We start from the raw sequence: 54,863 nt of genomic DNA, 5'->3' as shown, positions 1-54,863 counted from the left end.
TGGCACGACCGCACGCTGGGCCGCTGGCCCGAGGCGCTGGCGGGCGAGGAACACAACCAGTACGCGCTGGCCGACATCACACGCCACCTGCACACCTTCCTCTATCGCTTCTTCAAGACCAGCCAGTTCAAGCGCTCCTGCGTGCCCAACGGCCCCAAGGTGGGCTCGGGCGGCTCGCTCTCGCCGCGCGGCGACTGGCGCGCGCCCAGCGATTCGGAGCCCGAGGTCTGGCTGGCCGAGCTGAAGCGCGTGCCGGCCGATGCGGCCGCGCCGCTCGGCCCGCGCTGACCGGCCCGGTGGCCGATCAGTCTTCGATCAGCCGACGTTCACCGGCACGAAGATCCGGTCGGTGCCACGCTGGATCAGCAGCGCCACCGACTTGCCGGACTTGGCGACCACCGCACGCACCTGCTCGGCGCTGCTGGCCGGCGTGCCGTTGATCGACAGCAGCACGTCGCCCGGCTGCACGCCGGCCAGTGCCGAGGGACCGGCCGCGTCTTCGATCAGCAGGCCGCCCTCGACCGCCGCCTCGCGCTTCTCCTGCGGCTGCAGCGGACGCAGCGCCAGGCCCAGCTTGCCCTTGCCGGTCGCCTCGTCGTTCGCGGCCACGGCCGTGCCCTTCTCGGCCGCATCGGCGAGCTTGGCCGTGAGCTCCACGCGCGAGCCCTGGCGCCACACGTCGAGCGTCACCTGGCTGCCCGGCTTGCGCTGGCCGATCACCGCGGGCAGGTCGCCCGAGGACACGATGGGCTGGCCGTCGACCTGGCGGATCACGTCGCCCGAACGCAGGCCGGCCTTCTCGCCCGGGCTGCCCTTCTCGACGTTCGACACCAGCGCGCCCTCGGGCTTGTCCAGCTTGAAGGAATCGGCGAAAGCCTGGTTGACCTCCTGCACCGCGACGCCCAGGCGCGCGTGGCTGGCCTTGCCGGTGGCCACGATCTGGTCCTTGATCTGCACCGCGACATCGATCGGGATCGAGAAGGACACCCCCTGGAAGCCGCCGCTGCGGCTGTAGATCTGCGAGTTGATGCCCACCACCTCGCCGCGCGTATTGATCAGCGGGCCGCCCGAGTTGCCGGGGTTGATCGGCACGTCGGTCTGGATGAAGGGCACGTAGCTGTCGTCGGGCAGCGAACGGCCCTTGGCGCTGACCACGCCCGCCGTCACCGTGTTCTCGAAGCCGAAGGGCGAGCCGATGGCCAGCACCCATTCGCCGACCTTGAGGTCCTTGGTGCTGCCGATGGCCACGGTGGGCAGGTTGTTCGCCTCGATCTTGAGCACCGCGATGTCGGTCTTGGCATCGGCACCCAGCACCTTGGCGCGGAACTCGCGCCGGTCGGTCAGCTTGACGGTGACTTCCTTGGCGTCCTTCACCACGTGGGCGTTGGTGATGATGATGCCGTCGGCATTGACGATGAAGCCCGAGCCCTGGCCGCGCGTGGGCACTTCGCGCTCCTGCGGCTGGCGGCCGCGCGGACCCATCTGGCCCTGGAAGCGGCGGAAGAACTCGGCCATCGGATCGTCCGGGTCCATGCCGTTGGGCAGGCTGCCGTCGAAGGAGGTCTTGGTGGTGCCGGTGACGCTGATGTTCACCACCGCCGGGCCGTCGCGCGAGGTGATCTCGGAGAAGTCCGGCAGCGTCATGACCGGTGCGGCCACGACGGTCGCCACCGGCCCGGGGGCCACGGCGCGTGCGCTGGTGTAGGCACCGGCGCCCACGGCACCGATCACGCCGGCGGACGCCAGCGCCAGCACCAGGCCTTTGGTCGAGGTCAGTCGGGTGTTCATGAAGTTTCCTTTCGAGGGTGTGGGGTGAAACACGATGAAAGGAATGTGATCCCCCAGACTTAGGCAACGCTTAAAGCGTCGCTCCTCTTCCGGTGGCTTCAGGCGCGCCGGGGAAAGCGCACCACCGCGCGCAGGCCACCCAGGCGCTCGGAGGCGCCGAGCGCCACGCTGGCGCCATGCAGGTCGGCGATCGATTTCACGATCGCCAGGCCCAGGCCGCTGCCCGAGGCCTGCGAGGCGCCGGCCCGGTAGAAGCGGTCGAGCACGCGCTCGCGTTCCTCGGCCGGCAGGCCCGGGCCGCTGTCCTCCACGATCAAGGCCGCCCCCTCTGCATCGGCCGCAATGCGCAGGTCGACGCGACCGTCTTCGGGCGTGTACTTGATGGCGTTGTCCAGCAGGTTGCGCAGCAGCATGCGCAGCGCTTCGGCGTGGCCCGTGACCGTGGCCGCCGCGGAGGCTTCGTCCACGCCGATGTCGATGCGCCGGGCCTGCGCGGCCGCCACCACGTCGGAAATCGCGAGCCGTGCAAGCTCCGCCAGGTCGACCGGCGTCGCCGCGGTGCCGGACGCCACGCTGGCCTCGTGCCGCGCCAGCGCCAGCATCTGCTCGACCAGCCGCGTGGCGCGGTCGATGCCGGCGGTCAGCCGGCCGACCGCGACCTCGCGCGTGGCCTCGTCGTGCGCGCGCTGCAGGCCCTGCACCTGCAGCTTGAGCGCGGCCAGCGGCGAACGCAGTTCGTGCGCGGCATCGGCCACGAAATGCTTCTGCGCCTCGAAGGCATGGCGCACCCGCTCGAACAGCAGGTTGAGCTCGTGTACCAGCGGCCTCACCTCCTCGGGCAGGCCGCTCTCGCTGACCGGCGACAGGTCGTCGGCCTGGCGCGCCGCCACCTGCGTGCGCACGCGCGCCACGGGCGCCAGCGAGCGGCTCACCACCCACCAGACGACCAGCATCAGGATCGGCGCCATCAGGCCCACCGGCATCACCGTGCGCAGCGCCAGCGCGCCCGCCATCTGCCGGCGCACCGCCATGTCCTGCGCGACCTGGATCACCAGCCCGCGCGCCTGCATCGAGTACACGCGGTAGGTGGTGCCGCGCGCCTGCACGTCGGCGAAGCCCAGCACCGCGATCTGCGGCAGCGCGGCGCGGTCGGCCGATTCGAAGATGCGTTCGCCATCGGCGGTCCAGACCTGCACCACGAACTCGAAGTTCTGATCGGCGCTGCCGATGCCGCCCACCGCGGCGCTGGGCGGCAGCCCGGCGCGCAGCGACATCGCCATCTGCTGCATGTGGTAGTCGAAGATCTCGTCGGCTTCCTTGAGCACCGTGCGGTAGGCCACCAGCGCCTGCGTGCCCGCGGCCAGCACGATGGCCGCCAGCAGGAAGAACAGCAGGCGCGCACGCAGCGAACCCACCAGCGCGGAACCGACGCGCGTCATGCCCGGTTCACCATGTAGCCCACGCCGCGCACGTTGCGGATGAAGTCGGCGCCGAGCTTCTTGCGCAGGCCGTGCACATAGACCTCGATGGCGTTGCTGCTGATCTCGTCCTTCCAGCTGTAGAGCTTTTCCTCGAGCTGGGCGCGCGAGAGCACCATGCCGGGCCGCGCGATCAGCGGCTCCAGCACCGCCCATTCGCGCGCCGACAGGATCACCGGCTCGCCGTTGCGCGTGACCTCGCGCGTGCCCGGGCTGATGCTCACGCCCAGGTGCTCGTAGACCGGCTCGGCCCGGCCCGAGGCGCGCCGCAGCAGCGCCCGGATGCGCGCCAGCAGCTCGTCGAGGTCGTAGGGCTTGAGCACGTAGTCGTCGGCACCGGCGTCCAGCCCCTCGATGCGCTGCTGCACCGAATCGCGCGCGGTGGCGATCAGCACCGGCATGCGCTGCTTGCGCAGGCGCAGCGCGCGCAGCACCTCGAGCCCGTCGCGCCGCGGCACGCCGAGGTCGAGCAGCACCAGGTCGTACTGCTGGGCGCGCAGCGCACTGTCGGCGGCCTCGCCGTCCTTCACCCAGTCGACCGCGTACTGCTCGGCGCGCAGAAGGTCGAGCACGGCTTCGCCGATCATCAGGTCGTCTTCGAGCAGCAGCAGGCGCATGGGAAGGGCTCCAGTGTCACAACAGGGCGCGCACTTCGCGCGCCGCCTCATACAACAGGGGCAGCATGTCGCGGCGGATCGCCTCGTCGCTGCGGTGCGCGCCCGACAGCACCACGTTGAGTGCCGCCACGGTGCGGCCCTTCATGTCGCGCAGCGGCACGGCCAGCGCCTGCACACCCAGCTCGTGTTCCTCGCTGGCGATGCAGTGGTCGTCCTTGCGGGCCTGCACGACGCGCTGGCGCAGCACGCTGGTCTGCGTGACGGTGTTGGGCGTGAGCCGCGCCAGCGTGCGGCCCTTGAGCCACTGGGTGAGTTCGGCGCCGCTCATTGCGGCCAGCAGCATGCGGCCGGTCGAGGTGGCATGCGCGGGCAGGCGCGCGCCCAGGTGCAGGCCGTAGGCCAGCACGCGCACGGGGGCGCCGCTCACGCTGCGCGCCACGATCACCGCCTCCTCGCCGTCGAGCACCACGGCGGAAAAGGACTCCTGCGTCTGCGCGGCCAGCCGGTTCAGCGTGGGCTGCAGCGCGCGCGGCAGGCGCGACGAGGCGAGGTAGCTGCCCGAGAAGCGCAGCACCTTGGGCGACATCCAGAAGGAACTGCCGTCGGTGTCGAGGTAGCCCAGATGTGCCAGCGTCAACAGGTGGCGGCGTGCCGCGGCTCGCGTGAGGCCGGCGCGCGCCGCAGCCTGGGTAGCGTTGAGACGCTGGCGTTCGGTGTCGAAACTCTCCAGCACCGCCATGCCTTTGGCGATGCCTTCGATGAAGTCGGGTTTGGCGATGGTCATGGGGCGAGGGGCTGAGGCAGCCGTTGCTGCGCGATCATCGCACAGCCACTCGTTTCAGCGCACATTGGCGTGCGCCGGACGGCCCCTGTGCATGCGCCGCGCCCTACGCTCGTCTCCATCCCGCGCCCCCATTCCAGGAGACCCTTCGCATGCGCACCCAAGTCGCCATCATCGGCGCCGGCCCGGCCGGTCTGCTGCTCGGCCAGTTGCTTCACCAGGCCGGCATCGACAACGTGATCGTCGAACGCCAGACGGCCGAGCATGTGCTCGGCCGCATCCGGGCCGGCGTGCTCGAGCAGGTCACGATGGACCTGCTGGCGCGTGCCGGCGTCGATGCGCGCGCACGCGCCGAGGGCCTGCCGCACGAAGGCATCGAGCTGCTGTTCCAGGGCGGCCGCCACCGCATCGACCTGCACGGGCTGACCGGCGGCAAGCAGGTCACGGTCTATGGCCAGACCGAAGTCACGCGCGACCTGATGCAGGCGCGCGCCGCGGCCGGCCTGCGCACGGTCTACCTCGCGTCGGAGGTCAGCCTGCACGAGTTCGACGGCACGCAGCCACGCGTGCGTTTTCGCGCCGAGGACGGCCGCACGCAGGAGATCGCCTGCGACTTCATCGCCGGCTGCGACGGCTTCCATGGCGTGAGCCGCGCGAGCGTGCCCACGGCCGCAATGCAGCTGCACGAGAAGGTCTACCCCTTCGGCTGGCTGGGCGTGCTGGCCGACGTGCGGCCGGTGTCCGACGAACTGATCTACGCCAACACCGAACGCGGCTTCGCGCTGTGCAGCATGCGCAGCGCCACGCGCAGCCGCTACTACCTGCAGGTGCCCAGCGACGAGAAGGTCGCGAACTGGAGCGAAGCCGCCTTCTGGGACGAGCTGCGCACCCGGCTCGACCCCGAGGCGCGTGAGCGCCTGGAGACGGGCCCGGCGCTGGAGATGAGCATCGCGCCGCTGCGCAGCTTCGTGGCCGAGCCGATGCGCTTCGGCCGCCTGCTGCTGGCCGGCGACGCGGCGCACATCGTGCCGCCCACCGGCGCCAAGGGCCTGAACCTGGCGGCGGCCGACGTGGGCTACCTGGCGCGCGCGATGCAGGCCTTCTACGGCGAGCGCTCGGAAGCGGCGCTCGACCGTTACTCCGACCTGTGCCTGCGCCGGGTCTGGAAGGCCGAGCGCTTCTCGTGGTGGTTCACCTCGCTGATGCACCGCTTCCCCGACACCGGCTCCTTCGGCCAGAAGATCCAGGAGGCCGAGCTCGACTACCTGGTGCATTCGCAGGCGGCATCGACCGCACTGGCCGAGAACTACGTCGGGCTGCCGCTCGAGGACTTCTAGGGCCTGTTCACCCTATTTCCGGGGTCGCGAAGGCCTGCCATGGCGGGCCAATCAAGGCGCGTGACGCTGCGCGTGCTGAAGCACGCGCAAGGAACGCAACGCCGAGTGGCCCGTCATGGCAGGCCTTCCCGAAGGGTTGGCTGAGCCAGGGGCCGTCTGCGGCGTTGCCCACGCTTGCAAGGCTTCAGCCTTGCTGCGCGCGTGCGCCTTGCATCCAGCCCCTGGCTCAACCAACGCGATCCCCGGAAATAGGGTGAACAGGCCCTAGGCCTGCAAGGCCTCCCACACGCGCGCCGAACTCAGCGGCATCTGAAGCGAGGGGGCCCGCGCCCCGAGGCCGGCCCGCGCGAAGGCATCGGCCACCGCGTTGACCACCGCTGGCGTGGCGCCGATGGTGCCCAGTTCGCCCACGCCCTTCACACCCAACGGGTTGTTCTTGCAGGGCGTGGATTCGTCCATCTCGGTGCGGAACATGGCTTCGGCCACCTCGGCGCGCGGCACCGCATAGTCCATCAGGCTGCCGGTCACGGGCTGGCCGGTCTCGACGTCATAGACCACGCGCTCGTACAGCGCCTGGCCGATGCCCTGCACCGCGCCGCCGTCGAGCTGGCCGCGCACGATCATCGGGTTGATCACGCGGCCCACGTCGTTGACCGAGCTGTACGCCACCACGCTGACCTCGCCGGTCGGCCCGTCGATCTCGACCTCGCAGATGTGGCAGCCGTTGGGCCAGGTCGGCCCGGCCACCGCGCTGGTCGAGTCGACGAAGATCTGGCCCTCGGGCTGGCGGCCCGCGAGATCGAACAGGTCCAGCGACAGGTCGGTGCCGGCCACGGTGAAGCGGCCGTCGGCATAGTGCACGTCGGCCGGCGCGGCCTCGAAGGCCTGCGCCGCCAGTTCGCGCGCCCGGTCGACGGTGCGCTCCGCGCCCACCCGCACGGCCGAGCCGCCGGTGAACAGCGAGCGCGAACCGGCGCTGCCGAAGCCGTCGCCGCGGTCGGTGTCGCCCAGGATCACGCGCACCTTCTCGATGGGCACGCCGAACACGTCGACCGCCAGCTGCGCCAGCGAGGTGGCGATGCCCTGCCCCATCGCGTTCACCGCCGAGAAGACCTCGATGATCCCGTCGGGCTTCACGGCCACGGTGACGCGTTCCTCGAACACGTTGCCGCCGGTCCATTCGAGGAAGGTCGCGATGCCGAGGCCGCGCATCCGGCCCGCGGCCTTCGACGCGGCCGCGCGGGCCTCGAAGCCGCGCCAGTCGGCCAGCGCCAGGCCCTGGTCCATCACCTTCTCGAACTGCCCGGTGTCGTAGACCTGCTTCATCGGGTTGGTGTAGGGCATCTGCGCCGGGCTGATGAAGTTGCGGCGGCGCAGCGCGACGCGGTCGATGCCGGTCTGGCGCGCGGCCTCGTCCATCAGCCGCTCCATCAGGAAGATGGCTTCGGGCCGGCCCGCGCCGCGGTAGGCGCCGGTGGGCGCGCAGTTGGTGAGCACGGCCTGGAAGTGGAAGTCGACCGTGGCGATGTCGTAGACGCTGGTCTGCACCCAGGGGCCGATCAGCAGCTGGATCGCGACGCCGGTGCCGGTGGCATAGGCGCCCACGTTGGCCAGCGAGTGGATGCGCAGCGCGAGGATGCGTCCGCTGGCGTCGAGCGCCAGCTCGGCCTTCGACGCGATGTCGCGCCCGTGCGCCGACGAAAGAAATTCCTCGCTGCGGTCGGCCACCCATTTCACCGGTCGCTTCAGCGCATGCGCGCAGTAGGCGGTGGCGATGTCTTCGGGATAGGCGCCGGTCTTCATGCCGAAGCCACCGCCCACGTCGCCCACCACCACGCGCACCTGCTCCTTGGCCAGGCCGATGGCGTCGCAGATCGAGTTGCGCGTGCCCGAGGGCATCTGCGTGCTCATGCGCACCGTCAGGCGGCCACTGTCGGCATCGACCTCGACCAGCACCGAGCGCGGCTCGATGGTCAGCGCCACCACGCGCTGGTTGACGACGTCCAGTGCCACCACGTGCGCGGCCTGCGCGAAGGCGGCCGCCGTGGCCGCGGCGTCGCCGTGGCGCGCCTCGGCCGCGATGTTGTTCGGCGCCGCCTCGAGGAGCTGCGGCGCGCCGTCGACGACCGCCGCCGCCAGGTCGACCACCATCGGCAACTCCTCGTAGTCGACGAACACGGCCTCGGCCGCGTCGCGCGCCTGGGCCACCGATTCGGCCACCACGGCGACCACCGCCTCGCCGACGAAGCGCGCCCGTTCGTGTGCCAACGCGCAGCGATCGGGCGACACGCCGGGTCCGCCGTCGGGGCGCTTGAAGCCCGCGGTGCCCGGCATCGGCTTGACGCCTGCCGTCGCCAGGTCGGCGCCGCTGAACACGCCCAGCACGCCGGGCATGGCACGCGCCGCTTCGGCGTCGACCGACACGATGCGCGCATGCGGGTACGGCGAGCGCACGAAGACCAGGTGCGCGAGCGGCGTGGTGCCGCTCAGCTGCACGTCGTCGGTGTACTGGCCGGCGCCGGACAGCAGGGCCTGGTCCTCGAGGCGGCGCACCGCCTGACCACTGCCGAAACGAAGAGGGGACGGAGAAGTCTCTGGAGCGTTCACGTGGGTCTTCCTGCAGGTGGGATGCGGAAGGGCCACTATAGGGCGCGATCGCGAAAACCGCTGCGCTGCAGGCGACGCGGCCCGCGCAGACGGCGGCCAAAGCCGTGTATACCTGCACCATGCAACTCCCCTGGCTCGCGCCCGGCGCGCCCCTTCCCGACCCGGTCCTGACCTGGGGCCCCGCCGATCCGGTGCCCGGCCTGCTGGCCGGCGGCGGCACCCTCGACGTGCCCACGCTGCTGGACGCCTACAGCCACGGCATCTTCCCCTGGTTCAGCGACGACCAGCCGATCCTCTGGTGGAGCCCCGATCCGCGCATGACGCTGGCGCCGACGGCCTTCCGGCTGCACCGCTCGCTGCGCAAGGTGCTGCAGGCCTTCCGGGCCGACGCGCGCTGCGAGATCCGGATCGACCACGATTTCGACACCGTGATCCGCGCCTGTTCGGGCGCACCGCGCCACGGCCAGTCGGGCACCTGGATCGTGCCGGACATGGTCGAGGCCTACGGCGCGCTGCACCGGGCCGGCCATGCCCACAGCGTCGAGACCTGGATCGACGGCGAGCTCGTGGGCGGCCTCTACTGCGTGGCCATCGGCCGCGCGGTGTTCGGCGAATCGATGTTCGCGCGCCGCACCGACGCCTCGAAGATCGCGCTCGCGGCGCTGGTGAGCCTGTGCCGCCGGTACGGCGTCGCGCGCATCGACTGCCAGCAGAACACGGCCCACCTGGCCAGCCTGGGCGCCGAGGAGATGCCGCGTGCGCGCTTCATCGAGCACGTGGAAAGGGCACGCGGCGAGCCCGGACCCACATGGCGTTTCGAGCCCGTATACTGGTCCGAACTGTTGCCCGCACGCTCTTCATCGGCCCTGTGACGCACCTCAAGGAACTCCCGCTCCACACGTTGCAGTTCTATGCAACGGCACCCTATCCGTGCAGCTACCTGCCGGACCGGCAGGCGCGCTCGCAGGTCGCGACCCCCAGCCACCTGATCCACAACGACGCCTACTCCGACCTGGTGCGCAGCGGCTTCCGGCGCAGCGGCATGTTCACCTACCGCCCCTACTGCGACGGCTGCACGGCCTGCGTGCCGCTGCGCGTGCGGGTCGGCGACTTCAAGCCCAACCGCAGCCAGCGCCGTGCCACGACGCAGCACGCCGACCTGCAGGTGCGGGTGCTCAAGCTGTGCTTCGTGCCCGAGCACTACCAGCTTTACCTGCGCTACCAGAACGGGCGCCATGCCGGCGGCGGCATGGACCACGACAGCATCGACCAATACACCCAGTTCCTGCTGCAGAGCCGCGTGAACTCGCGCCTGGTCGAGTTCCGCGAGACGGGCGCCGACGGCGAGCCCGGCGCGCTGAAGATGGTGTCGATCCTCGACGTGCTCAACGACGGCATCTCGGCGGTCTATACCTTCTACGAGCCCGAGGACGGCATGGCCTATGGCAACTACGGCGTGCTGTGGCAGATCGCGCAGGCGCGCGAACTCGGCCTGCCCTACGTCTACCTCGGCTACTGGATCGCGGGCAGTCCGAAGATGAACTACAAGGCGCGCTACGCGCCGCACGAGGTGCTGATCGATGGCCAGTGGCAGCCCGGTGATTTCACAAAGTAAAATCACGACTCGGTCTTTCCGAGGCCCTACTGCGCTGCGCACATGAGAAAACCACAATCAGACGTTCCTGCCACGCCGGTCATCCAGGTCATCGAACGCATGTTTTCGCTGATCGACGTGCTGGCTTCGCGCGAGGAAGCCATCTCGCTCAAGGAGATCAGCGAGAAGACCGGGCTGCACCCGTCGACCACGCACCGGATCCTCAACGACCTGGCCGTGGGCCGCTTCGTCGACCGCCCCGAGGCCGGCAGCTACCGCCTGGGCATGCGCCTGCTGGAGCTGGGCAACATGGTCAAGGGCCGGCTCAACGTGCGCGACGCGGCGCTCACGCCGATGCGCGAGTTGCACAAGCTCACGCAGCAGCCGGTCAACCTCAGCATGCGGCAGGGGGACGAGATCGTCTACATCGAGCGCGCCTACAGCGAGCGCTCGGGCATGCAGGTGGTGCGCGCCATCGGCGGTCGCGCCCCGCTGCACCTGACCTCCACCGGCAAGCTCTTCCTGGCCGCCGACGACCCCCAGCGCGTGCGCAGCTACGCCACCCGCACCGGCCTGGCCGGCCACACCCGCAACAGCATCACGCAACTGCCGCTGCTCGAACGCGAGCTGTCGAAGGCGCGCCAGTACGGCATCGCACGCGACAACGAAGAACTGGAGCTGGGCGTGCGCTGCATGGCGGTGGGCATCTACGACGACCAGAGCAAGCTGGTCGCCGGCCTGTCGATCTCGGCCCCCGCCGATCGCCTGGACGAAGGCTGGCTGCCCAAGCTGCAAGCCACCGCCGGCGAGATCTCGAACGCGCTGGGCTACAACCAGAACGCGCCGACGGCGCCCTGAGGCGCCGTCGAGAGAGACCCCCCGGGTCCCGGTTTTCATTCCAGGGACACTGCAGAACCGGCTTTGCCGGGCTGCTGGTGTCGCCCCCTTGAGGGGGAAGCGCCGCAGGCGCTTCGGGGGTGGGTCAGTCCCCTGCCATGTGCTGCGCAGCAGCCTGCATCGACGGCGACATCATGTGCTTGGCCTCGACCCAGCGACGCACGCGCTCGGCGTCGCCGATCCGGCTCAACTTGCCGGCCGAGTCCAGGAACACCATGATCAGCTTGCGGCCCGCGATGCGCGTCTGCATCACCAGGCACTGGCCGGCTTCGGAGATGTAGCCCGTCTTCTGCAGGCCGATTTCCCATTCGGGGTTCTTCACCAGCCGGTTGGTGGTCGTGTACTGCAGCATGCGATTGCCGACTTCGACCTGGTAGCCTGGCGAGGTCGACAGCTCGCGCACCGTGGCATTGGCGGATGCCACATTGACCAGCAGCGCCAGGTCCTGCGCACTCGACTGGTTGCGGCTCGACAGGCCGGTGGGCTCGACGTAGCGGGTGTCCTTCATGCCGAGCTGGTTGGCCTTGGCATTCATCATGCTCACGAAGGTCGCGAGGCCGCCCGGATAGGTGCGACCCAGCGCATGCGCTGCACGGTTCTCGCTGGACATCAGGGCCAGGTGCAGCAGTTCGCCACGCGACAAGGTCGCGCCGATGCGCAGGCGCGAGCTGCTGCCCTTTTCGGTGTCGACGTCGTCCTGGGTGATGGTGATCAGTTCGTCCATCGGCAGGTGCGCCTCGCTCACCAGCAGGCCGGTCATGAGCTTGGTCAGCGACGCAATGGGCAGCACCGCGTGGTCGTTCTTGCTGAACAGCACTTCGCGCGTGTCCTGGTCGATCACCAGCACGGCGCTCGACTTCAGGTCGAGGGCATCGCTGGTGCTGTGCAGGCCCGCGAGCTGGCCGTAGGACAGGCGTGCCGGCTCGGCCACGCGCACCACCGAACGCCGCTGCACCGCCACGACCGTCTTGCCGTTCTGCTTGCGGATCGTGGCCACCACGTTCTTGCCGCCGCGCACGGCGCGCTCGGCCTTGGCAGGCACGGCCTTCGCGGTCCGCTGGGCGGCCTTGCGCTTGTTGGTGTCGGCCGTGGATTGGGTCTTCTTCGCCGCGACCGGGCGCTTGGCGGCGGCATGTGCCGCAGGCGCCAGAAAGGCGGCCGCGCACAGGGCTGCAGTGACGAAACGGAGGGCCGCGCGAAAACGCTGGGGTGAAACTCGGTGGGAACGGGCTTCGGGCATCAAGGAATCTCCAGCGGCGACAAGGACCCGCAGTGTATCGAAATCAAAAAAAGCGCGCAATAACAGTTACTTGCGCCCTTTTCTTCACTCGAAACAAAAGGATCGCTCTACAACCTAACCTTGCGCTGCCACTCTCTCAGCTTGGCTCTGTAACTTGTTGAGCGCACTCAAATAAGCCTTGGCAGAAGCCACCACGATGTCGGGATCCGCCCCGACGCCGTTGACGACCCGGCCGGCGTTTTGCAGCCGAACCGTGACCTCCCCCTGACTTTCGGTCGATCCGCTGATCGCATTCACCGAATAAAGCACCATTTCCGCCCCGCTTTTCACGTGACTCTCGATGGCCTTGAGCGAGGCATCGACCGGGCCGTTGCCATCGGACGTACCCGTGACTTCCCGGCCTTGGACCGTGAAGACCACGCGCGCCTGCGGCCGCTCGCCGGTTTCGCTGTGCTGCGCCAGGGAGACGAAGCCGAACTGCTCACCAACGTTCGACCCCTCCTCGTCGCTGACGAGCGCGAGGATGTCTTCGTCAAAAATTTCGCTTTTTCGATCGGCCAGTTCCTTGAAGCGGGCGAAGGCGGTGTTGATGTCGGCCTCGCTCTCCATGGTCACGCCCAGTTCGACCAGGCGCTGCTTGAAGGCGTTGCGCCCGCTGAGCTTGCCCAGCACGATCTTGTTGTGGCTCCAGCCCACATCCTCGGCACGCATGATCTCGTAGGTGTCGCGGGCCTTGAGCACGCCGTCCTGGTGGATGCCCGAGGCGTGCGCGAAGGCATTGGCGCCCACCACCGCCTTGTTCGGCTGCACCACGAAGCCGGTGGTCTGGCTGACCATGCGGCTGGCGGCCAGGATGTGCTGGGTGTCGATGCCGAGCTCGAGCCCGAAATAGTCCTTGCGCGTCTTCACCGCCATCACGACTTCTTCGAGCGAGCAGTTGCCGGCACGCTCGCCCAGGCCGTTGATCGTGCATTCGATCTGCCGGGCGCCGCCGATCTTCACGCCGGCCAGCGAATTCGCCACCGCCATGCCCAGGTCGTTGTGGCAGTGCACCGACCAGATCGCCTTGTCGCTGTTCGGGATGCGCTCGCGCAGCGTCTTGATGAAGTGGCCGTAGAGCTCGGGAATCGCGTAGCCCACGGTGTCGGGCACGTTGATGGTGGTCGCGCCCTCGGCGATCACCGCCTCGAGCACGCGGCACAGGAAGTCCACGTCGCTGCGGTAGCCGTCCTCGGGGCTGAACTCGACGTCGCCGACCAGGTTGCGCGCGAAACGCACCGACAGCTTGGCCTGCTCGAAGACTTCGTCGGGCGACATCCGCAGCTTCTTCTCCATGTGCAGCGGCGAGGTGGCGATGAAGGTGTGGATGCGGCCGCTGGCAGCGCCCTTGAGCGCCTCGGCGGCGCGCGCGATGTCGCGGTCGTTGGCGCGCGACAGCCCGCAGATGGTGGCGTCCTTGATGGCGCCGGCGATCAGCTTCACCGCCTCGAAGTCGCCATTCGAGCTGGCGGGGAAGCCGGCCTCGATGACGTCGACCTTGAGCCGCTCGAGCTGCTTGGCGATGCGCAGCTTCTCGTCCTTGGTCATGGAGGCGCCCGGCGATTGCTCGCCGTCACGCAGGGTGGTGTCGAAAATGATCAGCTTGTCGGTCATCGTGGATCTCCGTGGGTCTGGCGGGCGAGCCGGCGCCGGGCGCCGGCCACGTTCAGGCGGTCTCAGCCACCGATTGTGCGCTGGCCGCGCCCTGGGCCCGCGCCCGCTCCAGTCCCGAGACGATCGCCTTGAGCGAGGCCGAGACGATGTTGGCGTCGATGCCCACGCCGAACAGCGTCTGCTGGTCGATGCGCAGCTCCAGGTAGGCCACGGCCTGCGCGTCGGCGCCGGCGCCGATCGCGTGCTGGTGGTAGTCGATCACGCGGATCGCGTGGCCGGTGGTGGTCGCGAGGGCCTGGATGAAGGCGTCGATCGGGCCGTTGCCACGGCCTTCGATGGGCCGGATCTCGCCCTCCCAGGGCAGGTCGCCGCGCAGAAGCACCGAGGCAGCGGCGCCCTCGCCCTGCTCCTCGAGCACGCGGTGCTGCAGGGCCTGCACGGTCTTCAGGCCGTACTCGCGCTCGAACAGGGCGTAGAGATCGGCGGCGGTCAGTTCCTTGCCGGCCACGTCCATCACCCGCTGCACGACCTGCATGAACTCCATCTGCAGCCGACGCGGCATCTCGATGCCGTACTCGCTCTCGAGCAGGTAGGCCATGCCGCCCTTGCCCGACTGGCTGTTGACGCGGATCACGGCTTCGTAGCTGCGGCCCACGTCCTTCGGGTCGATCGGGAGGTAGGGCATGTCCCAGATGTCGCCTTCCTTGCGCGCCGCGAAGGCCTTCTTGATGGCGTCCTGGTGCGAACCGGAGAACGAGGTGTAGACCAGGTCGCCGACGTAGGGGTGGCGCGGGTGCACCGGAATCTGGTTGCAATGCTCGACCGTGGCGCGGATCTCGTCGATGTTCGAGAAGTCGAGCTCGGGCGACACGCCCTGCGTGTAGAGGTTGAGCGCCACGTTCACCAGGTCGAGGTTGCCGGTGCGCTCGCCGTTGCCGAACAGGCAGCCTTCGATGCGCTCGGCGCCGGACATCAGGGCCAGCTCGCCGGCGGCGGTGCCAGTGCCGCGGTCGTTGTGCGGATGCACGCACAGGATGATCGAATCGCGCCGCTCCAGATGGCGGTGCATCCACTCGATCATGTCGGCAAAGATGTTCGGCGTGGAATGCTCGACCGTGGTCGGCAGGTTGACGATGCACTTGCGCTCGGGTGTCGGCTGCCAGACGGCGGTGACCGCATCGACCACCCGCTTGGAGAACACCACGTCGGTGCCAGAGAACATCTCGGGCGAGTACTGGAAGACCCACTGCGTGCCCGGCTGCTTCGCGGCGCATTCGTTGAACATCCGCGCATGGGTGCTGGCGAGTTCGACGATCTGGTCCTCGTCCATGCCGAGCACCACGCGCCGCATGATCGGCGCCACGGCGTTGTAGAGATGCACGATGGCGCGCGGGACGCCCTGCAAGGCCTCGAAGGTGCGTGCGATGAGGTGGTCACGCGCCTGCGTCAGCACCTGGATCGTCACGTCGTCGGGGATGCGGTCTTCCTCGATCAGCTTGCGCACGAAGTCGAACTCGACCTGCGAGGCCGAGGGAAAGCCGACTTCGATTTCCTTGAAGCCGATCGCCACCAGGGTCTCGAACATGCGCATCTTGCGGTCGATGTCCATGGGCTCGACCAGCGCCTGATTGCCGTCACGCAGGTCCGTCGACAGCCAGATCGGTGCCTTGGTCAGAACGGCGTCGGGCCAGGTGCGGTCCTTGAGGCCGATCGGTGCAAAGGCGCGGTACTTGGCTTGCGGTTGCTTCAACATGACGATTCTTTCGATGGGTGGTTGAACCACCAGCAACCCCAAAAACAAAACGGCCCGTTGCTGGTGCGAACGGGCCGTGATGAGGGATATGCGCGTGCGCTACCGTCTCCGCCCGAAGGGGATGGCTAGTAGGGACAGCGAAATCTTGTTCATGGAAGCCGTGAATGTAGCACAGGCCCGGCTACTTGTGCAGGCCGCGCTCGTCGGGCTCGTCGGTGGAAATACTGATCAGGCTCACCGGCTGGCCCTTGGCCTTGCGCCAGGCGTAGACCACGAAGCCGCTCAGGCCGTAGGCCACGAACACGCCGAACAGCACGGTCGGCGGATGGATGTTGATCACCGCGATGCCCAGCGCGATCAGCACGATCACGGCGAAGGGCACGCTCTTCTTCATCTGCACGTCCTTGAAGCTGTAGAAGGGCGCATTGGTCACCATCGACAGGCCGGCGTACAGGGTGAACGCGAAGGTGAGCCAGGTGATCTGGTTCCACGAGAGGTACAGCACCTCGCCGCCACGTTTGCCCCACTCGGTCATGAGCCAGATGAAGCCCGCGACCAGTGCCGCGGCAGCCGGCGACGGCAGGCCCTGGAACCAGCGCTTGTCGACCACGCCGGTGTTGACGTTGAAGCGCGCCAGCCGCAGTGCCGCACAGGCGCAGTAGACGAAGGCCGCGATCCAGCCCCAGCGCCCCAGGCCCTTGAGCGACCACTCGTAGGCGATCAAGGCGGGGGCGGCACCGAACGACACCATGTCCGACAGCGAATCCATCTGCTCGCCGAAGGCACTCTGCGTGTTGGTCATGCGCGCGACACGACCGTCGAGGCTGTCGAGGATCATCGCGGCGAACACGCCCAGCGCCGCCAGATCGAAGCGCGCGTTCATCGCCATCACGACCGAGTAGAAGCCACCAAACAGCGCCGCCAGCGTGAACAGGTTGGGCAGGATGTAGATGCCCTTGCGGCGCTTGCGCGGCGCGATGTCGTCGGGGAGCGTGTCGTCATGCATGAAAACGGCCTCCGGCAGCGGTGGCACAGGGCTTCTCAGCCTTTGAAATCATGACGGAACGAGGGGGGAAATTCATCACGCGCAGTGTAGTTCAGGCGCCCTGTGCGCCTGGCATGAAAAAAGGCCACCGGATGGTGGCCTTGGCGAGCGGACGCAGTCCGATCAGTTGCGGGTCTGGTCGACCAGCTTGTTCTTCTTGATCCAGGGCATCATCGCGCGCAGCTTTTCGCCGACGACTTCGATCTGATGCTCGGCGTTCAGGCGACGGCGGCTGATCAGCACCGGCTGGCCGGCAGCGGCTTCGAGCACGAAGCTCTTGGCGTATTCGCCGGTCTGGATGTCCTGCAGGACCTTCTTCATGGCCTTCTTGGTCTCGTCGTTCACGATGCGCGGGCCCGTGACGTACTCGCCGTACTCGGCGTTGTTCGAGATCGAGTAGTTCATGTTGGCGATGCCGCCTTCATAGATCAGGTCGACGATCAGCTTGAGCTCGTGCAGGCATTCGAAGTACGCCATTTCGGGCGCGTAGCCGGCTTCCACCAGCGTCTCGAAACCGGCCTTGATCAGCTCGACCGTGCCGCCGCACAGAACCGCTTGTTCGCCGAACAGGTCGGTCTCGGTTTCTTCGCGGAAGTTGGTCTCGATGATGCCGGCCTTGCCGCCGCCGTTGGCGGTGGCGTAGCTCAGGGCCAGGTCACGGGCCTTGCCGCTCTTGTCCTGGTGCACGGCCACGAGGTGGGGCACGCCGCCACCTTGCGTGTAGGTGCTGCGCACGGTGTGGCCCGGGGCCTTCGGGGCGACCATCCACACGTCGAGGTCGGCGCGCGGCTGCACGAAACCGTAGTGCACGTTGAAGCCGTGCGCGAAGACCAGCGATGCGCCTTCCTTGATGTGGGGCGCGACGTCGTTCTTGTAGACGTTGGCGATCTGCTCGTCGGGCAGCAGGATCATGACGATGTCGGCGGCCTTGACCGCTTCGGCCACTTCGGCGACCTGCAGGCCGGCCTTGCCGACCTTGTCCCACGAGGCGCCGCCCTTGCGCAGACCGACCACGACCTTCACGCCGCTGTCGTTCAGGTTCTGTGCGTGTGCGTGGCCTTGCGAGCCGTAGCCGATGATCGCGACAGTCTTGCCCTTGATGAGGCTCAGGTCGGCGTCCTTGTCGTAATAAACCTTCATGATTGCTCCTTCGTTGATCCGTTGGGTGTGAGTGAACTGGAAAACTAGACGCGCAGGATGCGCTCGCCACGCCCGATGCCGCTGGCACCGGTACGCACCGTCTCGAGAATGGCGCCGCGTTCGATGGCCTCGAGGAAGGCATCGTTCTTGGCGTGATCGCCGGTGAGCTCGATCGTGTAGCTCTTGTCGGTGACGTCGATGATGCGACCGCGGAAGATTTCCGCCATGCGCATCATCTCTTCGCGCTCCTTGCCGACCGCGCGCACCTTCACCATCATGAGCTCGCGCTCGGTGTAGGAACCCTCGGTCAGGTCGACCACCTTGACCACTTCGATCAGGCGGTTCAGATGCTTGGTGATCTGCTCGATCACGTCATCGGAACCCGCGGTCACGATGGTCATGCGCGAGAGGCTCGGGTCCTCGGTGGGCGCGACGCTCAGCGACTCGATGTTGTATCCGCGGGCCGAGAACAGGCCCACGACGCGGGAAAGAGCACCGGGCTCGTTTTCCAGCAAGACGGCAATGATGTGTTTCATGTGTGCGAACTCCTCTTTTCGCCGCCCTCCCCTGCGCACGGTAATGCGCAGGCTCGGCGGGCAATAGATTCGTCGAAAGGTGTGGAGTGAACCGGGACCGTCGCCGACCCCGAACGTGGGGTCAGAGGTCTTCGGAACCCAGCAGCATCTCGGTGATGCCCATCCCGGCCTTGACCATCGGGAACACGTTCTCGGTGGGGTCGGTACGGAAATCCATGAACACGGTGCGGTCCTTGAGCTTGCGTGCTTCGCGCAGCGCGGGCTCCACGTCCTGCGGCCGCTCGATCAGCATGCCGACGTGGCCATAGGCCTCGGCCAGCTTCACGAAGTTGGGCAGCGCGTCCATGTAGCTGTGGCTGTAGCGACCCGAGTACTCGATCTCCTGCCACTGCCGCACCATGCCGAGGTAGCGGTTGTTCAGCGCGCAGATCTTGATCGGCGTGTTGTACTGCAGGCAGGTCGAGAGCTCCTGGATGCACATCTGCACCGAGCCTTCGCCGGTGATGGTGAACACCTCGGACTCCGGCTTGGCCAGCTTGATGCCCATGGCGTAGGGAATGCCCACGCCCATGGTGCCCAGGCCGCCCGAGTTGATCCAGCGGCGCGGCTCGTCGAAACGGTAGTACTGCGCGGCCCACATCTGGTGCTGGCCCACGTCGGACGTGATGTAGGCATCGGCGTCCTTGGTCATGTTCCAGAGCGTCTCGACCACGTACTGCGGCTTGATCACGTCGGTGTTGCCGCGGTCGTACTTGAGGCAGTCCTTGCTGCGCCAGGCCTCGATGGTCTTCCACCAGTCGGCCAGCGCGCCGGCATCGGGCTTCTGCGTGGCTTCGCGGATCATCGAGATCAGCTCGGTCAGCACGTCCTTGACGTCGCCCACGATCGGGATGTCGACCTTGACGCGCTTGGAGATGCTCGACGGATCGATGTCGATGTGGATGATCTTGCGCTCGTTCTGCGCGAAGTGCTTGGGGTTGCCGATCACGCGGTCGTCGAAGCGCGCGCCCACGGCCAGCAGCACGTCGCAGTTCTGCATCGCGTTGTTGGCTTCGATGGTGCCGTGCATCCCCAGCATGCCCAGGAACTTGCGGTCGCTCGCGGGGTAGGCGCCCAGGCCCATCAGCGTGTTCGTGACCGGGTAGCCCAGCATGTCGACCAGCGTGCGCAGTTCGTTCGTGGCGTTGCTCAGCAGCACGCCGCCGCCGGTGTAGATGTAGGGACGCTTGGCGTTGAGCAGCAGCTGCAGCGCCTTGCGGATCTGGCCGCCGTGGCCCTTGCGCACCGGGTTGTACGAACGCATCTCGACCTTGTCGGGATAGCCGTGGTATGGAACCTTCTTGAAGGAGACGTCCTTCGGGATGTCGACCACCACCGGGCCCGGACGGCCGGTGCGTGCGATGTGGAAGGCCTTCTTCATCGTCATCGCCAGATCCTTGGGATCCTTGACGAGGAAGTTGTGCTTGACGATGGGCCGGGTGATGCCGACCGTGTCGCATTCCTGGAACGCGTCGAGCCCGATGGCCGCCGTCGGCACCTGGCCCGAGATGATCACCATCGGGATCGAGTCCATGTAGGCCGTCGCGATGCCCGTGACCGCATTGGTCAGGCCGGGGCCGGAGGTGACCAGCGCCACGCCGACTTCGCCGGTCGCACGCGCATAGCCGTCCGCTGCATGCACGGCCGCCTGTTCGTGGCGCACCAGCACATGCTGAATGGTGTCTTGCTTGTAGAAAGCGTCGTAGATGTAGAGAACCGCACCGCCGGGGTAGCCCCAGATGTACTGAACGCCTTCGGCCTGAAGTGCCTTGACCAGCACCTCTGCGCCCATGAGTTCTTGCGATGCGCCGCCTGCAGACGCGGCTGCCGCGGAAGCGATCTCCGCCTTGGAGATTTCCATGATGATGAACCTTTCGAGTTTTCGGGAACGAAAAACCTTGGGTGCCCCTTGCCAACCCTTGTGAGGTCGCGCCAGGACTTGAGGCCAAAGCCATGAGCGGACTGATGTTCCGCCGGACCGTGACCCGTTTGCCTTTGAATTGCAGCGCGCATTATGACACCGAAGGGCCGCTGCGGCGCCGACAGGGCCCTGCGGCGCGCTCGATGCGATAATCGACGTCGACAAGAACACGCCGCTTCCGCGGCAAACGCGACCCCCCACACGGCGCCGAAACGCGCCCTCTTCCGTTGGCCACCGAACAAGAACTCTCAGATTTTCTGAAAAGCGTGGAACGCCGAGCCTTCAAACGCTCGATCTACCACGTGCGGGACGAGGAAGCGGCGCTCGACATCGTGCAGGACAGCATGATGAAGCTGGCGGAGCACTATGGCGACAAGCCCGTCACCGAGCTGCCGATGCTGTTCCAGCGCATCCTGTCGAACTGCACGCTCGACTGGTTTCGCCGCCAGAAGACACGCCGGGCGCTGTTCTCCAATCTCAGCGACTTCGAAACGCCCGACGACACCGGGGATTTCGACCTGCTGGAGAACTTCGTCTCCCCGACCGACTCAAGGGAGACGGAGAGCGCAGAGACCAGCACCGAGCGCGCGCAGGTGTTCCATGAAATCGAAGAACAGATCGCGGCTTTGCCCGGCCGTCAACGCGAGGCTTTCCTGATGCGTTATTGGGAGGAAATGGACGTGGCTGAAACGGCTGCAGCCATGGGCTGCTCCGAAGGCAGCGTCAAAACCCACTGCTCGCGCGCCGTCCATGCGTTGAGCAAAGCGCTCAAGGCCAAGGGAATATCGCTATGAACACCTCGCATCCAGCCCCCGGCCAGACCCCGGAGGCGCAATTCGGCCGCCGCGTCGCGGCCCGTCTGTCCGCTGGGACGGACGCGTTGCCTCACGACATCGGCGAACGCCTGCGCGTCGCCCGCGCCCAGGCGCTGGCCCGGCGCAAGCTGCCGGCACGCGCCGCCCCCGTGGTGGTGGCTTCCGGCGGCGGCACGGCCACGCTCGGCAGCATCTGGTGGACGCGCCTGGGCGCCGTCGTGCCGCTGGTGGCGCTGGTGGCCGGCCTGATCAGCATCAGCGTCTGGCAGGAGGATCAGCGCACCAGCGAACTGGCCGAGCTCGATTCGGCCCTGCTGACCGACGCCCTCCCCCCTGCCGCCTACACCGACCCGGGGTTTGCGCAATTCCTCAAATCCGAAGCTGCCCAGCCGCAGTGACACCTGTTCGCCTCGAACGCCATTTCTCTCCGCATGCCGCTTCACCCTGCCTCCCGTCCGCACGTCCCGTCCAAGCCGCTCGCCGCGTCACGCCCGGGTGCGGTGCTGTGCGTGGGTGCGGCGCTGGTGCTGGCCATGGGCGGCTGGGCAGCGCTCGCCTGTGCCCAAGGCCCGTCCGTCGCAGCGACCGCCTCGTCCCCCTCGGCCACCAAGCCGCCGTCGAAGCCCCTGTGGCGTGATCTCGGCGCCAAGCAGCAGCAGGCGCTGCTGCCACTGGCCGCGCATTGGGACAGCCTCAACGAGGCCCACAAGCGCAAATGGCTCGCTTTCTCGCGCAACTACGCCCAACTGTCGCCGGCCGACAAGACGACCTTGCACAGCCGCATGACCGAGTGGGCCGCCCTGAGCCCGCAGCAGCGCGCCCAGGCCCGCTTCAACTTCGCCGAAGTCAAGCAGGTGCCCGCCGACGAACGCAAGGCCAAATGGGAGGCCTACCAGGCGCTGACACCCGAAGCCAGGCGTCAACTGGCGGAACGCGCCGCCCCCCGCCCTCCCGGCGCGGCCGCCACCATTCGCCCGGTGCCGGCCCAGAAGCTGGCGCCCGTGCTCTCGGGCGGCACCAAGGGCCAGCACACGGCCCGGATCGAACTGACACCCCCACCGCCGCCCGCCCCTTCGGCGGCCGAGCGGCCGGCGCAGCCTATGATCGCGCCACCTTCCGTGGCGGTCGAAACACCGGCACCGGCGCCTGCGCCGGTACTCGCGCCCGCTCCGGCCCCGGCTCCCGTGCCGCCGGCGCGCATGACAGAGCAGCCTTCGTCCGCGCCCTGATCCTTTTTTGTCGATGACTTCGAGTTTTCCTGACGTCGCCGGCGCCGCCGGCGAGCCCGTCAGCGCCCCCCCGCGCCCCACGATGGTGACCCCCGGCCTCTGGCGTCGCATGGCCTGCTGGCTCTACGAGGGCATGCTGATGTTCGCGGTGGTCTTCGTCTCGGCCTGGCTGTTCAGCACGCTGGGCCAGATGCGCGACGCGATGGACTCGCGCCGCTCGCTGCTGCAGGCCTTCCTGTTCGTGATCTTCGGCGTCTACTTCGGCTGGTTCTGGGCCCGCGGCCAGACTTTGGCCATGAAGACCTGGAACATCCGCGTGGTCGACCGCCAGGGCCGTGCCATCTCGCAGGCCCGCGCGCTGCTGCGCTACCTGCTGAGCTGGGTCTGGTTCCTGCCCCCGCTGGCAGCCATCGCGCCCTTCAAGCTCTCGGGTGGCGAATCGGCGCTGCTGGTCGGCGGCTGGGTCATCGTCTGGGCGCTGCTGGCGCGCTTCCATCCGCAACGGCAGTTCTGGCACGACGCCTGGGCCGGCACGCGGCTGATCAGCTCCAAGCCCATGAGCCGCATATGAGCGATTCGGCACCGGTCAACCCGCAGAAGTCGCGCACCGGCCTGCGCCGTGTCTGGCATGCGGCGCTGATCTCCATCGACGGCTACCGCGCCGGCTGGCGCGAGCCGGCCTTCCGCCAGGAGGTGGTGTGCGCCGTCGTGATGCTGCCGGCCGCCTTCTGGGTCGGCCGCAGCTGGGTCGAATCCGCCCTGCTGATCGCCACCGTGGTGCTGGTGCTGGTCGTCGAGCTGCTCAACAGCGGCATCGAGGCCGCGATCGACCGCATCGGCCCCGAGTGGCACAGTTTCTCCAAGGACGCCAAGGACATGGGCAGCGCCGCAGTGCTGCTCTCGATCCTGCTGTGCGGCGGCGTCTGGCTGGCCGCGCTCTGGCAACGTTTTTTCGTTTAGCTCCGTGCCGGGGCCGTCACACGCTCACGGCATGATCGACACATGACCCCCTCTTTTTCGATTTGCGTCTATTGCGGCTCGCGTCCCGGCGAGCGCCCCGAGTTCACCGCGGTGGCCGAAGCCGTCGGCCGCTGGATCGGTGAGCGTGGCGGCCAGTTGGTCTACGGCGGCGGCCGCACCGGCCTGATGGGCACGGTGGCCGAGGCCACGCGCGCCGCCGGTGGCCGCGTGGTCGGCATCATCCCGAAGGCCCTGGTCGACAAGGAACTGGCCAACCGCCTGTGCGACGAGCTGCACATCGTCGACACCATGCACGAGCGCAAGGCCCTGATGGGCGAGCGCGCCGATGCCTTCATCGCGCTGCCCGGCGGCATCGGCACCTTCGAGGAGCTGTTCGAGATCTGGACCTGGCGCCAGCTCGGCTACCACGACAAGCCGGTGGGCATCCTGAACACCGCGGGCTACTACGAGCAGCTGCTGGGCTTCCTCGGCAACTGCGTGCGCGAGGGCTTCATGGGCGAGTGGCAGATGGACCTGGTGCGCAGCGGGCCCGATGCCGAGGCCCTGCTCGAAGCGCTGGTCACCGAAGCGCGCAGCCGGCCAAGCGGCGACAAGCTGGCGGAAATCGTCTAGCGCAGCGCGGTGGAAGAAGCGGTCAGACCGCCGCTTCGCCCTCTTCGCCCGTACGGATGCGCACCACGCGCTCGACCTCGGTCACGAAGATCTTGCCGTCGCCGATCTTGCCGGTGCGCGCGGCGCCGATGATGGCCTCGACGCAGCGGTCGACGTCGGCCTCGTTGGCCACGACCTCGATCTTCATCTTGGGCAGGAAGTCGACCACGTACTCGGCGCCGCGGTAGAGCTCGGTGTGGCCCTTCTGGCGGCCGAAGCCCTTGACCTCGGTCACGGTGAGCCCCGTGACGCCGACCTCGGCCAACGCCTCGCGCACGTCGTCGAGCTTGAAGGGTTTGACGATGACGGTGATGAGTTTCATGGGGCGGGGCATCCTGCGGTGTCTTTTGCCTCTTCGAAGTGAAAAGGCGCCAGACGATTATGTCATCGGCCCTTCACGCGCGTGCACGAGTCCCCGCGACAGCAGGGGCGTCCGCGGGCTGTTAGGCTCCCCGCCGATGCGCGCCAGCTCCCCTCGTCCGACTTTCTTCGCCACCTTCTTCGAATGGTTCAACGGGCAGGCCTATGTGCTGCTCGTGCTCACCATGCTGATCTGGGGCGCCAACGCGGTGGCCGCACGGCTGGCGGTCGGCGAGGTGCCGCCGATGCTGCTGACCTTCCTGCGCTGGGGCATCTGCTGCACCGCTCTGGTGCTGACTTCGCGCGGCCAGATCGCCACGCACTGGCGCACGCTGCTGCCTTCGTGGCGCTACGTGGCCCTGATGGGCACGATGGGCTTCACCGCCTTCAATGCGCTGTTCTACGCGGCGGCGTACCACACGACCGCCATCAACATCGCGATCATCCAGGGCACGATGCCGATGCTGGTGCTGATCGGCAGCTTCTTCTTCTACCGCACGCGCATCACGGCCCTGCAGCTGGTGGGCGTGGCCATGACCATCGCCGGCATCGCCGTGGTCGCCTCGCAGGGACAGCTGGCCGTGCTGACCGGCCTGCAGTTCAACATCGGCGACGTCTGGATGATCATCGCCTGCCTGTTCTACGCGGGCTATGCGCTGGGCCTGCGCCGCCGTCCGCCGGTGCCGGCCATCGTCTTCTTCGCGGCCACGGCTGCGGTCGCCGCGCTGGTGTCGCTGCCGCTGGTGGCAGTGGAGATCGCCATGGGCCAGTCCTACCTGCCGACGGGCAAGGGCCTGCTGTTGATCCTGTTCATCGGCCTGCTGCCCTCCTTCGTCTCGCAGCTGACCTTCATCCAGGCCGTGAGCCTGATCGGCCCCGCGCGCGCCGGCATGTTCATGAACCTGGTGCCGATCTTCGGCCCCTTGCTCGCGGTGCTGGTGCTGGGCGAACCGCTGTGGCTCTACCACGCGGCCGCGCTGGCGCTGGTGCTGGGCGGCATCTACGTGGCCGAACATCTCGGCGCGCGCCGGCCGGCCAAGGCATGAGCATGGCCGATCCCGTGCTGCGCCTCCACGGCGCCCCCTCCGACATCGACGCCACGGCCTGGAACGAGCTGCTGGCCGCCCAGTCCGCGCCCAGCCCCTTCATGCGGCACGAGTACCTCGACGCCCTGCACCGCAGCGGCAGCGCCACGCCCGAGAGCGGCTGGACCGCGCAGTTCGCCACCCTGTGGCGCGGCAAGAAGCTGCTGGCCGCCTGCCCGCTGTACGTCAAGGACCATTCCTACGGCGAGTACGTGTTCGACTGGGCCTGGGCCAACGCCTATGAGCAGCACGGCCTGGCCTACTACCCCAAGGCCGTGGTGGCGGTGCCCTTCACGCCCGTGCCCGGCGCCCGCCTGCTGGCGCGCGACGCCGCGAGCCGTGCACTGCTGGTGCAGGGCCTGCTTCAGTTCTGCAAGCAGGCGGAGCTGTCCTCGCTGCACCTGCTGTTCGGGGCCGACGAGGACATCGCCGCCTGCACCGAAGCGGGCTTGATGACGCGCAACACGGTGCAGTTCCACTGGAAGAACATTGCGCCCGCGCTCGGCACCGAGGCTGCAGAACCATCCAGCGGCTACGCCGACTTCGAGTCCTTCCTCGCCAGTCTCTCCCACGACAAGCGCAAGAAGATCCGCCAGGAGCGCCGCAAGGTTGCCGAGGCGGGCGTCGTCTTCCGCTCGGCGCGCGGCAGCGAGATCACGCCCGCCGACTGGGACTTCTTCTACCGCTGCTACGCCCGCACCTACCGCGAGCACGGCAACGCGCCCTACCTCACGCGCGACTTCTTCCAGCGCATGGCCGACACCCTGCCCGAGGCCTGGCTGCTGTTCGTGGCCGAGCGCGAAGGCAAGCCGATCGCTTCCAGCCTGATCGCGCTGTCGCTCGATGGCAGCGAGGCGCCGCAGGCCGCCTACGGTCGCTACTGGGGCGCGCTCGAGCGCGTGGACTGCCTGCACTTCGAGGCCTGCTACTACCAGCCGCTGGCCTGGTGCATCGCGCACGGTGTGCAGCGCTTCGAGGGCGGCGCCCAGGGCGAGCACAAGATGGCGCGCGCGCTGATGCCGGTCAAGACCACCAGCGCCCACTGGCTTGCGCACCCGGCCTTCGCCGATGCCGTCGAGCGCTTTCTCGAGCGCGAGGGCGCAGGCATCGAGAACTACATGGAACACCTGGACGAGCGCAGTCCGTTCAAGGCCGCCCCCTGATGGCGGCGGACGCGACAATCGGCGCTGTCGCGCACCGGAACCCCGCATGCCTTTTCAGCCTTCCAGATCTTCGTCCCGCCTTTTCCCCGCCCTGCGCCCGGCCCTCGCGGCCGGCCTGAGCACCCTCCTGCTGTTCGCCCCGGCCCATGCCCAGACGCCGCGCGCCATGACCTCTTCCTACAGCCCCGAGAGCTACAAGGCGCGCGAGACCCACGCCGCGGTCGACGTCCGCGTGATCGGCGACGGCGCCCAGCGCGCCTACCTGTTCGTGCCCGCGCGCCCGCGGCCCGTGGGCCAGGTGCCGGTGGTGCTGCTGCACCACGGCTGGCTGGGCATGAGCCCGCTCAACTTCGGCGCCATGATCGACCACCTGGCCCGCAGCGGCCATGCGGTGGTCTATCCGGTTTACCAGGACTCGGACAAGACCTCGCCGCAGACCGTCACCGAAACCGCAGGCGCGGCCAACCGGCGCGCGCTCGACGTGCTGGAAAAGAGCTTCGGCCTGCGGCCCGAGCCCGGTCGCACGCTCTACTACGGTTTCTCGATGGGCGCGGCGATCTCGCTGGGCCTGGCGCTCGACCCGCAACGCTTCAACCTGCCGCCGCCCGACGCCATCGTGCTCACCGGCCCGGGCGACGCGCACCATGTGGCGCGCGGCGAGCTCGGCAAAAGCATCATCGGACCGATCCAGTTGCTGCCGCCCACGCTGCCGATCGCGATCGTGACCGGCGAGGTCGACCCGATCGGCCTGCCCACGGCCCGCAAGCTGATGGCCAAGCTGTGCCACATCCCACGCGAACGCCGCGTGATGATGGTGCTGCCCTCGGACGAGAACAACGGCCGCAAGGTCATGGCGGGCCACGGTTCGCCGGGCGCACCCGACAGCCGCTACGACTTCGCGCTGAGCTCGCAGGACTTCCCGTCCACGCTGATCGGCCGCCCGGTCTACGAAAGCTCGGGATCGCTCAATCAGCTGGATTTCCATGGCTACTGGAAGGTGGTCGACGGCGTGCTCGACAGCCTGCGGCTGGGCACGCTGCAGCCGGTGGTGTTCGGCCTCGGCACGCCCGAGCAGCTGTCGCTGGGCAGCTGGCCCGACGGCACGCCCTACAAGCCGGCGCGGCTCGAAGACCCCTGCCGCTGAGGCGCCTTCGCCTCAGGAGCCGCTGCGGGGTGCCGGCGCAGGGGGCGCCGCGGGATTCAACCAGCGCACGAGGTCCGGCGTGATGAGCCCGGCACCCTCGTCGGAGAGATGGATGCCGTCGGCCTCGCGCAGCCGCACCGGCTTCTTGCCGTCGGCACGCGGCCCGAACTCGCGGAACTCGCCGTTGGCGTCGGCGATCCGGCCCATGGGGTTCCACCAGATGGCGCGCGGCTCGCGGGCCACGGCCTCGCGCGCGATCTCGTTGATGGTCTCCATGCGCGCATTGAACTTGGCCGACTTCATCGGCGGCAGCTGCAGCCACAGCACCAGCGCGCCGTCGCGCGCCAGCATGGCCAGATAGTCGGCGATGCGCCTGGCGTAGACCGCATGCCACTCGGGCGTGCCGAAGGCCTTGACCTTGCCGCCCTCGACGAAGCCCTGGCCGTCGTTGGCACCGATGGCGACGATCACCACGTCGGGCCGCCGGTGCTCGAGCATCAGCGGGTACTCGTTGAGCCAGTCGAACACCTCGGGCCGGGCCAGGCCGGTGGCCGAGCGGTAGGCCTTGAGCGTGACGATGCTGTCGCGGTACGGCGCGAGATCGCGCTGGAGCTGCGCGCTCAGGCCGACGGCCATCACCGAGTCGCCGGCCAGCGCGACGATGCGCGGGCGCGCGGCCGTGGCCTGCGGCAGCGGGGTCAGCACGGTGCCACCTTGCAGCGCCTGGGCCACGGGCAGGGCCTCGACCGGGCCCGCCGGAGGAGCGGCCACGGGCGCCGGGGCGACGGCCACGGCGGGGGCCGAGGCAGACGCGGCGGGCGGCATCGGGGCCGGCACGGGCGCTGATGCGGCAGGCACCGGCACGGCCACCTGCGTCGCCAGCACCATCGCCGGCACCGCCTCCTTGCCATCGTCCTGCGGCATGTCGCTCCAGCCGGTGCGTGCCAGGGTCTCGAGCGCGCGCGGCCGCCAGGCCGCGATGCCCAGTGGCGTGAGCGCGCCGTCGAGCGCCCGCGCGCCCCGCGCCAGTTGCTGCTGCAGCGGGCCGACCTCGAGCCGGTCGGCCCAGACGATCAGGCCGCGCGATTCGAGCAAGGCGATCACGAGCACGAAGCCGGCCGCGACCAGCGCCAGCTGGCGACGGTCGTTGCGCAGCACGCGGCGCAGCATGCTGGGCGAGGAAGAGCGGGTCATCGGCGCCATGCTCAGAACTGGAAGTAGATGAAGGGCGCGATCCCGGTCGGGCCCAGCAGGTCGATCGCGAACACGGCCGTGGCCAGCGCGCCGCCGCGCACCAGCGCGGGCCAGCGCCCGAGGCCGAGCTCGAGCGCATTGAACCACCGGCGCGGCACGTACTGGCCGGCCAGGCCGATGCTCAGCGCGATCAGCACCGGCCCGGTGGCCAGGGTCAGCACGCCGGGCTCGGCCAGCCGGCCGAAGACCGCGAAAGCCAGGTCGAAGCTCGGCGCACGGAAAAACACCCAGGCCGCGCACACCGCATGGAACAGCAGCAGCCGCGCGATCCAGCGCCAGGCCACTGTCGTGCGCCAGCGCACCAGCGCGGGCCAGGGCAAGGCGGCCCAGGCGCGGTGGATCACGAGGTACAGGCCATGCAGCGCGCCCCAGACCACGAAGGTCCAGGCCGCGCCGTGCCACAGGCCGCCCAGCAGCATCGTGACCATCAGGTTGAGGCTGGTGCGCCAGGGGCCGCCACGCGAGCCGCCCAGCGGAATGTAGAGGTAGTCGCGCAGCCAGGTCGACAGCGAGATGTGCCAGCGCCGCCAGAACTCCTGCGGGCTGCCCGAGACATAGGGCGCGTCGAAGTTGCGCGGGAAGCGGTAGCCCAGCAGCAGCGCGCAGCCGATCGCGATGTCGGTATAGCCCGAGAAGTCGCAGTAGATCTGCACCGCGTAGCCGTAGACCGCCAGCAGCATGTCCCAGCCGCCGTAGATGCGCGGGTTGGAGAACACCGGGTCGACCAGCTGCGTGGCCAGCAGGTTGGCCACCACCACCTTCTTGAACAGGCCCACGACGATCAGCATCAGGCCGCGGTTCACGCGCACCGCATCGGGCCGGCGGCGCTCGAGCAGCTGCGGCATGAACTGCGAGGCGCGCAGGATCGGGCCGGCGATCAGCTGCGGGAAGAAGGCCACGTAGAGCAGCACGTCGGGGATGCGTACCGCCTGCTTGAGCTTGCGCCGGTACACGTCGCCCAGCAGCGAGATCGCGTGGAAGACGAAGAAGGACACGCCCAGCGGCAGGGCCACGCTGTCGAGCTGGATCGCGGGCGGCGTGCCGAAGGCGCCCCAGGCGTCGATCAGCGCCAGCAGCAGGAAGGTCGTGTACTTGTAGTGGACCAGCACCGCGAGGCAGACCACCACGCCGAACACCAGCCAGCGCTTGCGCACCCTGGCGTCCTCGTTGCGCTGGATGCGCTGCGCCACCAGCCCCGCGAACAGCGAGATGCCGAACAGCAGCGGCACATAAGCCCAGTTCCAGAAGCCGTAGAAGACATAGCTGGCGATCAGCAGGAAGGCCTTGTGCGCATCCAGCCATCGGCAGAGTCCCCAGGCCACCGCGAGCACGAGCAGGAAGAAGAGGCCGTACTCGACCGTGGGAAACAGCATGGCGACAGAGGCGAGAGGAAGCGGTGAAGGCGATGGATTGTAGGGGCGCGTTTCGCACGCTCCGTCCGCGTGCGCGACAGCGCTGGTATGCACCCCACCACGGACAGGCAGCAAAAAGCGCCACGGCCCCGAGGGGCGGTGGCGCTTCTTCTGCGCAAGGCCGAATTACTTGTTGTAGTTCGCGATGCCGTCCAGGATTTCCTTCTTGGCGGCGTCGATGCCTTCCCAGCCGAGGATCTTGACCCACTTGCCGGCTTCCAGGTCCTTGTAGTGCTCGAAGAAGTGGCTGATGGCCTTCAGGCGCATCGGGTTCACGTCGTCGATCGAATTCCAGTGGCTGTAGATCGGCAGCACCTTGGTGGTGGGCACGGCCAGCACCTTGCCGTCGACGCCCGCCTCGTCTTCCATCATCAGGATGCCCAGCGGACGGCAGGGCACCACCACGCCCGGCAGCAGCGGGTACGGCGCGATCACCAGCACGTCGACCGGGTCGCCGTCGCCGCTCAGCGTCTGCGGCACGTAGCCGTAGTTGGCGGGGTAGTACATCGCGGTCGTCATGAAGCGATCGACGAACAGCGCGCCCGATTCCTTGTCCACCTCGTACTTGATCGGGTCCGAGTTCATCGGGATCTCGATGACCACGTTGAAGGCATCGGGGAGGTTCTTGCCGGGGGAAACTTTGTCGAGGGACATGGTTTTAGCGGTGTAGTGAAAAGTTGGAGGGGGATTCGGACAAACCCGAAGTTTACTTTCGTGGCCTGCCCGACCGCACCACGCCGCGGCTTTTGCCTGTAAATTGCCGCCGTTGGCCAATCGGTCTGTGTCGTTCCACGGTGCAGGCTTCGAGGAAGCAACGCGACGGCAGCCTTGACCCGTACGCGTTGCGCACCGGGTCGGGCTCTCGTCTCCACAAGTCACAACGAACGAATGGAGATGCAAGGCATGATTGGCAACACCCCTCTCGTCCTCGCCATCGTCTGCGGCCTCGTGGCCGTCGGCTATGGCTTCTGGGCCCGCAGCTGGATCCTCGCGAAAGACCCCGGCAACGCCCGCATGCAGGAGATCGCGGCGGCGATCCAGCAAGGCGCCGCCGCCTACCTGGCCAAGCAGTACCGCACCATCGGCATCGTGGGCCTGGTGCTGGCGATCCTGATCGGCCTGTTCCTCGACGCCACCACCGCCATCGGCTTCGTGATCGGCGCGGTGCTCTCCGGCGCCTGCGGCTTCATCGGCATGAACGTCTCGGTGCGCGCCAACGTGCGCACCGCCCAGGCCGCGACGCAGGGCATCGGCCCGGCGCTCGACGTGGCCTTCCGCGGCGGCGCCATCACCGGCATGCTGGTGGTGGGGCTCGGGCTGCTGGGCGTGGCGGGCTTCTACTGGTTCCTCGCGGGCCACAGCCCGGCGCAGGGCCCGGGCCTGGCGGCGCTGCTCAACCCGCTGATCGGCTTCGCCTTCGGCTCCTCGCTGATCTCGATCTTCGCCCGGCTGGGCGGTGGCATCTTCACCAAGGGCGCCGACGTCGGCGCCGACCTGGTGGGCAAGGTCGAAGCCGGCATCCCGGAAGACGACCCGCGCAACCCGGCGGTGATCGCCGACAACGTGGGCGACAACGTGGGCGACTGCGCCGGCATGGCGGCCGACCTGTTCGAGACCTATGCGGTCACGCTGATCGCCACCATGGTGCTGGGCGCGCTGATGGTCACGGCGGCGCCGGTCAACGCGGTGCTCTACCCGCTGGCGCTGGGCGGCGTGTCGATCATCGCGTCGATCATCGGCTGCTTCTTCGTCAAGGCCTCGCCGGGCATGACCAACGTGATGCCGGCGCTCTACAAGGGGCTGGCGGTGGCGGGCGTGCTGTCGCTGATCGCGTTCTGGTTCGTCACCCGCTGGATCATGCCGGACAACGCCATCGCCCCCAGCGGCAGCCAGCTCAAGCTCTTCGGCGCCTGCTTCGTGGGCCTGGCGCTGACCGCCGCGCTGGTCTGGATCACCGAGTACTACACCGGCACCCAGTACAAGCCGGTGCAGCACATCGCGCAGGCCTCGACCACCGGCCACGGCACCAACATCATCGCGGGCCTGGGCGTGTCGATGCGTTCGACCGCCTGGCCGGTGATCTTCGTCTGCATCGCGATCCTGGCTTCCTATTCGCTGGCCGGCCTGTTCGGCATCGCGGTGGCGGCCACGGCCATGCTGAGCATGGCCGGCATCGTGGTCGCGCTCGACGCCTACGGCCCGATCACCGACAACGCCGGCGGCATCGCCGAGATGGCCGAGCTGCCCGCCAGCGTGCGCGCCGTGACCGACCCGCTCGACGCGGTGGGCAACACCACCAAGGCCGTGACCAAGGGCTATGCGATCGGCTCGGCCGGCCTGGCCTCGCTGGTGCTGTTCGCCGACTACACCCACAAGCTCGAGAGCTACGGCCAGGCCATCAGCTTCAACCTGAGCGACCCGATGGTGATCGTCGGCCTGTTCATCGGCGGGCTGATCCCCTACCTGTTCGGCGCCATGGCCATGGAGGCCGTGGGCCGCGCGGCCGGCGCGGTGGTGGAGGAAGTGCGGCGCCAGTTCCGCGAGATCCCCGGCATCATGGAAGGCACGGCCAAGCCCGAATACGGCAAGGCCGTCGGCATGCTGACCGGCGCGGCCATCAAGGAGATGATGATTCCCTCGCTGCTGCCGGTGGTGGTGCCGATCCTGGTCGGCCTGCTGCTGGGCCCCAAGGCACTGGGCGGGCTGCTCATGGGCACCATCGTCACCGGCCTGTTCGTGGCGATCTCGATGTGCACCGGCGGCGGCGCGTGGGACAACGCCAAGAAGTACATCGAGGACGGCCACCACGGCGGCAAGGGCTCCGAGGCGCACAAGGCGGCCGTCACCGGCGACACCGTGGGCGACCCCTACAAGGACACGGCCGGCCCGGCCGTCAACCCGCTGATCAAGATCATCAACATCGTGGCGCTGCTGATCGTGCCGCTGGTGGTCAAGTTCCATGGCGGCGAGGTCGCGGCCGCGCCGGTGACACCGCCCGCGGCCATGGCGCCTGTCGCCGCGCCCGCTTCACCCATGGCCGCGGCCGAGAGCGCGCTGGTGAAGGTGGAGAACGGCATCGTGAAGTTCTACTTCGCGACCGGCAAGGCCGAGGTCGCGCCCGGCGGCCGCGAGGCCCTGGCCGATGTGGTCAAGGCCGTGCAGAGCGGCAGCACCGCGCTGGTCAGCGGCTACCACGACGCCAGCGGCGATCCGGCGAAGAACGCCGAGCTCGCCAGGCAGCGTGCCGAGGCCGTGGGCGAGGCGCTCAAGGCCGCAGGCGCGCCGGCCGACAAGGTCGAGCTGGCCAAGCCTGAGCAGACCCAGGCCGACGGGCCGCCCGCCGAAGCGCGGCGGGTCGAAGTCACGATCAAGAAGTAAGGACGGAAGTCAGAGCGCCGCGGCGCCGCGCTACAGCAACCCCTCGGGCACCAGCGGCCCGAAGAGGTTGATGAAGAAGCGCTGGCGCCAGGTCGATTCCGGCTCGTCGTAGAGGATCACTTCCTTTTCATCGTCCATCGACAGCCACTCCAGCCGCTCGCTCGACCCGTCGAGCCGCACGCGGTAGGCACTCTCCAGCTTGCTGATGTTGATGATGCGCAGCATCTCGCGCGCCAGTTGCGGGCTGTCGACCGAAATGCCCAGTTCGGTGTTCTGCGTGGCCGAGCGCGGATCGAGGTTGACCGATCCGATGAAGACCCGCCGCTTGTCGACCACCGCGGTCTTGGCATGCAGCCGCCCCAGCGAGCTGCCGAAGACGCCCAGGCGCTTGTTGCGCGTGGTGCGCTCCGGACTCAGTTCGTACAGGTCGATGCCCAGTTCCAGCAGCCGCTTGCGGTAGCGCGCATAGCCGCTGTGCACCAGGGGCTCGTCGTTGGCCGCCAGCGAATTGGTCAGCAGCGTGACGTTCACGCCCCAATCCCGCAGCTGCGCGAACCCTTCCATGCCGCGTTCGCCCGGCACCATGTAGGGCGAGGTCAGCACCACGTCGTTCTCCGCCCGCAGCAGCTGCTGCCAGAAATGCGCCGTGACGCTGGTGGAGAAGGCCTCGTCGGCCGTCATGTAGCGCAGCTTGGCGGGCGGGTCGGCCACCGCTGCGGCCTGGCCCCAGAGGAAGCCGACCTGGCCGGCATCGAATTCTTCGCCGATCGGGCCATAGCCCAGCACGTCGGCCGGCGGCAGCACCACCTTGGGCGGCGGCACGCCCATGCCGACGCGGGCGTCGAAGTCGCTGTCCATGGCCGTCTTTCCCGCGTAGGGCTGGACGATAGCAGCGATCGGATAGACCTCCTCGCTGTTCCAGTACAGATCGAAGATCACCTCCAGCTCCCGGATCACCTTGCCCACCACCAGCGCGTCCATGTCGATGAAGTTCTGCGCGCTGTTCAGCGTGAAGTACTCGTCGGCGATGTTGCGCCCCCCGGCCACGGCCATCACGCCGTCGGCGATGAACAGCTTGTTGTGCATCCGGTGGTTGAGCCGCTGGACGTCGAAGGCCGAGGCGGCGAAGCGGCCGGCCAGGCTGCCGCGCGCGCAGCAGAAGGGGTTGAACAGGCGCACCTCGACGTTGGGCGTGGCCGTGAGCGCCAGCAGCATCTGGTCGGTGTCGACGGTGTAGAGGTCGTCGACCAGGAGCCGCACCCGCACGCCACGCAGCGCCGCTTCCTTGAGCGTGCGCAGCAGCAGGCCGCCCGCGCCGTCGTTGGCCAGCACGTAGTACTGCACGTCGAGGGTGCGCTGGGCGCGGCGGGCCAGTTCGATGCGCGCATCGAGCGAATAGACGCCCAGCGGCATCAGCCGGAAGCCCGAATGCTCGCCCGGCGGCGTCGAGGCCTCGACGATCTTCGCCAGCGGTGTCGACGGATCGACCGGCCGCGACAGCGTGGGCTGCATCTGCTTGGCGATCGGCAGGCCGCCGCAGGCGGCCAGCAAGACCACGACGCCAAGCAAGGCCAGCCGCGCGGCGCAGCGCGCCACGACTTGGCGGACTAAGATGCGCATCATCGTTTTTCCGGGGATGAAAACATGCTGTCCATGGCTCCCAAATTTCTTGTCATACCGCTGATGATGCTCGCTTTCGGCGCCTCGCAGCCGGCCGCGGCTGCGCTCGACATCGGCGAGTCGGCCCCCCGGTTCAACGCGCCGGCGGCGCTCGACGGCAAGCCCTTCACCTATTCGCTGGGCGATGCGCTGCAGAAAGGGCCGGTGGTGCTCTACTTCTTCCCGGCCGCATTCTCCACCGGCTGCTCGATGGAGGCCCACGCCTTCGCCGAGGCCATGGAGGACTTCAAGGCGGCTGGCGCCACCGTGATCGGCGTCTCGACCGACGACCCGGAAACGCTGGCGAAATTCTCCAGCCAGGCCTGCCAGGGCAAATTCCCGGTGGCGTCGGACCAGACCCGCACCATCAGCAAATCCTTCGACGCGCTGATGCAGACGCGGCCCGAGTATGCCAATCGCATCTCGTACGTGATCGCGCCCAACGGCGCGGTCGCCTTCTACTACCAGAGCCTGAATCCGGCCAAGCACGTCGAGAAGATGCTCGCGGCAGTGAAGGACCTGCAGCCGGCCGCGAAGAAGTAGGGCCGCTCAGCCGGCGTCGGCCGGCCCGCTGGTCGTGTTGACGGCCACGCCCTCCTCCTGGGCCAGCCGGAAACGGTCGAGCAGGCTGTGCAGCATCTCGGTCGACAGGCCGTGGATCACCAGCCGGTAGCCCGCACGCAGCGTCGACAGCGGCACCAGGGGGTGCTTGTTGTTGACCAGCACCAGGTGCTCGGGCGCCGCCAGCAGCGTGGCCGCGTAGATGCCGATGGTCTCGTCGAGCTGCAGCGAGTTGGCGGCGCGCCAGAAATCGTTGTCGGTGAGCATCAGCTGGTAGAGCGGCGTGAACAGCTCGATCGCGCTCTGCAGGTCGAGGAAGTTGAGCTTGCCGTGCGGCATGTCCTCCAGCTTCAGGCCCGGGTCGCGGATCATCGAGAAGTCGACGTGCTCGGGCTTGCACAGCTCCAGCCCCTTCTCGCGCAGCGCCGTGTTGAGGCGGATCACGAAATTGAACAGGTTGAGGTCGTGCTTGAGGAAGGTGTGGTCCTTGAGCGCGTCGATGTCCATCGGCGTCAGCGGCGTGGTGGACACCGGCACGGGCGAGTTGGCGCCGATGAAGGCCAGCACCTGCGAGCCCAGATGGAAATGCCGCAGGATCAGCCAGTTGGCCTCGGGCGACACGAAATGCTGCAGCCCCCAGGCCAGGAAGCGGTGCAGCAGCCCCGAGTGCGACCAGTTGCGCGGCACGAACACCTTGACGATCTGGAACAGGATGATGAAGGTGCGCGCCAGCGGCCGCAGGAAAGGCAGCAGGAACTGCCGCGAGGCCGAGCTCGAGTCGGCCAGCCAGGCCGACTTGACCTCGTCCGGCAGCGGCGTGCTCTGGTCCAGGTAGAGCGCGCGCCAGGGGCTGGGATCGCGCTCGTCGTGCGGCTTCGAGAGAAATTCCGGAATCGGGTGGCGGCTCATTTCATCCTTGCGTGATGTGCTGGAACTGCATCAGGTACAGGGCCGCCGTGTGGCGCGCGGTCTCGACGATCTTCCGGGGCGCGTCGCCACCGGGGTCGATCGCCATCACCATCTCGACCGCCATCAGCCAGCGGCTCAGGTGGTGCTCGTCGTTGTGGCCGTGGTATTCGAGAAAGCGGAACACGTCGGGCGGCAGCTTCAGCGAGGCCTTGAGCAGCGGCAGCAGCGCCGGCACGATGCGCTGGCCCGTGCCTTCGATGACGTAGATCGCGCCCAGCAGCCCGATCGGGTTGGGCGTCGCGGCCAGGCCGTGCAGGTAGGCGTTGAGCGCCTCGCCGCCCGGGTTGCGGCGCAGCTGGGCGATGTCGCTCACCGGCCCGCCCGCCTTGCGGTAGTCGTCGAACAGGATCTGGAAGTCGTTCTGCTCTTCTCCGGCGTGCACGTCGATCAGCGCGGCCAGCGTCTGGTAGTCGCCGGTCAGCGAGGCCGCGCCTTCGCGCATCCAGAGGCTGCCTTCACGCACCTGCGGCACCCACTGCGCCATCCAGTTCAGGTAGTCGGGCACGGCGAAGCGGCGCTCGCGGATCTTGCGCACCAGCGGTGTGCGCCAGACCTGCGAGCGGTAGTCGTGCCAGATCGAGGCCAGCTCGGTGAGCAGGTCGCGCAGGCCGTCGGGGGCGGAACCGGGATCGTGCGGCGGCGCGATGAATTCGTCCTCGGCCGGCATCGGGGCCGCCTTGGCCTGCGGCGCGGCGATCGCGGCCGGCGGCGCGTCGGCGGCTTCGACCTCGAGCAGCATGTAGGCGGCCATGAAACGACCCGACTCCGGCACGTAGCAGAAGATCTGCTCGCCAGCCTTCAGGGTGCGCGTCTGCAGGAATTCGGACAGCATCACCAGGATCGACGCCGCCCCGGTGTTGCCGCGCCAGGCGAGGTTGCTGTACCAGCGCTCGCGCGGGATCGCGAGGCCGGCCTTGCCCATCAGGTCCTCCACCACCGGGATGAATTTTTCCGAGGAGTAGTGGCACAGGAAGTGGTCGACCCGCGCCGGGTCGACCCAGCCGTCCTTCACCAGTTGCGCGTACTCGTGAATGCCGATGTCGAACAGGTGCGGCAGCAGCCGGATGTCCTGGCGCAGCGACAGCGCACCGGCGGCCTCGGCCTCGGCCCAGGAGCCGAAGTCGAGGTGGCCGCGCTCGCGGTCCTCGGTCAGGCCCAGCTGCATGCAGACCGGGTAGTCGCCCGAGAAGGCGCGCTGGTGCACCCACTTGAGCCGGAGCTTCAGGCCCTTGGCGCCGGCCAGCGCCGCGCCGTCGGACAGCAGCAGCGCGCCCGCCCCATCGGACAGCATCCAGCGCAGGAAGTGCGAGTCGAAGTCGGTCTCGTAGCCGCGCGCGGCGAAGCGCGAGCGCTTGAACAGGCGCGAGGGCATCTCGGCGGCCACCGCGAGCGCGCTGCGGTGCGCGCCGAGCTCGATGCCCTGGGCGGCCGCCTGGATCGCGCCCACGCCGGCCGCGCAGATGCCGTGCACCGACAGCGTTTCCATCGGCGGCGCGGCGAGCTCGCCCTGGATCATGTTGGCGAAGCCGGGCATCAGCGCGTCGCCGCCCGAGGAGCCGCTGGCCAGCATCGACACCTGCGTCAGGTCGGCGCCGCCACGTGTCAGGCAGTCGCGGATCGCGCCGGCGGCGAGCTGTGCATTGGTGAACACGGTGCGGCCCTCGGCATCGATCGCGTAGTAGCGCTCGCGAATGCCGTTCTCGGCCAGGATCCGGCGCTTGATGCGCTGCGACAGGCGGTTGAGCGGCGCGATGTAGTCGTCCATCCGCTCGTTGTCGACGGGCTCGCCGGGCAGGAAGCTGCCGGCGCTTTGAAGGTAGACGCGTTGAAAGGGAACGGGCATGGGATTCAGTGGGAAGAAAGATCGACGACGGGGCGCGCGGGCATCAGCGAGCGGCTGCGAAAGCGCGGCACGACGGCACCGAGCACGAACACGCGGAACATGTACGGCAGCAGGCCGCCTTCGTTGAGCGCGGGGTCGACGCGCTCGCGGTAGGTGTCGCGGTGCAGTCGGGTGAGGTCGGACCAGTGGGCATGCGGGTTCTCATGGTGAGCGGTGTGAAGCCCGATGTTGAACAACAGCGGGTTCACCAGCCCCTCGAAGTTGCGTGCGTAGTTCAGTGCGCCCCGTTGCGTATCGCCTGGTGCGACTTTTTCGCGGCGCGGGCTGCCGTCGGCATGCGCGTGCTGCAGGTAGTTGGTCGCCAGCAGCCAGTGCAGGCCGTGCAACTGCGGCACGATCACGAACAGCAGCGCCCGGCGCCAGTCGATCGCCAGCAGCAGCGCCCACGAGCCCAGCCACACCGCGTACTGCGCCATGCAGTAGCGGAAGGCGCCCGGACCGCGCCGGCGCAGCGCCGCGAGCCAGCCCAGAATGTGCGGATACAGCACGAAGACCGCCTGCAGCGGATGCAGCAGGTAGCCCCACAGGTGGTTGGTGTCGCCGCCGAAACGGTAGGTGCGCGCCACGTCGCGCTCGCCGTGCCGATGCCGATGGTGGTTGGCCACGTGCGCCGGCCAGAACACGAAGGTCGGATGGCCCTGCAGCAGCGTGATGTAGAGGTCGGTGGCCCGGTTGGCCCAACGCCCGTGCCACATGCGCAGGTGCGTGTGATTGTGGTGGATCACGCCGATGCCCAGCGTGAGGAACAGCATCAGCGCATAGAGCGGCCACCAGAAGCCGTGCACCCATTGCCAGGCCGCGAGTGCGGGCAGCGCCACCAGGTAGGCCAGGCTCTGCCAGTCGCGAAAGTGGCGCAGCCGCGGCATGCGTGTGCGCTTCAGGCGCCGGGCCCTTGTGTCGCCTGCTTGCGGCGGAAAGCCTCGAGCTGCACGTCGGCCGCATCGGCCGGCAGGCGCGTGCCGAACAGCCGGTCCATGAAGGTGAACTGGAAACCGTAGTTGCCTGCGTGCGCGGCGTGGTGCAGATGGTGGCGCCGGCTCGCGGCGAACCAGTGGCCGTAGGACACGCGGGTCACGAAGTCGTAGTTGGCGTGGCCGATGCAGTTGAAGAACAGGCTGAACACCGGCACCGACGCCAGCGACCAGAAGCTGAAGTCATGCACCAGCATCGGCCACAGGATCACGTTGCCCAGCATCAGCGCCTCGATGGGATGGAAGCTGTAGGTCGAGAACGGCGTGGTGACCACCGAACGGTGGTGCGGCCCGTGAAAGCGGCGCAGCAGCTTGGTGTGCAGCAGCCGGTGGTTGATCCAGAAATGCACGTCGTTCCAGACCGCGAGCACGAGGATCTCGGCCGCGATCTGCCAGCCGCCGGCATCGACCGCGAGCCGGGCCCAGCCCAGCTGCAGCAGACCCCAGGGGAACACCATGCCCAGGCCGAAGATCAGCACCGAGAGGCCGGACTGCGTGAACTCGCGGCGCCACTGCTCGGCGCGCACCGGCCGCGGATCGAGCACGCGGCCGATGCCCAGGGCGGGCAGCACGCGCTGCGTGAGCAGCCAGGTGATCGCGCCGAAGCTCAGGTAGAGGCCGCCGAAGAACACCAGCCCCCAGAGCATCACGCCCGGCAGCGACAGGGCTTGGAATGCGGCGCCCATCAGGCTGCGACCGGTGTCTGCATCGACCCGCCCGCTTTCACTCGACCTTGACGCCGGAAGCGGCGACGATGCCCTTCCACTTGACGTAGTCGGCCTTGACCAGCGCGCCGAAGGCCTCGGGCGTGAGCGGGCGCGGCTCGGCACCCTGGGCGTGGATCGCTTCCCGCACTTCGGGCAGCGCCAGTTGCTTGTTGATCGCCGCGTTCACGGTGGCGACCACGTCCTTGGGCGCGTTGGCCGGCATGAAGACGCCGTACCAGGAGCTCACGTCGAAATCCTTGAGCGGGGTCGACTCGGCGATCGTCGGCACGTCGGGCAGGCTCACGCTGCGCTTGGCCGAGGTCACGGCCAGGGCGCGCAGCTTGCCGGCCTTGATCTGCGAGATCGCCGAGGGGATGGACGACACCATCATCGAGACCGTGCCGCTCATCGTGTCGATGACGGCCGGGTTCGAGCCCTTGTAGGGCACGTGCGTGATCTTGATGCCGGCGTCCATCTTGAACATCTCGCCGGCCAGGTGGATGGTGGTGCCGTTGCCCGGGCTGCCGTAGGTGATGGTGTCGGGCGCGGCCTTGGCCGCGGCGATCACGTCGGCCATGTTCTTGAACGGCGAATTGGCCGCGGTGACGATCACCAGCGGCGACTCGGCCACCAGCGCCACCGCCGTCAGGTCCTTCGAGGGGTCGTAGCTCAGGCCCTTGTAGAGCCAGGGCGCCACGGCCAGGTTGTCCTTCTGGCCCATGACCATCTCGTAGCCGGTGGCGGGCATGCGCACCGCCTCGGTGATACCGATGGTGCCGCCGGCGCCCGGCCGGTTGTCCACCACCACGGTCCACTTGTTGGCTTCGGACAGACGCTGGCCGACGATGCGCGACATGATGTCGGTGCCGCCGCCCGGCGGGAAGGGAACGATCAGGCGGATCGGCTTGTTGGGGTAGGCGGCGGTGCCCTGCGCCAGGGCGGCGGTCGGTGCCAGCGTGAACGTCGAGAGGGCCGAGAGGGCCAGCAGCGAAAGCAGTGTCTTGCGATTCATGTCGAATGTTGTCTCCGTCGCCGGTGCGGAGATCGCAACGGCCTTCAGGCCGAGCAGTCTACTGGAGCGCTGCCGCAGGGCTCAGTTCAAGCGCAGGCCGGGCGAGGCATGCAGGCGCTCTTCGGCGCGCAGCGGCGCCCCCTGCAGGGTGTCGAAGTCGGAGGGGGCGTCCGGCACGCGCACCTCCTCGAACTCGTGCAGCGATGCGACCCATCGGCCGGCCGGCGAATCGGCGGGCTCGTCATTGGTGAACACGCCGTCGCGGATGTAGAGGGTCTCGCCCACACGCCGCTCGGCGTGCAGTTCGCCCAGGCGCGCGATGGAAAAGGCGTAGGTCACGAGCTTCTCCTTGCTGCGCCGGTCCTTGCCGCCGCAACTGAAGAGGCCTTCGTTCGCGATCACGATGCAGGAGCCCTCGATCTGGTCCTCGACCAGCGCGCCGGCACGCCACACCGCGGTGGGCAGGCGCACGCGCACCTTGTCGATCACCAGATCGCGTTGCCTGCTGAGCGTCGTGAGGGGGGGCACCAGCGAGCGCAGCTGGCTCAGGCGCTCGACGAAATGGTCGTCGATGGTGAAGCTCACGTGGTGCGAGGCGCCGCCGGAGCGCTTGACGACCTGCATGATGACGTGCCGCGGGTTGTTCAAAATGGTCCTCCTTGGGGCCGGGTCGGGAATCGTTCCGGGAGAACGTCTCCCCCCGCAAAACGGACGACCCTTCGCTCAAGAATCAGAAAACAATCGAAAATTCAAGAATCATTTGTTTCTAACTCTTACACGCCATTTCACTGCACCGCCTACCGAATTTCAAGTACCCGTTTGAACTACATCGTTCGAAAGTACGGAAATCCCTTGGGTGCAATCCGCGATTACCCGCCCTCGGTGGCCGGTCCGGCGCCTTCGAGCTGTTCGGCCAGCACCTTGCAGGAGGGGGCACAGACGCTTTGCGACTTGCCCAGCACCTGGCGGGTACGCATCTGCGAGCGCAGGCGGTGCTTGCCGCACATGAAGCAGGACATGGTCGCGCCGCTGAAGGACGAGGACGCCCGGAAGGGCGAGCCCGAGGGCTTGGACTTGTAACGCAGTCCGTCGGCCACCACGGCCGTCTTCACATCATCCTTGGACATGGGCGGCATCCGGTGCGGGAGGGGTGGCCATGGCGCGGGCGATGGCTTCTTTGGCGCGCAGTTCGGCGGCCATGGCGGCATCCAGCCCGGAGCGGCACAGGCCGGCGTGCGGGTACTGGAGGTTTTCGTAGACCTCGGCGGCGGCCGGGTAGCTGTCGAGCAGCGGTCCCAGCGCGACGCTCGGGGCCAGGTCGGCGAATTCATGCACGAGGTGCATCACGACCGAACGGTACTGGTCTGCGCCCACCGGCACGGCGCTGTGGTCGAGCCGCTCGAGGAGCTGGGCCAACCTTTCGGTGACGTCGAGGCTGATGTTGGGTGTTGCGTTCATGGATCGAAGTTGGGGCATTCAGGGCCGTTTGCAAGGTCCGCGCCAGGCAGTGCCGGCGCGATGGGCGCAGGCCTCTTACCATTGGCGGCTGGGTACCGACCATACCGCGCTTGCGGACCGACCCTTCCAGACGCTTCCCAAGACCATCTCCAGAACGGCTTCCAGCCGTGTGATCCGACATGCAACTCAACTACATCGCCAATGCCGACGTGCCCTCCTCGTCGGGCCGCACCCTGCCCGTCATCGATCCGTCGGACGGCCAGGTCTTCGAAGAAATCCAGCGCAGCAACGCGGCCGACATCGACACCGCGGTACGCGCCGCGCGCGACTGCTTCGAGAGCGTCTGGCACAAGGTGAGCGCGGCCGAACGCGGCCGCCTGCTCTATCGCCTGTCGCAGAAGGTCGCCGAGCACGTCGACGAACTGGCACTGCTCGAGCAGCGCGACTGCGGCAAGCCGGTGAAACAGGCCCGGGCCGATGCGCTGGCGCTGGTGCGCTACTTCGAGTTCTACGCCGGCGCCTGCGACAAGCTGCACGGCGAGACGATCCCCTACCAGGACGGCTACAGCGTCTTCACCTGGCGCGAGCCGCACGGCGTGACCGGCCACGTGATCCCCTGGAACTACCCGATGCAGATCTTCGGCCGCAGCGTGGGCGGCGCGCTGGCCGCGGGCAACGTCTGCGTGGTCAAGCCGGCCGAGGACGCCTGCCTGTCGCTGATCCGCGTGGCCCAGCTGGCGGCCGAAGCCGGCTTCCCGGCGGGCGCCCTGAACATCGTGACCGGCTACGGCCACGAGGTGGGCGACGCGCTGGCGCGCCACGAAGGCATCGACCACATCAGCTTCACCGGCAGCCCGAAGATCGGCACGCTGATCCAGCAGGTCGCGGCCGAGCGCCACTGCCCGGTCACGCTGGAGCTGGGCGGCAAGAGCCCGCAGATCCTGTTCGCCGACGCCGACATCAACGCCGCCATCCCGACGCTGATCAACGCCATCGTGCAGAACGCCGGCCAGACCTGCTCGGCCGGCTCGCGCGTGCTGATCGAGCGCGACATCTACGAACTGGTGCTCGAGCGCCTGGGCAAGGCCTTCGAGGCGCTGCGCGTCGGCCCGGCCGCGATGGACCTGGACGTGGGTCCGCTGATCCGCCAGACGCAGCAGCAGCGCGTCTGGGACTTCCTGTCCGACGCGCAGGTCGCCGGCATCCCGATGGTGGCGCAGGGCGTAGTGGTCGACGAGGCGCCGGAAACCGGCTTCTACCAGGCCCCTACCCTGCTGCGCGACGTGCCCGTGGGCCACCGCCTGGCGCAGGAAGAAGTGTTCGGCCCGGTGCTGGCCGCCATGTCCTTCCGCGACGAGGACGAGGCCGTGGCCCTGGCCAATGCGACCCAGTTCGGCCTGGTGGCCGGCGTCTGGACCGAGAACGGCGCCCGCCAGTTCCGCATGGCCAAGCGCGTGCGCGCCGGCCAAGTCTTCATCAACAACTACGGCGCCGGCGGCGGCGTGGAGCTGCCCTTCGGCGGCGTGAAGTCCTCGGGCTACGGCCGCGAGAAGGGTTTCGAGGCGCTGTACGGCTTCACGACCCTGAAAACCATCGCGGTCAAGCACGGCTAGAACGGGCTCTCCCCCAGGCTTGCCCACTTCGTGTGGCAGCGCCCTCCCCCCTCCGGGGGCAACACCAGCGGCCCGGCAAAGCCGGTTCCGCGGTGTTCCACGAACAGACCGGAAGACGCGCGGGTCAGGCCAAGGCGGTGTCCAGCATCATCATCAGCACGAAGCCGATCATCAGCCCGCCCGTGGCGAAGGCCTCGTGCCCCTTGCGGTGCGACTCCGGGATGATCTCGTGGCTGATCACGAACAGCATGGCGCCGGCCGCGAAGCCCAGGCCCCAGGGCAGCAGCGCGGCCGAATAGCCCACGATGGCCGCGCCGATCACGGCGCCGATCGGTTCCACCAGGCCCGAGGCCATGCCCAGTGCGACCGCGAACGCCCGGCTGTAGCCCGCGCCCAGCAGCGCCACGGCCACCACCAGGCCTTCGGGCACGTCCTGGATCGCGATGCCGGTGGCCAGCGCATTGGCGCGCAGGCCTTCGTTGCCCGCATAGCCCACGCCGATCGCCAGGCCCTCGGGCAGGTTGTGCAGCGTGATGGCGATCACGAACAGCCAGGTGCGCCGAAGTTTCTGCGCCGAATGGCCCTCGCGCCCCTTGATGAAGTGCTCGTGCGGCAGCACACGGTCGAGGACCAGCAAGGCCAGCGCGCCCAGCAGGATCGCGCTGCCCACCACGCCCCCGGCCGCCCACAGGCCCCCGCCGAAGACCTGGTTCGAGCGCGCGGCCTCGAGGCCCGGGATGACCAGCGAGAAGGCGCAGGCGGCCAGCATCACGCCGGCGCCGAAGCCGAACAGCGTGTCCTGCACGCGGTCCGACAGCTTCTGCGAGAACAGCACCGGCAGCGTGCCCAACGCGGTGGCCAGTGCCGCCACCGAACCGCCGACGAAGGCATTGAAGACGACCGGGTTGCCGGCCACGAACTGCCAGAACTGGGCGAGCAGCACGGCCACCCCGGCCGCCACGATCAGCCCGCCGATGCCCTGGCGCATCGACCACCCCTGACGCACCGCCACCGACCGTGTCTCGTCCATCCTGTCCTCCTCAGGCACGCGCTGCGGCGTAGCGCCGCGCCACTTCGGCCCAATCCACCACGTTGTAGAAGGCCGCGATGTATTCGGGGCGACGGTTCTGGTACTTCAGGTAGTAGGCGTGCTCCCACACGTCGAGCCCGAGGATGGGTGTGTTGCCCGAACCGATGCCCGCCATCAGCGGGCTGTCCTGGTTGCCGCTGCTCTCGACGGCCAGCTTGCCCTCCTTCGAGACCCCGAGCCAGGCCCAGCCGCTGCCGAAGCGGGTCAGCGCGGCCTTGGTGAAGGCCTCCTTGAAGGCGTCGAAGCCGCCGAGGTCGGCGTCGATGGCGCGGGCCAGATCGCCGGTGGGCACACCGCCGCCGGTGGGCGACATCACGGTCCAGAACAGGCTGTGGTTGGCATGGCCGCCGCCGTTGTTGCGCACCGGCCCGCGCAGGGCCTCGGGCAGCTTGTCGATGTGCACGACCAACTGCTCGACGGACTGCTCGGCGAAATCGGTGCCCGCGAGCGCGGCGTTGAGGTTGTTCACGTAGGTCTGGTGATGCTTCGTGAAATGGATCTCCATCGTCTGCGCGTCGATGTGCGGCTCCAGCGCGTCATAGGCATAAGGCAGGCTGGGGAGGACGTGAGGCATGGCGGGGTTCCTTGGCGATAAAAAACGAAAACGGAAACGGTCAGTGCAGCGTGGCGCCGTGCGCCGCGTGCGAAAAAGGCATGCAGCCGGCACGCAGCGCGGCCACGATGGCCGGATCGCTGCCGTGCTCGGCCAGGTGCGCCAGCAGCGCGGCGTGGGTTTCGCGGCTGTGGCGGAAGGCGGCCTGCTGCAGGGCGGGCTCGGCGCTGCCGCTGCGCAGCAGTGCCATCAAGGTGCGGTGGGCGGTGCAGAGGTGGGCCACGGCGTCGTGCTCGCGGTCGGCGTTGCGGCAGAGGTCGGCAAGCTGCAGGTGCGTGACGACGAAGGCCGCCATGCGATCGTCCGCGCGGGCGGCGTCGCCGGCCGTTAGCAAGGCCTGCGCGATCGCCAGCGCCTGCAGGCAGGTGGTCTCGGCCAACGAGGCCTGACCGCGCCGCATGGCGTCGCAAACGCCGCGCATCAGGCCCTCCCATTCGGGCAGCCCCGGCGGCAAGGGCTCGGCGGGCGTGCGCAGAAGATCCGGGGATCGGTTCATGCAAAGCTCCTCTCGTTTCACCCTTTGCGTCGAATGGAGCTTTGCGTACTCGGGCCATCAAATGATAGTCATTCTCACCACCGACGTCCATCCAGGGGTTTTACCGACGAGGGCGAACCCGCCCTGCCCCGCATCGGCTTGTCCCGGATGGCGAAACGGCCGGGGCGATCAGGTAAATTGGCTTCCGCACGCCATCCCGCCATGAATGAGACCTTCGTCCCCCTCGCCGACATCGGCCGCGCCTCTCCGGGCGCGCCGGTGGCGATGCAGGTCGTGCCAGCGGTGCCGGCCACGGGGACGCTGCAAGACCGGCTCGGCCGCCCGCTCACCGACCTGCGCATCAGCGTGACCGACCGCTGCAACTTCCGCTGCAGCTACTGCATGCCCAAGGAAGTGTTCGATAAGGACTACCGCTACCTGCCGCACGGCGCGCTGCTGAGCTTCGAGGAGATCACGCGCCTGGCGCGGCTGTTCGCGGCGCACGGCGTGCGCAAACTGCGGCTGACCGGCGGCGAGCCGCTGCTGCGCAAGAACCTGGAATCGCTGGTCGAGCAACTGGCCGCGCTGCGCACGCCCGACGGCCAGCCGCTGGACCTGACGTTGACCACCAACGCCTCGCTGCTCGCCCGCAAGGCCGGGGCGTTGAAGGCCGCTGGCCTGCAGCGTGTGACGGTGAGCCTCGACGGCCTCGACGATGCGGTGTTCCGTCGCATGAACGACGTCGACTTCCCGGTGACCGAGGTGCTGGCCGGCATCGAGGCCGCGCAGGCAGCCGGCCTGCCGGTCAAGATCAACATGGTGGTCAAGCGCGGCACCAACGACCAGGAGATCCTGCCGATGGCGCGGCATTTCCGGCGCACCGGTGCCGTGCTGCGCTTCATCGAGTACATGGACGTCGGCGCCACCAACGGCTGGCGCATGGACGAAGTCCTGCCCTCGGCCGAGGTCGTCGCGCGCATCGCCGCCGAATTCCCGCTGCGTCAACTGCAGGCGTCCGCGCCCGGCGAAACGGCGCAGCGCTGGGCCTACGAAGACGGTGGCGGCGAGATCGGCGTGATCAGCAGCGTGACGCAGGCCTTCTGCGGCGACTGCAGCCGGGCCCGGCTCTCGACCGAAGGCAAGCTCTACCTGTGCCTGTTCGCCAGCGGCGGGCACGATCTGCGGCCCCTGCTGCGCGCGGCCGAGTCGTCCGACGACGCCCTCCTGTCGGCCATCGGCCACATCTGGCAGGGCCGCTCCGACCGTTATTCCGAACTGCGCGCGCTGCGCGGCCCCGACACCAGCGACCCGGGCGCGCCGCGCCGGGTCGAAATGAGCTACATCGGCGGATGAAGATTGCCACGCAAGACATCACGGGCCTGGTGCTCGCCGGTGGCCGCGGCGCGCGCATGGGCGGCGTCGACAAGGGCCTGCAGCCTTTCGACGGCCTGCCCCTGGCCCGGCACGCGGCGCGCCGGCTCGCGCCGCAGGTCGGGGCGCTGCGCTTCAATGCCAACCGCAACCTCGCGACTTACGAAGCCTTCGGCGCGCCGGTCTGGCCCGACGCCGACGACCGCCAGCCGGGCCCGCTGGCCGGTTTCCTGGCCGGACTCGTGCATTGCGAGACACCCTGGCTGCTGACCGTGCCCTGCGACACCCCCCTGTTCCCGCACGACCTCGCCCGCCGCATGGCCGATGCGCTGGCGGCGGCGGAGGCCGAGATCGCCGTCGCCTGCGCACCCGAGGCCGATGCGCAAGGCGCCACCGTGTGGCGCCCGCAACCCGTGTTCTGCCTGCTGTCCACCGCGCTGCGCGACAGCCTCGCCCGCTTCATCGCCCAAGGCGGCCGCAAGATCGACGCCTGGACCGCCGGCCATCGCACGGTGCAGGTGCGCTTCGACCGACCCGAGGACGCGCCCGACGCCTTCGCCAACGCCAACACCCTGGCCGAACTGCAGGCGCTCGAAGCCCGGTCGACGCCATGAACCGCCTCACCGAGATCGAAGCCGCGCTGCAGGCCCACGACCCGCAGGCGCTGAGCGTCGAGGGCGTGCAGGCCTTCCTGGCCCGGCTCGTGATGCCGGCCGCGGGCCGGCCGCAGGACACGGTGCCGCTGCATCTCGCGCTCGGCCGCGTGCTGGCCCGGGACATCGTCTCGCCCTTCGACGTGCCACCGCACGACAACTCGGCCATGGACGGTTTTGCCTTCGACGGTGCGATGCTCGACGGCGCCCCAGGCGAACTCCGGCTGCGGATCGCCGGCACGGCGCTGGCAGGCGCCTGCTGGCACGGCCGCCTCCAGGCCGGCGAAGCGTTGCGCATCACGACCGGTGCCGTCATGCCGCCCGGCCTCGACACGGTCGTGCCACAAGAGTTGTGCACGGTCGCCGACGGCGAAGTGCGCTTTGCCGCCACCGCGCTGCGCCGCGGCGCCAACCGGCGGCGGGCCGGCGAAGACCTCGCGGCCGGCCGCGCGGCGCTGCGCGAAGGCGACCGTCTCGGCCCGGCCGCACTGGGCCTGGCCGCGAGCCTCGGGCTGGCAAGCCTGCCGGTGTGGCCGCGGCTGCGCGTGGCCAGTTTCTCGACCGGCAACGAGATCCTGAGCCTGGGCGAGGCGCCGCGCGACGGCGCGGTCTACGACAGCAACCGCTACACGCTGCTGGGACTGCTGACGCGGCTGGGCTGCGAGATCGTCGACCTGGGCGTGGTGCGCGACGACCCGGCGGCGCTCGAAGCCACGCTGCGCCAGGCCGCGCAGCAGGCCGACGTGATCATCAGCAGCGGCGGCGTGAGCGTCGGCGAGGCCGACCACACGCGCGCCGTGATGCAGCGACTCGGCGACGTCGCCTTCTGGCGCATCGCCATGCGGCCGGGCCGGCCGATGGCCGTGGGCCTGATCGCGCGCAGCGACGGCAGCGACGCCCTGCTGTTCGGGCTGCCGGGCAACCCGGTGGCCGTGATGGTGACCTTTCTCGCCTTCGTGCGCCCGGCCCTGCTGCAGCGCATGGGTTGCAATGCCGCGCACCGCGCCCTGCCGCCGCTGCTGCGCGCGACCACGGCCAGCGCGATCCGCAAGAAGCCGGGCCGCACCGAGTACCAGCGCGGTTTCGTGCGCACGGTGCCGGGCGCATTGCCCGAGGTGTGCATCGCGACGAACCAGGGCTCGGGCGTGTTGCGCTCGATGGCCGAGGCCAATGGCCTGGTGGTGCTGCACCACGACCAGGGCAGCGTGGCCGCGGGCGAGGCCGTCGACGTGATGTTGTTCGACGGCTGTATCTAGGTACTCCCCCAGGCTTCGCGCACTTCGTGTCGCTTCGCCACCCCCCTCACCGGGGGCAACACCAGCGGCCCGGCAAAGCCGGTTCCGCGGTGTTTCACGAATGAACTCGGCCCCACCTATCGCTCAGAGGCGTCCCAAGGCCTTGTCGACGCCCTTGTTGGCCAGCATGTCGGCCCGCTCGTTGCCCGGATCGCCCGAGTGCCCCTTGACCCAGCGCCATTCGATCTGGTGACCACCCTCCTGCACCAGCGCATCGAGGCGCTTCCAGAGTTCTACGTTCTTCACCGGCTGCTTGCTGGCGGTCATCCAGCCCTTGGCCTTCCAGCCCTTGATCCATTCCGTGATGCCCTGGCGCACATACTGGCTGTCGAGGTACAGGACGACCTTGCAGGGTCGCTTGAGCGCGGCCAGGCCTTCGATCACGGCCTGCAGTTCCATGCGGTTGTTGGTGGTGGCGAGTTCGCCGCCGAACAACTCCTTTTCGGTCGGGCCCGACTTGAGCCAGGCGCCCCAGCCGCCCGGCCCGGGATTGCCCTTGCAAGCCCCGTCGGTGTAGATCTGTACTTCGTTCAAGAACCGTTTCCTTTGTTGTTGGATGAGGGGTGGTGCGAACCGGGTTCGCGGTGCATCCGGCCGGCGATCGGCACGGGTGCGCTGGCGCGTTGCGAGGCGCGCCGCCAGTCTGCGCTCAGCAGGCGCATGCCGCGCACCCGCTTGACCGCGACCAGGAAATAGACGGCGCCGAAGATCGGCCACCAGCGTTCCCCGGCGGTGTCGAACCAGCGCAGGCGCTCGAGCCAGGCCTCGCTGCGCACCGCCGGACGGTACACGCCGAAGCGGCCCGACTCGACCTCGAAGCTCAGCAGGCGCAGCCAGTCGCGCATGCGCCAGTAGCCGATGAAGTCGCCGGTCTCGGGCAGGAACAGCTCGCCGAAGCCCAGCCGTTTGTAAAGATGGGCGCGCCGCTGGCGCATGCCCCAGAGGCTGGTAGGGTTCAGCCCGCAGATGATGACCCGGCCTTCGGGCACCAGCACACGCTCGACTTCGCGCAGCGTCGCATGGGGATCGGGGCTGAGTTCGAGCGTGTGCGGCAGCACGATCAGGTCAAGGCTGTTCGCGGGGAAGGGCAAGGCGGAGAATTCGGTCAACAGCGCGGCGCGGCCCGTGGGTGCGGTGTCGGCGAGCGCCAGCCAGCGGTGCGGCATGCGGTTGCTGCGCAGCGCGTCGATGCCGCCCAGGCCCAGCTGCAGCGCGTGGTAGCCGAAGACATCGGCCACGGCCTGGTCGAACTGCGCCTGCTCCCATGCCAGCAGGTACTGGCCAGGCGGGGTCTCGAACCAATCCTGCAAACCTATAATTTGACCGCTCATGACCCTTGTTCCGCTGCCCGCCTTCGCTGACAACTACATCTGGATGCTGCAGAACGGGAGCCACGCGATCGTGGTGGACCCGGGCGACGCCCAACCGGTGTTCGACGCGCTGGCGCGCGCACATCTGCAACTGGCCGCGATTCTAGTCACGCACCATCACGCCGATCACACGGGCGGTGTGGTGGCGCTGCGCGAAGCCACCGGGGCGCAGGTCTTCGGTCCGGCCAGCGAAAACATTGCCGAGCCTTACACGCCGCTGGCCAGTGGCGACCATGCCGAGGCCCTGGGCCTGCGCTTCGAGGTGTTCGACATCCCGGGCCATACCGCCGGCCACATCGCCTTCTTCCTGCCCGCCGACGCGCCGCAGGGCCAGGCCCCGATCCTGTTCTGCGGCGACACGCTGTTCTCGGGCGGCTGCGGCCGCATCTTCGAGGGCACGCCGGCGCAGATGCTGGCCTCGCTCGACACGCTGGCCGCGCTGCCCGGCGACACCCGCGTGTGCTGCGGCCACGAATACACACTTGCTAACCTGCGATTCGCCCGCGCGGTGGAACCCGGCAACGCCGATCTGACTCACTACACGGCGCATTGCGAATCGCTGCGCGCGCACGGTACGCCGACACTGCCCTCGCAGCTCGGCACCGAGCGCCGGATCAACCCCTTTCTTCGCAGCCGCGAAGCCACCGTCCTTCAAGCCGTGCGCGCACAGGCCCACCTCGGCGCCAATGCGGCCGAGGTCGAGGTGTTCGCCGCATTGCGCCAATGGAAAAACGACTTCCGATGAAATTTCTCTCCGCCGTCTGCCTGGCAGGCGCCGTCTTTCTCGCGGGCTGCGCCAGCACGCAGCAGCCTTCGTCGACGGACCTGCCCGCCACCGACGGCGGCATGCCACCCGTCGCACTGCCCGACGGTTCCGCCGCGCCTGTCTACCCCGGCGGCGCGCTCACCCCCATCACCGCCGGCCGCTCCGGTGCGAGTGCGCGCAGCGTGGTCACGCTGGCGCCCCCGGTCGACATGTGGGACCGCATCCGCCGCGGCTTCAAGATGCCCGACCTCGACACCGACACGGTGCGCGAGCAGGAGCAGTGGTACGCAGTGCGCCCCGACTACGTGCAGCGCATGACCGAGCGCTCCAACCGCTACATCTTCCACATCGTCGAGGAGCTCGAGCGCCGCAACATGCCGACCGAGCTGGCGTTGCTGCCCTTCATCGAGAGCGCCTTCAACCCGCAGGCCGTGTCCAGCGCGCGCGCCGCCGGCATGTGGCAGTTCATGCCCGCGACCGGCAACGACTACGACCTCAAGCAGAACATCTTCCGCGACGACCGGCGCGACGTGCTGGCCTCCACCCGCGCCGCGCTCGACTACCTGCAGCGCCTCTACACCATGTTCGGCGACTGGCACCTGGCGCTGGCCGCCTACAACTGGGGCGAAGGCAGCGTCGGGCGCGCCATCGCCAAGAACCAGCGCGCCGGCCTGCCGACCGGCTACATGGACCTCACGATGCCGGCCGAGACGCGCGGCTACGTGCCCAAGCTGCAGGCGGTCAAGAACATCGTGGCCGATCCGCAGCGCTTCAATGTCGACCTGCCGGTGATCGCCAACCACCCCTACTTCCAGACCGTGACGCTCACGCGCGACCTGGACGTGGCGCTGGCCGCCAAGCTGGCCGACGTGCGCATCGAGGACTTCCGCGCGCTCAACCCCGCGGCCCACAAGCCGGTGCTGCTCGCGGCCGGCACGCCGCAGATCCTGCTGCCCTGGGACAACGCCGCCGTGTTCCAGCGCAACTTCGAGGCCTACAGCCAGGGCCAGTACGCGAGCTGGACCGCCTGGACCGTGCCCGGCACCATGACCGTGGCCGACGCGGCGCAACGCTCGGGCATGAGCGAAGCCGACCTGCGCGCCATCAACCAGGTGCCGCCGCGCATGCTGATCAAGGCCGGCTCGACGCTGATCGTGCCGCGCGGCGCGCGGGTGCAGGAAGACGTGGCCGCGCTGGTGGCCGACACCGGCCACCTGAGCTTCCAGCCCGAGATCGTCACCCGCCGCACCACGGTCAAGGCCGGCCGCAGCGACAGCGTGGCCAGCATCGCGCGGCGCTACCGCGTGAGCCCCGCCAGCGTGGCCGAATGGAACGACGTCAAGGCCAACCACGTGTTCGCGCGTGGCCTGAGCGTGGTCGTCTACCTGCCGGTGCAGGCCGCGCGCGCGGCCCGCGTGGGCACCGGCACCGCGGTGCGCGGCGTGAGCGCCAAGACCGCCGTGGCGCCGCGCCAGGCGCTGGCCGGCAAGACCGCCGTGGTCAAGACCCGGCCGGTGGTGGTCAAGAGCAAGCCCGCCCCGATCGTGCGCGAGAAGCGCGGCGGCACGCCGTCCAAGCAGAAGCGCTGAGCGAGCGGCCGTCGCGCGCCGCGCTCAGAGCTTCTCGGTCTCGCCGCTGCGCGGCTGCCACTTCATGAGCCGCTTCTCGACGCGCCCCACCAGGCCGTCGAGCGCCAGCGCGAAGACCGTGAGCACGACGATGCCGGCGAACACCGTGTTGACGTCGAAGGTGCCCTCGGCCTGCAGGATCAGGTAGCCCACGCCGCGCGCCGAGCCCAGGTACTCGCCCACCACCGCGCCCACGAAAGCCAGGCCCACCGAGGTGTGCAGGCTGGAAAAAACCCAGCTCGTCGCGCTCGGCAGGTACACGGTGCGCAGCAATTGCCGCTGGTTGGCGCCCAGCATCTTCGCGTTGGCCAGCACCACCGGGCTCACCTCGCGCACGCCCTGGTAGACGTTGAAGAACACGATGAAGAACACCAGCGTGACCGCCAGCGCCACCTTGCTCCAGATGCCCAGGCCGAACCACAGCGCGAAGATCGGCGCCAGGATCACGCGCGGCATCGAGTTGGCGGCCTTGATGTAGGGGTCGAGGATCAGGCTGGCCGTGGGCGCGAGCGCCAGCCAGAGGCCGCAGGCCAGGCCCAGCACCGTGCCGATGCCGAAGGCCAGCACGGTCTCGAGCAGCGTGGTGCCGAGGTGCCTGTAGATGTCCGCGTTGCCGGGCAGCCCCTCGGGAAACAGCCAGTTGGGTGGCACGGCAAAGGGCAGGAACCAGCTCCAGATGCGGCCCGCGACCTGGATCGGCTCGCCCAGGAAGAAAGCCGCCTTGTCGCCGCGCGACACCAGGTGCCAGGCCAGCAGCAGCACGACCAGCAGGCCGACCTGCCAGGCGCGGGCGTTGCGTTCGGTGGGTCGAAACGTGGCCATGGTCACGCAGCCTTCTTCAACTGCTGCGC

General features: G+C 68.6%; 54 protein-coding genes (2 of these 54 cut by a window edge). 22 read left to right on the top strand and 32 right to left on the bottom strand.

All coding sequences use genetic code 11. From position 1 onward, the window contains the following. On the top strand, positions 1–288 hold the 3' portion of the coding sequence (locus K0H49_RS28440; protein ID WP_219219945.1) for an NAD(+) synthase. It extends 1,803 nt beyond the left edge of the window; the window shows 288 of its 2,091 coding nt (coding positions 1,804–2,091); its start codon lies beyond the left edge, outside the window; its stop codon occupies positions 286–288. Positions 289–315: 27 nt separating this feature from the next. Here K0H49_RS28440 and K0H49_RS28435 read toward each other — a convergent pair whose 3' ends face one another. The 4 genes from K0H49_RS28435 to K0H49_RS28420 all read right to left on the bottom strand — a co-directional run bounded on the left by K0H49_RS28435 (position 316) and on the right by K0H49_RS28420 (position 4,667). Further along, positions 316–1,788 (bottom strand): DegQ family serine endoprotease, encoded by a 1,473-nt coding sequence (locus K0H49_RS28435; RefSeq protein WP_219219943.1) that lies wholly within the window; start codon positions 1,786–1,788, stop codon positions 316–318. Positions 1,789–1,886: 98 nt separating this feature from the next. Further along, positions 1,887–3,227: an ATP-binding protein gene (locus tag K0H49_RS28430; RefSeq protein ID WP_219219941.1), complete on the bottom strand. Its 1,341-nt coding sequence runs from the start codon at positions 3,225–3,227 to the stop codon at positions 1,887–1,889. Continuing rightward, the gene (locus tag K0H49_RS28425) at positions 3,224–3,883 is read right to left on the bottom strand and encodes a response regulator (RefSeq protein WP_183022974.1); all 660 of its coding nucleotides are present in this window, start codon (positions 3,881–3,883) and stop codon (positions 3,224–3,226) included. Before K0H49_RS28425 ends, K0H49_RS28430 begins: the two co-directional genes overlap by 4 nt. Positions 3,884–3,899: 16 nt before the next feature. Then, complete coding sequence (locus K0H49_RS28420; protein ID WP_219219940.1) at positions 3,900–4,667, bottom strand: IclR family transcriptional regulator domain-containing protein; 768 nt, start codon at positions 4,665–4,667, stop codon at positions 3,900–3,902. 149 nt (positions 4,668–4,816) lie between these two features. Here K0H49_RS28420 and pobA point away from each other — a divergent pair, with 149 nt between their 5' ends. Then, complete coding sequence (gene pobA, locus K0H49_RS28415; protein ID WP_219219938.1) at positions 4,817–6,001, top strand: 4-hydroxybenzoate 3-monooxygenase; 1,185 nt, start codon at positions 4,817–4,819, stop codon at positions 5,999–6,001. A gap of 264 nt (positions 6,002–6,265) precedes the next feature. On the opposite strand, the gene K0H49_RS28410 is transcribed toward pobA, so the two are convergent. Further along, positions 6,266–8,608 (bottom strand): xanthine dehydrogenase family protein molybdopterin-binding subunit, encoded by a 2,343-nt coding sequence (locus K0H49_RS28410; RefSeq protein ID WP_219219936.1) that lies wholly within the window; start codon positions 8,606–8,608, stop codon positions 6,266–6,268. Positions 8,609–8,727: 119 nt separating this feature from the next. Here K0H49_RS28410 and aat point away from each other — a divergent pair, with 119 nt between their 5' ends. The 3 genes from aat to K0H49_RS28395 are packed head-to-tail and all read left to right on the top strand — an operon-like array spanning position 8,728 to position 11,060. Then, complete coding sequence (gene aat / locus K0H49_RS28405; protein ID WP_219219934.1) at positions 8,728–9,480, top strand: leucyl/phenylalanyl-tRNA--protein transferase; 753 nt, start codon at positions 8,728–8,730, stop codon at positions 9,478–9,480. After that, positions 9,477–10,223 carry an arginyltransferase gene (locus K0H49_RS28400; protein WP_219219933.1) on the top strand — a complete coding sequence of 249 codons (747 nt, stop codon included), beginning with the start codon at positions 9,477–9,479 and terminating at the stop codon, positions 10,221–10,223. Before aat ends, K0H49_RS28400 begins: the two co-directional genes overlap by 4 nt. Positions 10,224–10,265: 42 nt before the next feature. After that, entirely contained in the window at positions 10,266–11,060 is a 795-nt protein-coding gene (locus K0H49_RS28395) for an IclR family transcriptional regulator (RefSeq protein ID WP_219219931.1), read from the top strand. A gap of 124 nt (positions 11,061–11,184) precedes the next feature. Here K0H49_RS28395 and K0H49_RS28390 read toward each other — a convergent pair whose 3' ends face one another. The 7 genes from K0H49_RS28390 to K0H49_RS28360 all read right to left on the bottom strand — a co-directional run bounded on the left by K0H49_RS28390 (position 11,185) and on the right by K0H49_RS28360 (position 20,366). Next, positions 11,185–12,339, bottom strand: coding sequence for a serine hydrolase (locus K0H49_RS28390; protein ID WP_219219930.1), 1,155 nt, complete (start codon positions 12,337–12,339; stop codon positions 11,185–11,187). Positions 12,340–12,453: 114 nt separating this feature from the next. Further along, on the bottom strand, positions 12,454–13,992 hold the full coding sequence (locus tag K0H49_RS28385; protein WP_219219928.1) for a 2-isopropylmalate synthase: 1,539 nt from the start codon (positions 13,990–13,992) through the stop codon (positions 12,454–12,456). 52 nt (positions 13,993–14,044) lie between these two features. Continuing rightward, positions 14,045–15,745: a 2-isopropylmalate synthase gene (leuA, locus tag K0H49_RS28380; RefSeq protein ID WP_219219926.1), complete on the bottom strand. Its 1,701-nt coding sequence runs from the start codon at positions 15,743–15,745 to the stop codon at positions 14,045–14,047. 181 nt (positions 15,746–15,926) lie between these two features. Beyond that, complete coding sequence (gene pssA, locus K0H49_RS28375; protein ID WP_219219924.1) at positions 15,927–16,751, bottom strand: CDP-diacylglycerol--serine O-phosphatidyltransferase; 825 nt, start codon at positions 16,749–16,751, stop codon at positions 15,927–15,929. 162 nt (positions 16,752–16,913) lie between these two features. Continuing rightward, positions 16,914–17,930, bottom strand: a complete 1,017-nt coding sequence (ilvC, locus tag K0H49_RS28370; RefSeq protein ID WP_219219923.1) for a ketol-acid reductoisomerase — start codon at positions 17,928–17,930, stop codon at positions 16,914–16,916. Positions 17,931–17,974: 44 nt separating this feature from the next. Continuing rightward, a complete protein-coding gene (gene ilvN / locus K0H49_RS28365; RefSeq protein WP_219219920.1) occupies positions 17,975–18,466 on the bottom strand; it encodes an acetolactate synthase small subunit in 492 nt (163 codons plus the stop codon). A 121-nt stretch (positions 18,467–18,587) separates the two neighbouring features. After that, complete coding sequence (locus tag K0H49_RS28360) at positions 18,588–20,366, bottom strand: acetolactate synthase 3 catalytic subunit (RefSeq protein WP_219219918.1); 1,779 nt, start codon at positions 20,364–20,366, stop codon at positions 18,588–18,590. 287 nt (positions 20,367–20,653) lie between these two features. Here K0H49_RS28360 and K0H49_RS28355 point away from each other — a divergent pair, with 287 nt between their 5' ends. The 6 genes from K0H49_RS28355 to K0H49_RS28330 all read left to right on the top strand — a co-directional run bounded on the left by K0H49_RS28355 (position 20,654) and on the right by K0H49_RS28330 (position 24,063). Next, positions 20,654–21,220 carry an RNA polymerase sigma factor gene (locus K0H49_RS28355; RefSeq protein ID WP_219219916.1) on the top strand — a complete coding sequence of 189 codons (567 nt, stop codon included), beginning with the start codon at positions 20,654–20,656 and terminating at the stop codon, positions 21,218–21,220. Next, on the top strand, positions 21,217–21,639 hold the full coding sequence (locus K0H49_RS28350) for a DUF3619 family protein (protein WP_219219914.1): 423 nt from the start codon (positions 21,217–21,219) through the stop codon (positions 21,637–21,639). The genes K0H49_RS28355 and K0H49_RS28350 overlap by 4 nt, the downstream gene beginning before the upstream one ends. A gap of 33 nt (positions 21,640–21,672) precedes the next feature. Continuing rightward, on the top strand, positions 21,673–22,470 hold the full coding sequence (locus K0H49_RS30920) for a DUF3106 domain-containing protein (RefSeq protein ID WP_307886098.1): 798 nt from the start codon (positions 21,673–21,675) through the stop codon (positions 22,468–22,470). Positions 22,471–22,552: 82 nt separating this feature from the next. Next, a complete protein-coding gene (locus K0H49_RS28340; RefSeq protein ID WP_374122439.1) occupies positions 22,553–23,041 on the top strand; it encodes an RDD family protein in 489 nt (162 codons plus the stop codon). Beyond that, entirely contained in the window at positions 23,038–23,430 is a 393-nt protein-coding gene (locus K0H49_RS28335) for a diacylglycerol kinase (RefSeq protein WP_219219910.1), read from the top strand. Before K0H49_RS28340 ends, K0H49_RS28335 begins: the two co-directional genes overlap by 4 nt. Positions 23,431–23,472: 42 nt before the next feature. Then, positions 23,473–24,063: an LOG family protein gene (locus tag K0H49_RS28330; RefSeq protein ID WP_219219908.1), complete on the top strand. Its 591-nt coding sequence runs from the start codon at positions 23,473–23,475 to the stop codon at positions 24,061–24,063. A gap of 22 nt (positions 24,064–24,085) precedes the next feature. Here the strand turns inward: K0H49_RS28330 and K0H49_RS28325 are convergent, their stop codons facing one another. Beyond that, positions 24,086–24,424: a P-II family nitrogen regulator gene (locus K0H49_RS28325; protein WP_183023686.1), complete on the bottom strand. Its 339-nt coding sequence runs from the start codon at positions 24,422–24,424 to the stop codon at positions 24,086–24,088. A 136-nt stretch (positions 24,425–24,560) separates the two neighbouring features. Here K0H49_RS28325 and K0H49_RS28320 point away from each other — a divergent pair, with 136 nt between their 5' ends. The 3 genes from K0H49_RS28320 (at position 24,561) to K0H49_RS28310 (ending at position 27,854) form a co-directional block, all read left to right on the top strand. Continuing rightward, the gene (locus K0H49_RS28320) at positions 24,561–25,508 is read left to right on the top strand and encodes a DMT family transporter (protein WP_219219906.1); all 948 of its coding nucleotides are present in this window, start codon (positions 24,561–24,563) and stop codon (positions 25,506–25,508) included. Between the two features lie 2 nt (positions 25,509–25,510). Continuing rightward, positions 25,511–26,710: a GNAT family N-acetyltransferase gene (locus K0H49_RS28315; RefSeq protein ID WP_219219904.1), complete on the top strand. Its 1,200-nt coding sequence runs from the start codon at positions 25,511–25,513 to the stop codon at positions 26,708–26,710. 166 nt (positions 26,711–26,876) lie between these two features. After that, the gene (locus K0H49_RS28310; RefSeq protein WP_219219902.1) at positions 26,877–27,854 is read left to right on the top strand and encodes an alpha/beta hydrolase; all 978 of its coding nucleotides are present in this window, start codon (positions 26,877–26,879) and stop codon (positions 27,852–27,854) included. Positions 27,855–27,866: 12 nt separating this feature from the next. Here K0H49_RS28310 and K0H49_RS28305 read toward each other — a convergent pair whose 3' ends face one another. The 3 genes from K0H49_RS28305 to ppa all read right to left on the bottom strand — a co-directional run bounded on the left by K0H49_RS28305 (position 27,867) and on the right by ppa (position 31,174). Next, on the bottom strand, positions 27,867–29,048 hold the full coding sequence (locus K0H49_RS28305; RefSeq protein ID WP_219219900.1) for an SGNH/GDSL hydrolase family protein: 1,182 nt from the start codon (positions 29,046–29,048) through the stop codon (positions 27,867–27,869). An 11-nt stretch (positions 29,049–29,059) separates the two neighbouring features. Beyond that, positions 29,060–30,481, bottom strand: a complete 1,422-nt coding sequence (locus K0H49_RS28300) for an MBOAT family O-acyltransferase (RefSeq protein ID WP_219219898.1) — start codon at positions 30,479–30,481, stop codon at positions 29,060–29,062. A gap of 165 nt (positions 30,482–30,646) precedes the next feature. Beyond that, a complete protein-coding gene (gene ppa, locus K0H49_RS28295) occupies positions 30,647–31,174 on the bottom strand; it encodes an inorganic diphosphatase (RefSeq protein ID WP_219219896.1) in 528 nt (175 codons plus the stop codon). A gap of 249 nt (positions 31,175–31,423) precedes the next feature. On the opposite strand from ppa, the gene K0H49_RS28290 reads away from it, so the two are divergent. Then, positions 31,424–33,898 (top strand): sodium-translocating pyrophosphatase, encoded by a 2,475-nt coding sequence (locus tag K0H49_RS28290; protein WP_219219894.1) that lies wholly within the window; start codon positions 31,424–31,426, stop codon positions 33,896–33,898. A 30-nt stretch (positions 33,899–33,928) separates the two neighbouring features. On the opposite strand, the gene K0H49_RS28285 is transcribed toward K0H49_RS28290, so the two are convergent. Beyond that, positions 33,929–35,518 carry a phospholipase D family protein gene (locus K0H49_RS28285; protein WP_219219892.1) on the bottom strand — a complete coding sequence of 530 codons (1,590 nt, stop codon included), beginning with the start codon at positions 35,516–35,518 and terminating at the stop codon, positions 33,929–33,931. Positions 35,519–35,551: 33 nt separating this feature from the next. Here K0H49_RS28285 and K0H49_RS28280 point away from each other — a divergent pair, with 33 nt between their 5' ends. Beyond that, positions 35,552–36,100: a peroxiredoxin gene (locus tag K0H49_RS28280; protein ID WP_219219891.1), complete on the top strand. Its 549-nt coding sequence runs from the start codon at positions 35,552–35,554 to the stop codon at positions 36,098–36,100. 6 nt (positions 36,101–36,106) lie between these two features. On the opposite strand, the gene K0H49_RS28275 is transcribed toward K0H49_RS28280, so the two are convergent. The 8 genes from K0H49_RS28275 to K0H49_RS28240 all read right to left on the bottom strand — a co-directional run bounded on the left by K0H49_RS28275 (position 36,107) and on the right by K0H49_RS28240 (position 43,138). Continuing rightward, a complete protein-coding gene (locus K0H49_RS28275) occupies positions 36,107–37,027 on the bottom strand; it encodes a DUF6999 family protein (RefSeq protein ID WP_219219889.1) in 921 nt (306 codons plus the stop codon). Position 37,028: 1 nt separating this feature from the next. Beyond that, positions 37,029–38,930, bottom strand: coding sequence for an iron-containing redox enzyme family protein (locus K0H49_RS28270; protein WP_219219886.1), 1,902 nt, complete (start codon positions 38,928–38,930; stop codon positions 37,029–37,031). 5 nt (positions 38,931–38,935) lie between these two features. Then, positions 38,936–39,856 carry a fatty acid desaturase family protein gene (locus tag K0H49_RS28265; protein WP_219219885.1) on the bottom strand — a complete coding sequence of 307 codons (921 nt, stop codon included), beginning with the start codon at positions 39,854–39,856 and terminating at the stop codon, positions 38,936–38,938. 11 nt (positions 39,857–39,867) lie between these two features. Beyond that, positions 39,868–40,647 (bottom strand): sterol desaturase family protein, encoded by a 780-nt coding sequence (locus K0H49_RS28260; protein ID WP_219219883.1) that lies wholly within the window; start codon positions 40,645–40,647, stop codon positions 39,868–39,870. Between the two features lie 37 nt (positions 40,648–40,684). After that, positions 40,685–41,680 (bottom strand): Bug family tripartite tricarboxylate transporter substrate binding protein, encoded by a 996-nt coding sequence (locus K0H49_RS28255; protein ID WP_219219882.1) that lies wholly within the window; start codon positions 41,678–41,680, stop codon positions 40,685–40,687. A gap of 81 nt (positions 41,681–41,761) precedes the next feature. Beyond that, a complete protein-coding gene (locus K0H49_RS28250; RefSeq protein ID WP_219219881.1) occupies positions 41,762–42,328 on the bottom strand; it encodes a hypothetical protein in 567 nt (188 codons plus the stop codon). Between the two features lie 221 nt (positions 42,329–42,549). Continuing rightward, positions 42,550–42,807 carry a hypothetical protein gene (locus K0H49_RS28245; RefSeq protein ID WP_219219879.1) on the bottom strand — a complete coding sequence of 86 codons (258 nt, stop codon included), beginning with the start codon at positions 42,805–42,807 and terminating at the stop codon, positions 42,550–42,552. Further along, positions 42,794–43,138, bottom strand: coding sequence for a hypothetical protein (locus K0H49_RS28240; RefSeq protein WP_219219877.1), 345 nt, complete (start codon positions 43,136–43,138; stop codon positions 42,794–42,796). Before K0H49_RS28240 ends, K0H49_RS28245 begins: the two co-directional genes overlap by 14 nt. Before the next feature lie 179 nt (positions 43,139–43,317). Here K0H49_RS28240 and K0H49_RS28235 point away from each other — a divergent pair, with 179 nt between their 5' ends. Then, entirely contained in the window at positions 43,318–44,751 is a 1,434-nt protein-coding gene (locus K0H49_RS28235; RefSeq protein ID WP_219219875.1) for an aldehyde dehydrogenase family protein, read from the top strand. 124 nt (positions 44,752–44,875) lie between these two features. Here the strand turns inward: K0H49_RS28235 and K0H49_RS28230 are convergent, their stop codons facing one another. The 3 genes from K0H49_RS28230 to K0H49_RS28220 are packed head-to-tail and all read right to left on the bottom strand — an operon-like array spanning position 44,876 to position 46,950. Beyond that, a complete protein-coding gene (locus tag K0H49_RS28230; RefSeq protein ID WP_219219873.1) occupies positions 44,876–45,781 on the bottom strand; it encodes a ZIP family metal transporter in 906 nt (301 codons plus the stop codon). 10 nt (positions 45,782–45,791) lie between these two features. Continuing rightward, on the bottom strand, positions 45,792–46,415 hold the full coding sequence (locus K0H49_RS28225; protein WP_219219871.1) for a superoxide dismutase: 624 nt from the start codon (positions 46,413–46,415) through the stop codon (positions 45,792–45,794). A 40-nt stretch (positions 46,416–46,455) separates the two neighbouring features. After that, positions 46,456–46,950 (bottom strand): hypothetical protein, encoded by a 495-nt coding sequence (locus K0H49_RS28220; RefSeq protein WP_219219869.1) that lies wholly within the window; start codon positions 46,948–46,950, stop codon positions 46,456–46,458. Positions 46,951–47,151: 201 nt separating this feature from the next. Here K0H49_RS28220 and moaA point away from each other — a divergent pair, with 201 nt between their 5' ends. Genes moaA through moeA form a run of 3 tightly spaced genes read left to right on the top strand, consistent with a single transcriptional unit; the run spans position 47,152 to position 50,209 of the window. Continuing rightward, positions 47,152–48,282: a GTP 3',8-cyclase MoaA gene (gene moaA / locus K0H49_RS28215; protein WP_219219868.1), complete on the top strand. Its 1,131-nt coding sequence runs from the start codon at positions 47,152–47,154 to the stop codon at positions 48,280–48,282. Then, the gene (gene mobA, locus K0H49_RS28210) at positions 48,279–48,914 is read left to right on the top strand and encodes a molybdenum cofactor guanylyltransferase MobA (protein WP_219219867.1); all 636 of its coding nucleotides are present in this window, start codon (positions 48,279–48,281) and stop codon (positions 48,912–48,914) included. Before moaA ends, mobA begins: the two co-directional genes overlap by 4 nt. After that, the gene (gene moeA / locus K0H49_RS28205) at positions 48,911–50,209 is read left to right on the top strand and encodes a molybdopterin molybdotransferase MoeA (protein WP_219219866.1); all 1,299 of its coding nucleotides are present in this window, start codon (positions 48,911–48,913) and stop codon (positions 50,207–50,209) included. Before mobA ends, moeA begins: the two co-directional genes overlap by 4 nt. Before the next feature lie 123 nt (positions 50,210–50,332). Here the strand turns inward: moeA and rnhA are convergent, their stop codons facing one another. Then, positions 50,333–50,782: a ribonuclease HI gene (gene rnhA, locus K0H49_RS28200; protein ID WP_219219865.1), complete on the bottom strand. Its 450-nt coding sequence runs from the start codon at positions 50,780–50,782 to the stop codon at positions 50,333–50,335. After that, the gene (locus K0H49_RS28195) at positions 50,779–51,558 is read right to left on the bottom strand and encodes a class I SAM-dependent methyltransferase (RefSeq protein WP_219220393.1); all 780 of its coding nucleotides are present in this window, start codon (positions 51,556–51,558) and stop codon (positions 50,779–50,781) included. Before K0H49_RS28195 ends, rnhA begins: the two co-directional genes overlap by 4 nt. 19 nt (positions 51,559–51,577) lie before the next feature. Here K0H49_RS28195 and gloB point away from each other — a divergent pair, with 19 nt between their 5' ends. Both gloB and K0H49_RS28185 read left to right on the top strand, forming a co-directional pair. Continuing rightward, entirely contained in the window at positions 51,578–52,363 is a 786-nt protein-coding gene (gene gloB, locus K0H49_RS28190) for a hydroxyacylglutathione hydrolase (RefSeq protein WP_219219864.1), read from the top strand. Further along, positions 52,360–53,973, top strand: a complete 1,614-nt coding sequence (locus K0H49_RS28185) for a transglycosylase SLT domain-containing protein (protein WP_219219863.1) — start codon at positions 52,360–52,362, stop codon at positions 53,971–53,973. The genes gloB and K0H49_RS28185 overlap by 4 nt, the downstream gene beginning before the upstream one ends. Before the next feature lie 24 nt (positions 53,974–53,997). Here K0H49_RS28185 and K0H49_RS28180 read toward each other — a convergent pair whose 3' ends face one another. Both K0H49_RS28180 and K0H49_RS28175 read right to left on the bottom strand, forming a co-directional pair. Further along, positions 53,998–54,834, bottom strand: coding sequence for an ABC transporter permease (locus K0H49_RS28180; RefSeq protein WP_219219862.1), 837 nt, complete (start codon positions 54,832–54,834; stop codon positions 53,998–54,000). Between the two features lie 2 nt (positions 54,835–54,836). After that, positions 54,837–54,863 carry the final stretch of an ABC transporter ATP-binding protein gene (locus K0H49_RS28175; protein ID WP_219219861.1) on the bottom strand. It continues 798 nt past the right edge of the window, so only the last 27 of its 825 coding nucleotides appear in the window; its start codon lies off the right edge, out of view — the gene reads right to left on this strand; the stop codon is at positions 54,837–54,839.

It is taken from the genome of Variovorax boronicumulans (assembly GCF_019352895.1).
In the GTDB taxonomy this organism is placed as follows: Bacteria; Pseudomonadota; Gammaproteobacteria; order Burkholderiales; family Burkholderiaceae_C; genus Variovorax; species Variovorax boronicumulans_A.
The sequence above is the reverse complement of the archived record's forward strand: the minus strand, read 5'-3'. Positions and strand labels throughout refer to the sequence as shown.

Excerpts from the sequence above, each read along its gene's own strand:
- K0H49_RS28280 (WP_219219891.1), top strand. The coding sequence starts at position 35,552 with ATGGCTCCCAAATTTCTTGTCATACCGCTGATGATGCTCGCTTTCGGC.
- pssA (WP_219219924.1), bottom strand. The coding sequence starts at position 16,751 with ATGCATGACGACACGCTCCCCGACGACATCGCGCCGCGCAAGCGCCGC.
- K0H49_RS28325 (WP_183023686.1), bottom strand. The coding sequence starts at position 24,424 with ATGAAACTCATCACCGTCATCGTCAAACCCTTCAAGCTCGACGACGTG.
- K0H49_RS28185 (WP_219219863.1), top strand. The coding sequence starts at position 52,360 with ATGAAATTTCTCTCCGCCGTCTGCCTGGCAGGCGCCGTCTTTCTCGCG.
- moeA (WP_219219866.1), top strand. The coding sequence starts at position 48,911 with ATGAACCGCCTCACCGAGATCGAAGCCGCGCTGCAGGCCCACGACCCG.
- K0H49_RS28285 (WP_219219892.1), bottom strand. The coding sequence starts at position 35,518 with ATGCGCATCTTAGTCCGCCAAGTCGTGGCGCGCTGCGCCGCGCGGCTG.
- K0H49_RS28225 (WP_219219871.1), bottom strand. The coding sequence starts at position 46,415 with ATGCCTCACGTCCTCCCCAGCCTGCCTTATGCCTATGACGCGCTGGAG.
- K0H49_RS28180 (WP_219219862.1), bottom strand. The coding sequence starts at position 54,834 with ATGGCCACGTTTCGACCCACCGAACGCAACGCCCGCGCCTGGCAGGTC.
- ilvN (WP_219219920.1), bottom strand. The coding sequence starts at position 18,466 with ATGAAACACATCATTGCCGTCTTGCTGGAAAACGAGCCCGGTGCTCTT.
- K0H49_RS28255 (WP_219219882.1), bottom strand. The coding sequence starts at position 41,680 with ATGAATCGCAAGACACTGCTTTCGCTGCTGGCCCTCTCGGCCCTCTCG.
- moaA (WP_219219868.1), top strand. The coding sequence starts at position 47,152 with ATGAATGAGACCTTCGTCCCCCTCGCCGACATCGGCCGCGCCTCTCCG.
- K0H49_RS28430 (WP_219219941.1), bottom strand. The coding sequence starts at position 3,227 with ATGACGCGCGTCGGTTCCGCGCTGGTGGGTTCGCTGCGTGCGCGCCTG.
- K0H49_RS28315 (WP_219219904.1), top strand. The coding sequence starts at position 25,511 with ATGGCCGATCCCGTGCTGCGCCTCCACGGCGCCCCCTCCGACATCGAC.
- K0H49_RS28310 (WP_219219902.1), top strand. The coding sequence starts at position 26,877 with ATGACCTCTTCCTACAGCCCCGAGAGCTACAAGGCGCGCGAGACCCAC.
- K0H49_RS28265 (WP_219219885.1), bottom strand. The coding sequence starts at position 39,856 with ATGCCGCGGCTGCGCCACTTTCGCGACTGGCAGAGCCTGGCCTACCTG.
- K0H49_RS28240 (WP_219219877.1), bottom strand. The coding sequence starts at position 43,138 with ATGAACGCAACACCCAACATCAGCCTCGACGTCACCGAAAGGTTGGCC.
- K0H49_RS28230 (WP_219219873.1), bottom strand. The coding sequence starts at position 45,781 with ATGGACGAGACACGGTCGGTGGCGGTGCGTCAGGGGTGGTCGATGCGC.
- K0H49_RS28420 (WP_219219940.1), bottom strand. The coding sequence starts at position 4,667 with ATGACCATCGCCAAACCCGACTTCATCGAAGGCATCGCCAAAGGCATG.
- K0H49_RS28320 (WP_219219906.1), top strand. The coding sequence starts at position 24,561 with ATGCGCGCCAGCTCCCCTCGTCCGACTTTCTTCGCCACCTTCTTCGAA.
- K0H49_RS28305 (WP_219219900.1), bottom strand. The coding sequence starts at position 29,048 with ATGACCCGCTCTTCCTCGCCCAGCATGCTGCGCCGCGTGCTGCGCAAC.
- K0H49_RS28350 (WP_219219914.1), top strand. The coding sequence starts at position 21,217 with ATGAACACCTCGCATCCAGCCCCCGGCCAGACCCCGGAGGCGCAATTC.
- K0H49_RS30920 (WP_307886098.1), top strand. The coding sequence starts at position 21,673 with ATGCCGCTTCACCCTGCCTCCCGTCCGCACGTCCCGTCCAAGCCGCTC.
- K0H49_RS28235 (WP_219219875.1), top strand. The coding sequence starts at position 43,318 with ATGCAACTCAACTACATCGCCAATGCCGACGTGCCCTCCTCGTCGGGC.
- K0H49_RS28390 (WP_219219930.1), bottom strand. The coding sequence starts at position 12,339 with ATGCCCGAAGCCCGTTCCCACCGAGTTTCACCCCAGCGTTTTCGCGCG.
- K0H49_RS28220 (WP_219219869.1), bottom strand. The coding sequence starts at position 46,950 with ATGAACCGATCCCCGGATCTTCTGCGCACGCCCGCCGAGCCCTTGCCG.
- K0H49_RS28290 (WP_219219894.1), top strand. The coding sequence starts at position 31,424 with ATGATTGGCAACACCCCTCTCGTCCTCGCCATCGTCTGCGGCCTCGTG.
- K0H49_RS28385 (WP_219219928.1), bottom strand. The coding sequence starts at position 13,992 with ATGACCGACAAGCTGATCATTTTCGACACCACCCTGCGTGACGGCGAG.
- K0H49_RS28395 (WP_219219931.1), top strand. The coding sequence starts at position 10,266 with ATGAGAAAACCACAATCAGACGTTCCTGCCACGCCGGTCATCCAGGTC.
- mobA (WP_219219867.1), top strand. The coding sequence starts at position 48,279 with ATGAAGATTGCCACGCAAGACATCACGGGCCTGGTGCTCGCCGGTGGC.
- leuA (WP_219219926.1), bottom strand. The coding sequence starts at position 15,745 with ATGTTGAAGCAACCGCAAGCCAAGTACCGCGCCTTTGCACCGATCGGC.
- ilvC (WP_219219923.1), bottom strand. The coding sequence starts at position 17,930 with ATGAAGGTTTATTACGACAAGGACGCCGACCTGAGCCTCATCAAGGGC.
- K0H49_RS28275 (WP_219219889.1), bottom strand. The coding sequence starts at position 37,027 with ATGAGCCGCCACCCGATTCCGGAATTTCTCTCGAAGCCGCACGACGAG.
- pobA (WP_219219938.1), top strand. The coding sequence starts at position 4,817 with ATGCGCACCCAAGTCGCCATCATCGGCGCCGGCCCGGCCGGTCTGCTG.
- K0H49_RS28330 (WP_219219908.1), top strand. The coding sequence starts at position 23,473 with ATGACCCCCTCTTTTTCGATTTGCGTCTATTGCGGCTCGCGTCCCGGC.
- K0H49_RS28335 (WP_219219910.1), top strand. The coding sequence starts at position 23,038 with ATGAGCGATTCGGCACCGGTCAACCCGCAGAAGTCGCGCACCGGCCTG.
- K0H49_RS28270 (WP_219219886.1), bottom strand. The coding sequence starts at position 38,930 with ATGCCCGTTCCCTTTCAACGCGTCTACCTTCAAAGCGCCGGCAGCTTC.
- K0H49_RS28340 (WP_374122439.1), top strand. The coding sequence starts at position 22,553 with ATGGTGACCCCCGGCCTCTGGCGTCGCATGGCCTGCTGGCTCTACGAG.
- K0H49_RS28425 (WP_183022974.1), bottom strand. The coding sequence starts at position 3,883 with ATGCGCCTGCTGCTGCTCGAAGACGACCTGATGATCGGCGAAGCCGTG.
- ppa (WP_219219896.1), bottom strand. The coding sequence starts at position 31,174 with ATGTCCCTCGACAAAGTTTCCCCCGGCAAGAACCTCCCCGATGCCTTC.
- K0H49_RS28435 (WP_219219943.1), bottom strand. The coding sequence starts at position 1,788 with ATGAACACCCGACTGACCTCGACCAAAGGCCTGGTGCTGGCGCTGGCG.
- K0H49_RS28245 (WP_219219879.1), bottom strand. The coding sequence starts at position 42,807 with ATGTCCAAGGATGATGTGAAGACGGCCGTGGTGGCCGACGGACTGCGT.
- aat (WP_219219934.1), top strand. The coding sequence starts at position 8,728 with ATGCAACTCCCCTGGCTCGCGCCCGGCGCGCCCCTTCCCGACCCGGTC.
- K0H49_RS28300 (WP_219219898.1), bottom strand. The coding sequence starts at position 30,481 with ATGCTGTTTCCCACGGTCGAGTACGGCCTCTTCTTCCTGCTCGTGCTC.
- K0H49_RS28360 (WP_219219918.1), bottom strand. The coding sequence starts at position 20,366 with ATGGAAATCTCCAAGGCGGAGATCGCTTCCGCGGCAGCCGCGTCTGCA.
- K0H49_RS28260 (WP_219219883.1), bottom strand. The coding sequence starts at position 40,647 with ATGGGCGCCGCATTCCAAGCCCTGTCGCTGCCGGGCGTGATGCTCTGG.
- gloB (WP_219219864.1), top strand. The coding sequence starts at position 51,578 with ATGACCCTTGTTCCGCTGCCCGCCTTCGCTGACAACTACATCTGGATG.